The sequence below is a fragment of the Nesterenkonia aerolata genome, assembly GCF_031470965.1.
Lineage (GTDB): Bacteria > Actinomycetota > Actinomycetes > Actinomycetales > Micrococcaceae > Nesterenkonia > Nesterenkonia aerolata.
In genome coordinates, this window is the sequence record NZ_JAVKGR010000002.1 from 1 (window position 1) to 57,671 (window position 57,671).

The 57,671-nt window shown below is 67.3% G+C and carries 48 protein-coding genes, 4 tRNA genes and 1 riboswitch (1 of these 53 running past the window's edge); of the genes, 43 read left to right on the forward strand and 9 right to left on the reverse strand.

The genetic code is table 11. From position 1 onward, the window contains the following. Positions 1 to 186: 186 nt before the first annotated feature. From RIL96_RS02560 to RIL96_RS02585, 6 genes are all read left to right on the forward strand, one after another. Complete coding sequence (locus RIL96_RS02560; protein WP_310547446.1) at positions 187 to 1,023, forward strand: aldo/keto reductase; 837 nt, start codon at positions 187 to 189, stop codon at positions 1,021 to 1,023. 40 nt (positions 1,024 to 1,063) lie between these two features. After that, entirely contained in the window at positions 1,064 to 1,960 is an 897-nt protein-coding gene (locus RIL96_RS02565; RefSeq protein ID WP_310547447.1) for an aldo/keto reductase, read from the forward strand. A gap of 321 nt (positions 1,961 to 2,281) precedes the next feature. Next, entirely contained in the window at positions 2,282 to 3,469 is a 1,188-nt protein-coding gene (locus RIL96_RS02570; protein ID WP_310547448.1) for a TAXI family TRAP transporter solute-binding subunit, read from the forward strand. After that, a complete protein-coding gene (locus RIL96_RS02575; protein WP_310547449.1) occupies positions 3,466 to 5,487 on the forward strand; it encodes a TRAP transporter permease in 2,022 nt (673 codons plus the stop codon). Before RIL96_RS02570 ends, RIL96_RS02575 begins: the two co-directional genes overlap by 4 nt. 36 nt (positions 5,488 to 5,523) lie before the next feature. After that, on the forward strand, positions 5,524 to 6,348 hold the full coding sequence (locus RIL96_RS02580; protein ID WP_310547450.1) for an enoyl-CoA hydratase/isomerase family protein: 825 nt from the start codon (positions 5,524 to 5,526) through the stop codon (positions 6,346 to 6,348). Between the two features lie 7 nt (positions 6,349 to 6,355). Further along, entirely contained in the window at positions 6,356 to 7,270 is a 915-nt protein-coding gene (locus RIL96_RS02585) for a 3-hydroxyacyl-CoA dehydrogenase family protein (protein ID WP_310547451.1), read from the forward strand. Here RIL96_RS02585 and RIL96_RS02590 read toward each other — a convergent pair. Next, positions 7,255 to 8,166, reverse strand: a complete 912-nt coding sequence (locus RIL96_RS02590; protein ID WP_310547452.1) for a LysR family transcriptional regulator — start codon at positions 8,164 to 8,166, stop codon at positions 7,255 to 7,257. The two genes, RIL96_RS02585 and RIL96_RS02590, sit on opposite strands and share 16 nt — an antisense overlap. 124 nt (positions 8,167 to 8,290) lie before the next feature. Here RIL96_RS02590 and RIL96_RS02595 point away from each other — a divergent pair, with 124 nt between their 5' ends. The 3 genes from RIL96_RS02595 to RIL96_RS02605 are packed head-to-tail and all read left to right on the forward strand — an operon-like array spanning position 8,291 to position 11,181. After that, on the forward strand, positions 8,291 to 9,484 hold the full coding sequence (locus RIL96_RS02595) for a CaiB/BaiF CoA transferase family protein (RefSeq protein ID WP_310547453.1): 1,194 nt from the start codon (positions 8,291 to 8,293) through the stop codon (positions 9,482 to 9,484). Further along, positions 9,481 to 9,972, forward strand: coding sequence for an acyl-CoA thioesterase (locus RIL96_RS02600; RefSeq protein ID WP_310547454.1), 492 nt, complete (start codon positions 9,481 to 9,483; stop codon positions 9,970 to 9,972). The genes RIL96_RS02595 and RIL96_RS02600 overlap by 4 nt, the downstream gene beginning before the upstream one ends. 6 nt (positions 9,973 to 9,978) lie before the next feature. Further along, positions 9,979 to 11,181 (forward strand): acyl-CoA dehydrogenase family protein, encoded by a 1,203-nt coding sequence (locus tag RIL96_RS02605; RefSeq protein WP_310547455.1) that lies wholly within the window; start codon positions 9,979 to 9,981, stop codon positions 11,179 to 11,181. 29 nt (positions 11,182 to 11,210) lie between these two features. Here the strand turns inward: RIL96_RS02605 and RIL96_RS02610 are convergent, their stop codons facing one another. Beyond that, the gene (locus RIL96_RS02610) at positions 11,211 to 11,960 is read right to left on the reverse strand and encodes a lysophospholipid acyltransferase family protein (RefSeq protein WP_310547456.1); all 750 of its coding nucleotides are present in this window, start codon (positions 11,958 to 11,960) and stop codon (positions 11,211 to 11,213) included. Positions 11,961 to 12,040: 80 nt separating this feature from the next. Here RIL96_RS02610 and RIL96_RS02615 point away from each other — a divergent pair, with 80 nt between their 5' ends. The 4 genes from RIL96_RS02615 to RIL96_RS02630 all read left to right on the forward strand — a co-directional run bounded on the left by RIL96_RS02615 (position 12,041) and on the right by RIL96_RS02630 (position 16,785). Beyond that, entirely contained in the window at positions 12,041 to 12,895 is an 855-nt protein-coding gene (locus RIL96_RS02615) for an alpha/beta hydrolase (RefSeq protein ID WP_310547457.1), read from the forward strand. Then, on the forward strand, positions 12,892 to 13,287 hold the full coding sequence (locus tag RIL96_RS02620) for a hypothetical protein (RefSeq protein WP_310547458.1): 396 nt from the start codon (positions 12,892 to 12,894) through the stop codon (positions 13,285 to 13,287). The genes RIL96_RS02615 and RIL96_RS02620 overlap by 4 nt, the downstream gene beginning before the upstream one ends. A gap of 135 nt (positions 13,288 to 13,422) precedes the next feature. Then, a complete protein-coding gene (locus RIL96_RS02625) occupies positions 13,423 to 15,222 on the forward strand; it encodes an AMP-dependent synthetase/ligase (RefSeq protein ID WP_310547459.1) in 1,800 nt (599 codons plus the stop codon). Positions 15,223 to 15,417: 195 nt separating this feature from the next. Beyond that, positions 15,418 to 16,785: a class II 3-deoxy-7-phosphoheptulonate synthase gene (locus tag RIL96_RS02630; protein WP_310547704.1), complete on the forward strand. Its 1,368-nt coding sequence runs from the start codon at positions 15,418 to 15,420 to the stop codon at positions 16,783 to 16,785. Here the strand turns inward: RIL96_RS02630 and RIL96_RS02635 are convergent. Together RIL96_RS02635 and RIL96_RS02640 are read right to left on the reverse strand one after the other, a co-directional pair. After that, on the reverse strand, positions 16,752 to 18,332 hold the full coding sequence (locus tag RIL96_RS02635; protein WP_310547460.1) for a protein kinase domain-containing protein: 1,581 nt from the start codon (positions 18,330 to 18,332) through the stop codon (positions 16,752 to 16,754). The genes RIL96_RS02630 and RIL96_RS02635 overlap by 34 nt on opposite strands. A gap of 197 nt (positions 18,333 to 18,529) precedes the next feature. Continuing rightward, entirely contained in the window at positions 18,530 to 19,690 is a 1,161-nt protein-coding gene (locus RIL96_RS02640; protein ID WP_310547461.1) for a polyprenyl synthetase family protein, read from the reverse strand. A 230-nt stretch (positions 19,691 to 19,920) separates the two neighbouring features. On the opposite strand from RIL96_RS02640, the gene dinB reads away from it, so the two are divergent. The 24 genes from dinB to nrdR all read left to right on the forward strand — a co-directional run bounded on the left by dinB (position 19,921) and on the right by nrdR (position 49,329). Next, positions 19,921 to 21,168 carry a DNA polymerase IV gene (gene dinB / locus RIL96_RS02645; RefSeq protein WP_310547462.1) on the forward strand — a complete coding sequence of 416 codons (1,248 nt, stop codon included), beginning with the start codon at positions 19,921 to 19,923 and terminating at the stop codon, positions 21,166 to 21,168. Between the two features lie 162 nt (positions 21,169 to 21,330). After that, complete coding sequence (locus tag RIL96_RS02650) at positions 21,331 to 21,744, forward strand: SCO2097 family morphological protein (RefSeq protein ID WP_310547463.1); 414 nt, start codon at positions 21,331 to 21,333, stop codon at positions 21,742 to 21,744. A gap of 520 nt (positions 21,745 to 22,264) precedes the next feature. Further along, positions 22,265 to 22,696, forward strand: a complete 432-nt coding sequence (mraZ, locus tag RIL96_RS02655) for a division/cell wall cluster transcriptional repressor MraZ (RefSeq protein WP_310547464.1) — start codon at positions 22,265 to 22,267, stop codon at positions 22,694 to 22,696. Between the two features lie 168 nt (positions 22,697 to 22,864). After that, entirely contained in the window at positions 22,865 to 23,932 is a 1,068-nt protein-coding gene (gene rsmH / locus RIL96_RS02660; protein ID WP_310547465.1) for a 16S rRNA (cytosine(1402)-N(4))-methyltransferase RsmH, read from the forward strand. Then, the gene (ftsL, locus tag RIL96_RS02665) at positions 23,929 to 24,567 is read left to right on the forward strand and encodes a cell division protein FtsL (protein ID WP_310547466.1); all 639 of its coding nucleotides are present in this window, start codon (positions 23,929 to 23,931) and stop codon (positions 24,565 to 24,567) included. Before rsmH ends, ftsL begins: the two co-directional genes overlap by 4 nt. A 51-nt stretch (positions 24,568 to 24,618) precedes the next feature. Then, positions 24,619 to 26,400: a peptidoglycan D,D-transpeptidase FtsI family protein gene (locus tag RIL96_RS02670; RefSeq protein ID WP_310547467.1), complete on the forward strand. Its 1,782-nt coding sequence runs from the start codon at positions 24,619 to 24,621 to the stop codon at positions 26,398 to 26,400. Between the two features lie 128 nt (positions 26,401 to 26,528). Then, on the forward strand, positions 26,529 to 28,229 hold the full coding sequence (locus RIL96_RS02675) for a UDP-N-acetylmuramoyl-L-alanyl-D-glutamate--2,6-diaminopimelate ligase (RefSeq protein ID WP_310547468.1): 1,701 nt from the start codon (positions 26,529 to 26,531) through the stop codon (positions 28,227 to 28,229). Further along, positions 28,226 to 29,791 carry a UDP-N-acetylmuramoyl-tripeptide--D-alanyl-D-alanine ligase gene (locus tag RIL96_RS02680; RefSeq protein WP_310547469.1) on the forward strand — a complete coding sequence of 522 codons (1,566 nt, stop codon included), beginning with the start codon at positions 28,226 to 28,228 and terminating at the stop codon, positions 29,789 to 29,791. Before RIL96_RS02675 ends, RIL96_RS02680 begins: the two co-directional genes overlap by 4 nt. Then, a complete protein-coding gene (gene mraY / locus RIL96_RS02685; protein ID WP_310547470.1) occupies positions 29,785 to 30,891 on the forward strand; it encodes a phospho-N-acetylmuramoyl-pentapeptide-transferase in 1,107 nt (368 codons plus the stop codon). Before RIL96_RS02680 ends, mraY begins: the two co-directional genes overlap by 7 nt. Then, positions 30,888 to 32,468, forward strand: a complete 1,581-nt coding sequence (murD, locus tag RIL96_RS02690) for a UDP-N-acetylmuramoyl-L-alanine--D-glutamate ligase (protein ID WP_310547471.1) — start codon at positions 30,888 to 30,890, stop codon at positions 32,466 to 32,468. Before mraY ends, murD begins: the two co-directional genes overlap by 4 nt. A 40-nt stretch (positions 32,469 to 32,508) precedes the next feature. Then, entirely contained in the window at positions 32,509 to 34,026 is a 1,518-nt protein-coding gene (ftsW, locus tag RIL96_RS02695; protein ID WP_310547472.1) for a putative lipid II flippase FtsW, read from the forward strand. Continuing rightward, positions 34,023 to 35,150 carry an undecaprenyldiphospho-muramoylpentapeptide beta-N-acetylglucosaminyltransferase gene (gene murG / locus RIL96_RS02700; protein ID WP_310547473.1) on the forward strand — a complete coding sequence of 376 codons (1,128 nt, stop codon included), beginning with the start codon at positions 34,023 to 34,025 and terminating at the stop codon, positions 35,148 to 35,150. The genes ftsW and murG overlap by 4 nt, the downstream gene beginning before the upstream one ends. A 47-nt stretch (positions 35,151 to 35,197) precedes the next feature. Further along, positions 35,198 to 36,748, forward strand: a complete 1,551-nt coding sequence (locus tag RIL96_RS02705) for a UDP-N-acetylmuramate--L-alanine ligase (RefSeq protein ID WP_310547705.1) — start codon at positions 35,198 to 35,200, stop codon at positions 36,746 to 36,748. After that, positions 36,745 to 37,788, forward strand: a complete 1,044-nt coding sequence (locus tag RIL96_RS02710) for a cell division protein FtsQ/DivIB (protein WP_310547474.1) — start codon at positions 36,745 to 36,747, stop codon at positions 37,786 to 37,788. The genes RIL96_RS02705 and RIL96_RS02710 overlap by 4 nt, the downstream gene beginning before the upstream one ends. Before the next feature lie 421 nt (positions 37,789 to 38,209). Continuing rightward, on the forward strand, positions 38,210 to 39,529 hold the full coding sequence (ftsZ, locus tag RIL96_RS02715) for a cell division protein FtsZ (RefSeq protein WP_310547475.1): 1,320 nt from the start codon (positions 38,210 to 38,212) through the stop codon (positions 39,527 to 39,529). Positions 39,530 to 39,610: 81 nt separating this feature from the next. After that, positions 39,611 to 40,366, forward strand: coding sequence for a purine nucleoside phosphorylase YfiH/LACC1 family protein (locus RIL96_RS02720; RefSeq protein ID WP_310547476.1), 756 nt, complete (start codon positions 39,611 to 39,613; stop codon positions 40,364 to 40,366). A 91-nt stretch (positions 40,367 to 40,457) separates the two neighbouring features. Further along, positions 40,458 to 41,201, forward strand: coding sequence for a YggS family pyridoxal phosphate-dependent enzyme (locus RIL96_RS02725; protein ID WP_310547706.1), 744 nt, complete (start codon positions 40,458 to 40,460; stop codon positions 41,199 to 41,201). Positions 41,202 to 41,265: 64 nt separating this feature from the next. Next, positions 41,266 to 41,937, forward strand: a complete 672-nt coding sequence (locus RIL96_RS02730) for a cell division protein SepF (RefSeq protein ID WP_310547477.1) — start codon at positions 41,266 to 41,268, stop codon at positions 41,935 to 41,937. 91 nt (positions 41,938 to 42,028) lie between these two features. Further along, positions 42,029 to 42,316, forward strand: coding sequence for a YggT family protein (locus RIL96_RS02735; protein WP_310547478.1), 288 nt, complete (start codon positions 42,029 to 42,031; stop codon positions 42,314 to 42,316). Positions 42,317 to 42,509: 193 nt separating this feature from the next. Next, positions 42,510 to 43,430 carry a DivIVA domain-containing protein gene (locus RIL96_RS02740; RefSeq protein WP_310547479.1) on the forward strand — a complete coding sequence of 307 codons (921 nt, stop codon included), beginning with the start codon at positions 42,510 to 42,512 and terminating at the stop codon, positions 43,428 to 43,430. 7 nt (positions 43,431 to 43,437) lie between these two features. Then, on the forward strand, positions 43,438 to 44,157 hold the full coding sequence (lspA, locus tag RIL96_RS02745) for a signal peptidase II (protein WP_310547480.1): 720 nt from the start codon (positions 43,438 to 43,440) through the stop codon (positions 44,155 to 44,157). Continuing rightward, positions 44,154 to 45,116, forward strand: coding sequence for an RluA family pseudouridine synthase (locus RIL96_RS02750; RefSeq protein ID WP_310547481.1), 963 nt, complete (start codon positions 44,154 to 44,156; stop codon positions 45,114 to 45,116). Before lspA ends, RIL96_RS02750 begins: the two co-directional genes overlap by 4 nt. Before the next feature lie 2 nt (positions 45,117 to 45,118). Then, positions 45,119 to 48,667, forward strand: a complete 3,549-nt coding sequence (gene dnaE / locus RIL96_RS02755; RefSeq protein ID WP_310547482.1) for a DNA polymerase III subunit alpha — start codon at positions 45,119 to 45,121, stop codon at positions 48,665 to 48,667. 158 nt (positions 48,668 to 48,825) lie between these two features. Continuing rightward, the gene (nrdR, locus tag RIL96_RS02760; RefSeq protein WP_310547483.1) at positions 48,826 to 49,329 is read left to right on the forward strand and encodes a transcriptional regulator NrdR; all 504 of its coding nucleotides are present in this window, start codon (positions 48,826 to 48,828) and stop codon (positions 49,327 to 49,329) included. 123 nt (positions 49,330 to 49,452) lie between these two features. Here the strand turns inward: nrdR and rpe are convergent, their stop codons facing one another. The 5 genes from rpe to RIL96_RS02785 form a co-directional block, all read right to left on the reverse strand. Next, the gene (gene rpe, locus RIL96_RS02765) at positions 49,453 to 50,157 is read right to left on the reverse strand and encodes a ribulose-phosphate 3-epimerase (protein WP_310547484.1); all 705 of its coding nucleotides are present in this window, start codon (positions 50,155 to 50,157) and stop codon (positions 49,453 to 49,455) included. 82 nt (positions 50,158 to 50,239) lie between these two features. After that, positions 50,240 to 51,859 carry an RsmB/NOP family class I SAM-dependent RNA methyltransferase gene (locus RIL96_RS02770; protein ID WP_310547485.1) on the reverse strand — a complete coding sequence of 540 codons (1,620 nt, stop codon included), beginning with the start codon at positions 51,857 to 51,859 and terminating at the stop codon, positions 50,240 to 50,242. A 131-nt stretch (positions 51,860 to 51,990) separates the two neighbouring features. Next, positions 51,991 to 53,058, reverse strand: a complete 1,068-nt coding sequence (locus tag RIL96_RS02775) for a methionyl-tRNA formyltransferase (RefSeq protein WP_310547486.1) — start codon at positions 53,056 to 53,058, stop codon at positions 51,991 to 51,993. 113 nt (positions 53,059 to 53,171) lie between these two features. Next, positions 53,172 to 53,789 (reverse strand): peptide deformylase, encoded by a 618-nt coding sequence (gene def / locus RIL96_RS02780; RefSeq protein ID WP_310547487.1) that lies wholly within the window; start codon positions 53,787 to 53,789, stop codon positions 53,172 to 53,174. A gap of 9 nt (positions 53,790 to 53,798) precedes the next feature. After that, positions 53,799 to 54,758 carry a PD-(D/E)XK nuclease family protein gene (locus tag RIL96_RS02785; protein ID WP_310547488.1) on the reverse strand — a complete coding sequence of 320 codons (960 nt, stop codon included), beginning with the start codon at positions 54,756 to 54,758 and terminating at the stop codon, positions 53,799 to 53,801. A gap of 208 nt (positions 54,759 to 54,966) precedes the next feature. Here RIL96_RS02785 and RIL96_RS02790 point away from each other — a divergent pair. The 6 genes from RIL96_RS02790 to ribD all read left to right on the forward strand — a co-directional run. Then, a tRNA-Gly gene (locus tag RIL96_RS02790) sits at positions 54,967 to 55,040 on the forward strand. Positions 55,041 to 55,139: 99 nt separating this feature from the next. Further along, a tRNA-Cys gene (locus RIL96_RS02795) sits at positions 55,140 to 55,210 on the forward strand. A gap of 49 nt (positions 55,211 to 55,259) precedes the next feature. Beyond that, positions 55,260 to 55,331, forward strand: a tRNA-Val gene (locus tag RIL96_RS02800). Positions 55,332 to 55,359: 28 nt separating this feature from the next. Then, positions 55,360 to 55,436 (forward strand) — tRNA-Gly (locus tag RIL96_RS02805). A 186-nt stretch (positions 55,437 to 55,622) separates the two neighbouring features. Beyond that, positions 55,623 to 55,768: riboswitch (FMN riboswitch) on the forward strand. A gap of 155 nt (positions 55,769 to 55,923) precedes the next feature. Beyond that, the gene (pnuC, locus tag RIL96_RS02810; RefSeq protein WP_310547489.1) at positions 55,924 to 56,706 is read left to right on the forward strand and encodes a nicotinamide riboside transporter PnuC; all 783 of its coding nucleotides are present in this window, start codon (positions 55,924 to 55,926) and stop codon (positions 56,704 to 56,706) included. Next, on the forward strand, positions 56,703 to 57,671 hold the 5' portion of the coding sequence (gene ribD / locus RIL96_RS02815; protein ID WP_310547490.1) for a bifunctional diaminohydroxyphosphoribosylaminopyrimidine deaminase/5-amino-6-(5-phosphoribosylamino)uracil reductase RibD. It continues 162 nt past the right edge of the window; only the first 969 of its 1,131 coding nucleotides appear in the window; the start codon lies at positions 56,703 to 56,705; the stop codon falls past the right edge of the window. Before pnuC ends, ribD begins: the two co-directional genes overlap by 4 nt.

Here is a 57,671-nt window from a genome sequence, read left to right on the forward strand (position 1 = left end):
GGTGGTGCTCAACGCGGTGATCGCCTGGACCGCACATTTGTCAGACATGCCCTAGGTCCGTCACCGTGAGCCTCGCCCTCATCCCAACGGAGGTTTCCTGCGGTGTCCATCAGTCGAAGCCGCTGTCACCTCCCAGTCACCGCTTGAGAAAGTGAGTTATTAACGATGACCGTCTCTACTGTTCCCATGATTACTCTGAACAATGGTGTGCAGATGCCCCAGCTGGGACTGGGCGTCTTCCAGATGAATGAGCAGCAGGTCCGCGAGACTGTTCCTCTGGCCCTCGACGCGGGCTACCGGCTCATCGACACCGCCTCGCGGTACTACAACGAGAAGGCCGTCGGCCAGGCCATCGCCGAGTCCCGCGTGCCGCGCGAGGAGCTGTTCATCACCACGAAGCTGTGGTTCAAGGATCACGGCTACCAGGCCACCAAGGATGCCTTTGAGCGCTCACTCGAGAACCTCGGCCTGGACACCCTGGACCTGTGGTTGGTCCATCAGCCGTTCGGCGATTACTACGGTGCCTGGCGGGCGATGGAGAACCTGCTGGATGAGGGTCGGGTTCGGGCGATCGGGGTGTCGAACTTCTTCGACGACCGATATCTTGACCTCGTCACCCACAACCGCGTCGTGCCGGCGGTGAACCAGCGCGAGAGGCACCCGTTCAACCAGCAGATCGCCACCCAGAAGCTCCTGGCCGAGCACGGCACGGCGCTCCAGGCCTGGGGGCCGCTCGGGCAGGGCAACCCTGAGATCATGAACCATCCCGTCCTCGACGAGATCGCCGCCGCGCACGGGGTGAGCGTGCCGCAGGTGATCCTGCACTGGCACATCCTGCGCGAGATCGCCCTGGTCGTGAAGTCCACCCACGAGGAGCGACTGAGAGAGAACATCGCCGTCTTCGATGTCCAGCTCACCGAAGAGGAGATGGGTCGGATCGCAGCACTCGACCGGGCACAGGCCGCAGGCGACTTCGATCACCGCGATCCGCGGATGCTCGAACTGCTGCTGACCCTCGACTGAGCAACCCCACCCACAAGACACAGTTACGGAGAGAACCGCTATGACCACCAGTGTTCCCACGATCACGCTCACCGGCGGCGTAGAGTTGCCCACCCTCGGATTCGGCGTCTTCCAGTCGCCACCGGAGGAGACGACCGCCGCAGTCCAGGCGGCGATCGAGACCGGGTACCGGCATATCGACACCGCCGCCTCCTACGGCAACGAACGCGAGGTCGGCGAGGGCATCCGCGCCGCCGGCATCGACCGCGACGAGGCGTTCATCGAGACCAAGGTCTGGATCACCGACTACGGCACCGACGCGACCCGGCACTCGTTCGACAAGGCCGCCGGCAAGCTCGGCGTCGAGATGATCGACCTTCTCATCCTGCACCAGCCGCTGACCAGCCGCTTCGACCTGACCATCGACGCCTACCGAGCGTTGGAGGCCCTGCTGGCCGAGGGCAAAGTCCGCGCGATCGGAGTCAGCAACTTCATGCCCGAGGACCTCGATCGGCTGATCGAGGCCACCAGCGTGATCCCGGCGGTCAACCAGGTCGAGCTGCACCCCTACTTCCAGCAGCCCGACGTACAGGAGGCCAATGCCCGGCGCGGTGTGCTCACCCAGGCCTGGTCGCCGATCGGCGGGATCACGTTCTACCCCGGCTTCGGAGAAGACCGCGTCAACGTCATGGACGACCCCACCATCACCCGGATCGCCGCCGCGCACGGGAAGACCCCGGCGCAGGTGATGCTGCGGTGGCACCTCGCGCAGGGCCGTTCCGCGATCCCGAAGTCAGTCAACCCCGGCCGGATCGCGGAGAACTTCGACGTGTTCGACTTCGCGCTCACCGGCGAGGAGATCGCCGCGATCGACGGTCTCGAGGCGGGCGTGCGCGGCGGCCCGGTGCCGGCTGAGGTCACGCTGGAGGACTTCAGCATGGAGATTCCCGAGGCCTGACCCGTGCTGTGATGGCGCCGGCCCGCCCCACTCATGAGTGGGGCGGGCCGGCGCCGCTGGCTTCCTGACGGACTGCCGCGGGGCATCAGAGATCTCGACCAGTCCCGGGAAGAGGGTCACTGAAGTCGCTAGCAGGAGCCAGTATTAGGTGAACATGCGGACCCGGGGCTGTTGCCCCAGAGAGCGTCAATTATTGCGATGACAGTATTAAAGCACCGATCACTGGTCTCTTCGGCGCATAGACGGTTGACTGAAGATCACTCATGCATGTGACCCACCTCACCTCTCGGGTCGATGCTGGTGATCTGTGAGGAGGCGGTCATGTCATGGCTCTGTAGCCGGCGTTCTTTTCTGGCCGGCGTCGGTTCTGCGGCGGCGGCAGGTCTTCTCTCCGGATGTGCGCAGCCCGCGCTCCGAGCTGACGGGCTGCCCGAACAGCTGGTGTGGTCGACCTACGGCGTGGGGACCGGCACCTATAACGATCTCGCTGCCGTGGCCAATACGCTCACGCAAGAATCCGGCATCCAGATGCGCCTGATGACCGCTGATACGGGCATCGGACGGCTGGCGCCGCTGATGAGCCACACAGCCCACTACGCGCGTTCTGGAGACGAGTACTATTACGCCTTCGAAGGCGACGACGAGTTCGCCTCCGCCCAGTGGGGACCGCAACCGATCCGCCAGATCTTCGCCCCACCCGGAAACTACGGAGTGCTGGTGCTGGAGAGCAGCGGCATTGAGAGTGTCGAAGATCTCGCGGGCAGGAGATACCCCCGGCTCGTCGCCAGCACGTCGATGAACCGCAAACTCGAAGCCATCCTGAACTACGGCGGCCTGACCTCCGACGATGTCGAGCTTGTCGATATCAGCTATGCCGAGCAGATTGCTGCCCTGCGTTCGGGTCAGCTCGATGCCCTCTACCAGAACGTGGTGGGAGCCAATATTGAAGAGCTCGCCAGCCAATACCCGGTGCGCTGGCTTGATCTCGGCGGTGACGACCAATCCCGGTACGACACCTGGGAATCCTTGGCGCCGATGGTCAGGCCCGGTGAATTCACCTCCGGAGCCGGCCTGGACGAGGGGGAATCAGTGGTCAATATGCAGTACTCCATCCCCCTGACCACGCTGGCAGAGCGCTCAGCCGACGAAGTGCTGACGCTGCTGGAGCACATCGATGAGAACTATGACAGGTTCAAAGATGCGACACCTGATGCGCGCCGTTTTCATCGAGAGCAGGTGCTGATGACACCGATGGTCGTGCCCTTCCATGACGGTGCCGTGCAGTTCTTCGAGCGTGTCGGCCGGTGGTCCGAGCAACTGCAGGCGCGGCAAGACGCGCTCCTCGAGCGGGAAGAGCTGATGCTCTCCGCCTGGGATGACTTCTGGGAAGAACACGGTGACAGCGGCGAGGCGGCACAGCGGTGGTACTCCTGGAAGCAGGACAATCTGCCCAGCCTTCCCGACGTCGATGATGACGACACCTCAGAGACCGAGGAGAGCCGGGCATGAGTAACAGGTCGCTCACCACTGACCGGGCTGTACATCAGGAAGATCCACCCCCGGCCGCCGATGCCGTGCCGGACCACTCTCTGATCACAGCAGAATCCGAGAACCCCCGTCTGACGCGGTTCTGGAAGTCTGTGGTGATCATCTTGACGCTGCTCGGCCTGATCCTGACGATGAACCAGGTCTTCTTCTGGAACCTCTTCGGCGTGACACTGCTGACGAACACCTTCCTCTATCTTCTGGTGATGTTCTTCGTCCCCATCCTCTTCATCGTCATGCCCGCCAAGCGATCAGTGACGACGCACGACGGTGAGGGTCCGGTGGGCGTGCCCTGGTACGACGTGGTTCTTCTTATGGCGTTCATGTCCTGCGCGGCCTATTTCGCCTGGCACGGCGTCGATATTCACGAATACGGGTGGGCGTTCGTCGCCCCGGTCTCAGCCACGGTGGTCAGTGTCATCTTCTGGGGCCTCATCCTAGAAGTCCTCCGCCGCGGCGCAGGCTGGATCGTCGCAGTGTTGGCACTGCTGGTCTCGATATATCCCGTCACCGCCGGGCAGCTACCCATCGGATTCCTCGAAGGCATCGAATACGACATCACCGTGCTGGCTCAAGTCCATGCCATGGGCAGTGAGTCCATCCTCGGCCTGCCCCTGCAGACCGCCGGCAGCATCCTCGTCGGGTTTCTGCTCTTCGGCGTGGTCCTCCAGCACACCGGCGGAGCCCTGTTCTTCCACGAACTCTCCACCGCACTCTTCGGACGGTTCCGCGGAGGGTCGGCGAAAGTCTCCGTGGCCAGTTCTGCGACTATGGGCATGATGAGCGGCTCGGCGGTCTCCAATGTGCTGACCACCGGGCCGATGACGATTCCTGCAATGATCCGCAGCGGATTCAGCCGCAAAACGGCCGCGGCGGTGGAGGCGACAGCCTCATCGGGAGGTTCGATCACCCCGCCGATCATGGGAACAGCGGCTTTCTTGATGGTGTCCTTCGTGGGGGTCTCCTACACCGAGATCCTGATCGCCGCCACGATTCCCGCTGTCTTGTACTTCCTGGGAATCTTTATCCAGATCGACGGATACGCCGCCATGCGGGGTCTCAAGGGCTCGCCCAGAAGCCTGTTGCCTCGGGTCGGACCGGCACTGATCGCCGGATGGCCCTATCTCGGATGCCTGGTGCTGCTGACCGTCATGCTCTTCACCACAGGCAATGAGTCGCAGGTGCCGTTCTGGGTGGTCGCAGTCCTCGTGGCGATCGCTGTGCTGCGGCCCAGCGTGACCTTCGGCCCGAAGCAGTGGTCGGAGATGACGCTCGACGTCGGAAAGACGCTGGCGCAGATCATCGGGATCATCGCTGGGGTGGGGCTCATCTTGGGCGGTCTCTCCGCAACCGGCGTCGCGCTCTCGCTCTCCCGCGATCTGGTGGCACTCGTCGGTGACAATGTGCTGCTGATGCTCATCGCCGGTGCCTTCGCCTGCTTCGTCCTGGGCATGGGCCTGACGATCTCAGCGGCCTACGTCTTCCTCGCCATCGTGATGGCCCCGGCGGTGATCGAGCTGGGCGTCGATCCCATCGCCGCACATCTGTTCGTCATCTACTGGGCGTCGGTCTCCTACATCACCCCACCCGTGGGCTTGGCGGCATTCGCGGCTGCGGGCATATCCAAAGCACCGGCGATGGCGACCTGTGTCGAAGCCATGCGCCTGGGGCTGGTGAAGTACGTGGTGCCTTTCGGGTTCGCGCTGAACCCGGCGTTGGTCGCACAGGCTCCCCTCGGCGATGTCATCCTCAACGGTCTTGCGAGCATCGTGGCGGTCTTTGCCTTGGCCTGCGCGTTCAGCGGATGGCTGAGCCTGATCGATGTCCGCCTGCCCCTGACACTACGGATCCCATTAGCCGTAGGAGGGTTCCTCATGTTCCTGCCTCAGGCGGTCTGGACGCTCGTGGGCCTGGGCGTGATCCTCGCCGTTGTGGGCCTCTGCCTGGTACGCCGCCGCTCCGCACCCCCAGTGATGACCTGACCGAGAACGCAGCCGATCAACACCCCGGGAGAACTTATGCCACAGCCCACCACCGGCGCCCCTGAGACGGACGCCCTGATCCTCACTGAGGTCAGAGACGGCGTCGCCGTGCTGACCATCAACCGGCCCCGCGTGCACAACGCCATGAACGCCGCCGTACTCGCTGAGCTCTCCTCGATCCTCGACCGCTACGAGGACGATGACTCCGTGCGGCTGCTGATCTTCACCGGGGCAGGCCCGAAAGCCTTCGTCGCCGGTGCCGACATCAACGAACTGCAGCGCCGCCGCCCCGTCGATGGTCTGCGAGCACCAATGCAGAGGCTCTACTCGCGGATCGAGAGCTACTCGAAGCCGACTATCGCCGCCGTCAACGGCTATGCCTTCGGCGGCGGTTGTGAGCTCGCTCTGGCATGTGACATCCGAGTGGCCTCCACCGAGGCGGTATTCGGCCTGTTGGAGACGGGACTGGGGATCATCCCCGCGGCTGGAGGCACCCAGCGGCTGGCCCGGATGATCGGCGTCGGACGAGCCACGGAGATGATTCTCACGGGGCGGAAGATCCCTGCCGACCAGGCGCTTTCCTATGGCCTGGTCACCGACGTCGTGCCTGCCGAGCAGCTCATGGAGACGGCTTTCGCGGTCGCCTCCCGGATCCTGGCGAAGGGGCCGCTTGCGGTGAGCCTCGCGACGACTATCGTCCGGCGCGGGTTCGACGTCGATCAGGAGACCGGCCTGCTGTTGGAGCGCCTGGCCCAGGCGCTGATCTACAGCACAGAGGAGAAGCAGGAAGGGACCAGCGCGTTCCTCGAAAGCCGGCAGGCGAACTTCGCGTCAGTTCATCACGCGCGGAGAGGGGAATGAGGTCGTCATGACATCGACACCTGAGGAACCTGTGACCTCCGCAGATCAGCCTCCCCTGGCAGGGGTGCGGCACATCAGCGTCATCGGTGCCGGCACCATGGGTTCGCAGATCGCCATGGTGTGTGCGCTGGCCGGATATCGGGTGACCCTCGTTGATCTCTCAGACTCACAGCTGCAGAGTGCTCGCGAACAGCTGCAGTCACGGATGGACCGCGACGTGGCTCGAGGCAGACGGAGGCATGAGGATGTCGAGCAGGCGATGCGACGGCTGGCGACCTCCTGTGATCGAGCAGAGGCGGTGGTTGACAGCGACGTCGTCATCGAGGCCGCCGCGGAATCCCTGAAGATCAAGAAACAGCTGTTCGCCGCTCTAGACCGAGAAGCCCCGGCGCGGGCGATCTTGGCGACGAACTCCTCGAACATCGTCTCCTCCCGGCTGGCAGAGGTCGTCTCCCGGCCCGAGAGGGTGGTGAATCTCCACTTCTTCAACCCGGCGCTGGTGATGGAATGCGTGGAGGTCGCGCCCCACGACGGCACGGCCGATCACGTCATCGAAACCTCCCTCGCTCTGGTCGAATCCTTGGGGAAGTCCGCGGTGCGGCTGCGCCGTGAGGTTCCCGGATTCATCGCCAACCGCCTTCTGAGTGCCATCCGCCGAGAAGCCTTGGAGCTCTACGATGCCGGTGTGGCCGATGTGGCGGATATCGACCGGGCGGCGCGGACCGCCCTGCGCCATCCGATGGGACCTTTCGAGCTGATGGATCTGGTCGGCATCGACGTGGCGTACATGATCCGTATGGCAGAGTACGAGCAGACCGGTGACGAGAACGCCCTGCCGCATCCAGCTATCACCAGACTCTACGAATCAGGTGATCTCGGCAGAAAGACCGGACGCGGCTGGTACACCTACGACGACTCCTGAGCCCAAGGATCCGGCAGCAGGCTCTGTGCCGCGTCGATGACGTTGCGCAGCGCCGCACTGGGATCATCTCGGCGCCAGATCATCCGCACCTCCAACGGTTCCTGATGCCCGGCCAGAGGGCGGAAGACGGCCCCGGGAGTGCTGATGTTGTCCCGTACGGAGTCCAGGGTCAGGGCACAGCCCATCTCGGCGGCGACCAGGATGACCAGAGTCCACGAGTCCGGCGCGGTCTGGGTGATCTTCGGAACGAAGCCGGCGGCCCGGGTCAGCGTGGTCAGACGGTTGTGCAGTGCAGAGCCGAACCCGCCGGGAAGGACGATCCAGTGCTCCTGGGCGAGATCGGAGATCCTGATGGCCGACTGATCAGCCAGGCGATGGCGGGCCGGAAGCGCCACCAGAGGCGTTTCCAGCGCCACCACATGGGAGTCCAGCTCAGCCGGGATGAAGTCCCACCGGCCGAACGCCAGGTCCAATGTGCCGTCGACGACGCGGTTCAGCCCGGTGGGGGAGAACTGCGAGCCGTGGAACTCCAGCTTCACCCGCGGATGAGTCTGGCGCAGCTCGCGGGCCAATTGGCCGATCGTATGGTTGATCGACGCCCCGGCGAAGCCGATCCGCACGGTGCCGGTGTCACCGCTGACGGCGCTGGCCACGATGTCCCGGGCGTCCCGGGAGACTTCCAGAAGCTGCTGGGCGGGATCGATCAGTGCTGAGCCGGCCGGTGTGAGCTTCACTGTCCGGGTGCTGCGGTCGAACAGCCGGGTCCCCAGCTTCTTCTCCAGCTGACGGATCAGCCGGCTCAGGGGCGGCTGAGCCATGTTCAGCCGCCCGGCCGCCCGGCCGAAGTGCAACTCCTCAGAGACGGCGAGAAACGCCTCCGCTTCACGGACCTCCACCGTCAGCCTCCCAACTGTTGCGCTGTGGGGATCAATATACCTCGCACTAGGTATTGGACAGATCATAATCGGGGATGGTTCTGTGATCTCAGTAACACCGTCGACTGCCCGTAGGGGACTGCACATGACACAGACCGCTTCGCCGCCGACCGCTGTGGATGCCTCCGCGGGCCCGCTGGCCGGGTTCGTCATCGCCGATTTCTCCCGTGTGCTGGCCGGCCCCTACGCCACCATGCTGCTCGCCGATATGGGAGCCACAGTGATCAAAGTGGAGGCACCCGGCGGTGATGACTCCCGGCAATGGATCCCCCCGCACCGTGAGGGCGTCAGCACCTACTACTTATCGTGCAATCGGAACAAGCACTCGATCGTGCTGGATCTCAAGGATGAAGAGGACCTCGCCGTCGCCTACCAGATCATCGACAGTGCCGATGTCCTGGTGGAGAACTTCAAACCTGGGGGACTGGCGCGGTTCGGCCTCGACCGCGACTCCACAGCCCGCCGATGGCCCGGCCTCATCCATGCCTCGATCACCGGGTTCGGCTCCCGGGGCGGGCACGATATGCCCGGCTACGATCTGCTGGCCCAGGCCATGTCAGGTCTGATGGTGGTGACCGGCTCACCGGACGGCCCGCCGCAGCGGGCCGGCGTCGCGATGTTCGACGTCATCACCGGGCTCCACACCGCCGTCGGGATCCTCGGTGCCCTCATCGAGCGCAGTACCTCCGGCGAGGGCCAGAGCCTCGAGCTCAACTTGCTCACATCAGCGCTGTCCGGTTTGGTCAACCAGACCACCGGGTATGCCGCCTGCGGCAATGTGCCCATGCGGCTGGGCAACGACCACCCCAGCCTCTTTCCCTACGGCCCGTTCATGGCCGCTGATCGCGAGCTCGTGATCTGCTGCGGCAACGACGCACAGTTCCGACGCCTCACCGCCGTGCTCGGCGCTCCTGAGCTCGCCGAGGACCCCCGATTTCAGCATGTGGCGGAGCGCAACGCCTCCCGCGACGACCTCAGAGATCGTCTCACCTCGCTGCTGGCGACGAGAACCGCCCAAGAGTGGTTCGACGCCCTGCAGCAGCAAGGTGTGCCCTGCGCTCCGATCCTCGGTATCGACGAAGGCGTCGACCTCGCTGCACAGCTCGGCTTGGAGCCTGTGGTGCAGGCAGGCTCCGCAGGCGATGCCGTGCCGCTGATCCGCCATCCCGTGGACTTCAGCCGGACGCCGGTGCAGTACCCGAAGCAGCCCCCAGCACTGGACCAGGACCGCGAAGCGGTGCTCCACTGGTTGGCGCAGAGACAGGGGGAAACGCAGTGACGAATGAGCGGATCTTCTCCTGCGATCTGCAGGTGCGCTGGTCGGATCAGGACCTCAACGGCCACGTCAACAATGCGCGGCTGATCACTCTGATCGAAGAGGTCCGGCTGCGGGCCATGGTGGCGTGGGGCCTCGCGCCGCCCGGCTCCTCGGGGCCCCGCGTGGTCCGAGCCCTGGAGGTGATGTTCGACCGTGAAGTCCACTTCGGTGCCCCTGTGCTCAGCCGGGCATGGATCACCGCCATCGGGCGCACCTCCTTCACCGTCAGGCATGAGCTGCGCCAAGCAGATGAGCTCTGCCTGCGTGCCGATGCCGTCATCGTCAACCTCGACCCACAGACCGGGCGCCCCGCAGGGCTGGAGGAACCCCTGCGAACAGTCCTCGACGACCATCTCATCTCTGCCGACGAGTCCCACCCAGATTCGCCGGGAACCAGACGCACCGGAAGCCCAGACACACCAGAAAGCAGACACACCGGAAAGCAGTGAACACCTATGACATCTGTGATCGACCACCCCGATTATTTCCTCCTCGACTCCGACCTCGACGACGACGTCATCGGACTGCGTGACCGCGTCCGCGCCTTCGGCAAGGCTGAGGTAGAGCCGATCATCAACGAGTACTGGGAACGGGCGGAGCTCCCCGATCCCGTCCTGCCGGGCCTGGCAGAACTGGGCATCGTCGGCAGCTTCATCACCGGATACGGATGCCCTGGCCTCTCCCGACTGGCCTCCGGCATCGCCGCCCGTGAGATGGGCAGGATCGACGGCTCGATCAACACCTTCCTCGGAGTGCACTCCAGCCTCTGCATGGGAAGCATCTACATGCTCGGCGATGAGGACCAGCGGGCACAGTGGCTTCCGGCCATGGCGCGGCTCGAGAAGACCGGGGCCTTCGCCCTGACCGAGCCGCGCCACGGTTCGGACTCGGTCTCACTGGAGACCGCGGCCCGCCGCGAAGGGGACTCCTGGGTGCTCAACGGCCATAAACGGTGGATCGGCAACGGCCACGCCGCCGACGTCATCGTCGTTTTCGCCCGGGATGAGGCCGACGGGCAGGTCAAGGCGTTCGTCGTCGAGAAGCAGACCGACGGCAGCTACCCTCAGGGTTTCCGCCCTGAGGTCATCCGCGGAAAGATGGCCAAGCGCTCCATCCACCAGGCCGATATCGTCATCGACGAACTGCGGCTGCCCCTGCAGAACCGGCTGGCCCATTGTGAGAGCTTCGCCGGGGTCAACACTGTGCTCGGCGCGACCCGAGGCGGTGCCTCCTGGGAGGCCGTCGGCCACGGGATGGCCGCCTTCGAGCTGGCTTCCCGGTACGCACTGCAGCGCGAACAGTTCGGTGCCCCCATCGGCTCCTATCAGCTGGTCCAGGAGCGGCTGGCGGGCATGCTCTCCGACCTGACCTCGATGCAGCTGATGTGTACCCGGATGGCGCACCTGCAGGAACGCGGAGAGTTCTCCACGGCGATGGCCTCCATGGTGAAGATGACCACGTCACGTAAGGCACTGAGCATGTGCCGCACCGCCCGAGACATGATGGGCGGGAACGGTCTGCTGCTGGAGAATCATGTGGCCAGGCACCTGACAGATATGGAAGTCGTCTCCACCTATGAGGGGACGGACTCGATGCAGGCGTTGATCGTCGGGCGCGACATCACCGGAATCTCAGCCTTCACCCGCACCGCCCGGTAGCGGCCACACCTCCGGCAGGGGCGGGTTCTTCAGCTGCTCTCACCGTCGCGCCGCAGGCTCGACGGTGAGCCGCGCTCGATGAGCCGCTGCTCAGCCGCCAGGCGGTCCAGCCGGCGTTTCTCGTCCGCGGCATAGGTGTCCACGTATTCCTGCCCGGAGAGCCGCATGATCTGATACATGATCTCGTCGGTCACCGCCCGCTGGGCGAAGCGGTCATCAGCGTTGTCGTAGTAGCCCTCGAAAGTCATCGGCTCACCGAAGATCATCCCGACGCGGCGGATGTTCGGCACCTTCTTGCCGATGGGCTGGACCTTGTCCGTGCCGATCATCGCCACCGGGATAACCGGCACATGGGTGCGCAGCGCCAACCTCGCCACCCCCAGCTTCCCGCGGTAGAGCCGGCCGTCTGGGGAACGGGTGCCCTCAGGGTAGATCCCCAGCACGGCCCCGTCACGCAGGGCCTGCTCCCCGGCGTCGAGGGAGTCCTGGCTGGCTTTACCCCCTGAGCGGTCCATCGGGATCTGCCCGGTGACGTCGAAGAAGGTCTTCTGCGCCCACCCCATCGGTCCGCGTTTGACGAAGTAGTCCTTCTTCGCCAGGAACCGCACCGGGCGCGGCACCTTCACCGGCAAAAAGATCGAGTCGGAGAAGGAGAGGTGGTTCGAGGCGAGGATCGCAGCCCCGTCCTGCGGAACATTGCTGAGCCCCTTCACCCAGGGACGGAAGGCCGTGTTGACCACAGGCCCGACGACGAAGGTCTTGGCGACATAGTAGAACACGGCTATGCGGGGATCCTTCCGGGAGGGCGGAGACGTCCGGGCCCAACTCTACGCGCTCGTTCGCGACTACAGTGGGATCCATGGCAGCTTCCCACCGGCCCGCGCAGATCGGCGTCAGCGTGCTGCACGGCTTCACCTCTACACCGCAGTCCGTGGCCTCTGTGGCCGCGGCACTGGAACAGGCCGGATTCACCGTGGACATGCCGCTGCTGCCCGGGCACGGCACCACGTGGCAGGACCTGGCGCAGACCCCGCACCGGCAGATCATGCAGGCCGCCCGGGACTCCTGGGACCGCCTGGCCGGCCGGTGCGAGCTGGTCGCCACAGTCGGGCTCTCTATGGGTGGGGCGTTGGCCCTGCACGTCGCCGCCCATCGGGACGTGCTGGCCGTCACGGCCATCAACCCGGGGCTACGGCTCAAGCCGGGCACCGCGACGGCGGCCCGGCTGCTCAGCCCCGTGGCCCCCGCAGTGGCGGCCGTCGCGGGGGACATCGCCCAGACGGGGGTGCAGGAGATCGCCTATGAGCGGACTCCGCTCCGCGGCGTGGTCGAACTCTCCGCCCTCGCCGCCAGGGTGCGGAGCGAGCTCGCGCAGATCAGCTGCCCCATCCTGTTGGCGCGTTCGGCGCGGGACTCCGTGCTCCCGCGCTCGGCGGCCGATACGCTGGTCTCCGGAGTCGGCGAGGCTCGGCTGAAACAGCTGTTGCTGAGGCGCTCGCGTCACGTCGCCACCTTGGACTACGACGCCGAGCTGCTGGCCCGCAGCATCGTCGAGCACATCGTCTCTGCGGCAGTCCGGCGGAGCACGGGAGATCGCAGGGGAGAGGGCAGGGCTGACGGCAGGGTTGACGACAGGGTGGAGCAGATGGCGGGGACAGATCCCACGGCCGGGCCGGACAGCCGGAGCAGGCGGAGCGAACGGAGCAGAGCATGAGCCCACACCGTGATGATGACCCCAGTGCCCTCTTCGGCCGTGACGGCCGGCCCCGATCTCGGCCTCAGAGCCAGGGGACGTGGCAACCGCAGGGCCAGCCCGGCCAGGGCCCCCGTGACTACCGTGTCGACGAGGACGCCTTCGACGAGCTTGACGACTTCCACCCGCCGAACCCGAAGAACCCGCTGGCTGGGGCCAAACCTGGTCTGGTGCTCGGCACAGCGCTGTTCCTGGGCTCCCTGGTGGCATTGCTGCTGCTGATCTGGCTGCCGGTGTCGCTGCCCGGCATCGTCGCTACCGGGCTCGTCGGGCTCGCCCTGGCGGGGCTGGTCGTGCTCTTCCTGCAGATGCCGCAGAGCCGGTCGGGCGGTGGGGACGGCGCTCAGGTCTGAGCGCGTCTGCCTCGGCAGCGTGACAAGCGTACCTGCGAGTAATAGTGTGAGACGAGACACAATCTGCCCGGATCCGCTCAGATCTGCCGCGATCCGTCCCTACCTGTTCCGATCTACCTATCGAGGAGCTGCTGCGTGAAGGAGAACTCCGCACCGAAGGCCACCACAGTGCCGGATGAGCTGAACATCACCGACCTGCTGGAACGGCAGGTGGAGTCTGATCCGCAGAACGTGCTGTTCAAACGTCAGCTCACCGAGGGGGAGTGGACGGAGGTCGGTGCTCGTGAGTTCCGTGCCGATGTGGTCGCGCTCGCTAAGGGCATGATCGCCCGCGGCGTCGAACCCGGTGACCGTGTGGCCATCATGGCCCCGACCCGCTATGAGTGGACGCTGCTGGACTTCGCCGGCTGGTACGCCGGGGCCGTCATCGTCCCGATCTACGAGACCTCCTCACCGGCGCAGGTGGCGTGGATCCTCGAGGACTCCCGGGTGACGTTCATCGTCGTGGATTCCGCGAGCCACGAGAAGGTCGTCGATCGTGCCGTCTCCCAGGAGCGGATCGAGGGACTCAGGCACATCCTGCGTCTGGACAATGACGATCTCGACACGCTGCGCGCAGACGGTTCCGCGGTCACCGACGCTGCCGTGGAGTCCGCGCGCAGCCAGGCCGGGCTGAAGGACACCGCCACCATCATCTACACCTCCGGAACCACCGGACGGCCCAAGGGATGTGTACTGACCCACGGGAACTTCGCCGAGCTCTCCCTGCAGACTCTCCAGAATCTCAACCACGTGGTGCGCAAGGATTCCTCCACGGTCATGTTCATCCCGCTGGCCCACGTCTTCGCCCGGTTCATCGCCGTGCTCTCCGTGGCCGCCGGCGCCACAGTGGGCCACACCGCGGACGTGAAGAAGCTGGTCGACGATCTCGGCACCTTCCGGCCCACCTTCCTGCTGGCCGTGCCGCGAGTCTTCGAGAAGATCTACAACGCGGCGCTGCTCAAGGCCGAGGGTGACGGCAAGGGCAAGATCTTCCAGAAGGCGGCCGACACCGCCGTTGAATGGTCGAAGGCCCAGCAGGCCGGCAACGTGCCTCTGATGCTGAACCTCAAGCACAAGCTCTTCGCCAAGCTGGTGTACTCCAAGCTGCTGGACCGGATGGGCGGGCGCGTGCAGCACGCGGTCTCCGGGGGAAGCCCGCTCGGCGCACGGATGGGACACTTCTTCCACGGCATCGGTGTGACCATTCTGGAGGGCTACGGACTCACCGAGACCACCGCTCCGATCACGGTCAACACTCCGGAGAACCTGCGGATCGGCACGGTGGGGCACCCGCTTCCGGGCAACGAGGTGAAGATCGCCGACGACGGCGAGATCCTCGCCCGCGGCGTCTGTGTCTTCCCCGGCTACTGGAACCGACCTGACCTGCAGGAGGAGACCTTCGACGGTGACGGCTGGTTCCCCACCGGTGACGTCGGTTCCCTGGACGACGAGGGGTACCTCACGATCACCGGGCGCAAGAAGGAGATCCTGGTGACCGCCGGCGGCAAGAACGTCTCGCCCAACCAGCTCGAGGACCAGATCCGCTCCGATGCCATCGTCAGTCAGGTCGTCGTCGTCGGGGACAACCGTCCCTTCGTCGCGGCGCTGGTGACACTGGACCCGGAGATCCTCCCGCAGTGGCTGACCAAGCGAGGCATCGACCCGCAGACCCCGATGGAGGAGCTCATCGGCCGCGAGGAGATCCGCCAGCACATCCAGTCGGTGATCGATCGGGCCAACGAGTCGGTCTCCCGTGCAGAGTCCATCCGTGAGTTCCGACTGATCGCCGAGGACTTCACCATCGATTCGGGTCACCTGACCCCGTCGATGAAGATCCGGCGTCCTCAGGTGCTCCAGGACTACGCCCAGGAGATCGACGCGATCTACTCCTGAGTGCCCCCGATGTGCTGAGAGCCGGCCCCTGACGACGGTCTCTGGCAACGACCTCTGTGCACCCGCTGAGGCACCGGTTAGACGGCGTCCGTCCATGATGTGGACGGGCGCCGTCGTGCGAGTTGGGTCAGGGGCCGTTGCGGTCGTACGCTGAGAGGCGTGACTGAGACGAATGACACCCCTGACGAGTCCCTGCTGACGGCTCCCGGCGAGATCCTCCACACCGGCGCGGCCGAATATCCCGGGCTCGACGAGTGGCGTCGTCTGCCGATCAGCCAGCAGCCGGCCTGGCGGGACCACCCGGATTTCGAGTCCTCGATCGAGGCACTGTCGGCGAAGCCGCCGCTGGTCTTCGCCGGTGAGGTCGATAAGCTCACCCGCCGTCTGGGTGCCGTCGCCCGCGGCGAAGCCTTCCTGCTGCAGGGAGGCGACTGCGCGGAGACCTTCCACGGGGCCACCGCTGATCGGATCAGCGCCCGGATCAAGACCATCCTGCAGATGGCCGTCGTGCTCACCTACGGCGCCTCGCTGCCGGTGGTGAAGATGGGCCGCATGGCCGGTCAGTTCGCCAAGCCGCGTTCCTCCGACGTAGAGACTCGCGGAGAGGTCAGTCTGCCGAGCTTCCGCGGTGAGATCGTCAACGGATTCGACTTCACCGAGGAGTCCCGGCGTCCTGACCCGAAGCGGATGATCACCGCCTATGACACCTCCTCGGCCACGCTGAACCTGGTCCGCGCCTTCACCGAGGGCGGCTTCGCGGATCTGCGTGCCGTGCAGCAGTGGAATAAGGGGTTCACCTCCAACCCGGCTCATGCGAAGTACGAATCCACCGCCGCCGAGATCGACCGCGCGGTGCGGTTCATGGAGGCCTGCGGGGCCGACTTCGAGAAGCTCAAGCGCACGGAGTTCTACGCCGCCCACGAGGCGCTGCTGCTGGACTACGAGCGTGCCCTGACCCGCATCGACTCCCGCACCGGTAAGCCCTATGTGACCTCCGGGCACTTCGTCTGGATCGGTGAGCGGACCCGTGACCTCGACGGCGCCCACGTCGACTACCTCTCCCGCGTGCAGAACCCGCTGGGTGTGAAGCTGGGGCCGAAGACCACCGCTGACGACGTCGAGCAGCTCATCGAACGGCTGGACCCGCACCGGGTGCCGGGGCGGCTGACGTTCATCTCCCGCATGGGTGCCGAGGCGATCCGCGAGAGCCTGCCCCCGCTGATCCGTGCGGCCCAGCAGACCGGCGCCCAGGTGGTGTGGGTGACTGACCCGATGCACGGCAATACGATCACCGCGAAGAACGGGTACAAGACCCGCCATTTCGACGACGTCATGGATGAGGTCCGCGGCTTCTTCGAGGTCCACCGTGACCTGGGCACCTACCCGGGCGGACTCCACGTAGAGATGACCGGTGATGACGTCGCCGAATGCCTCGGCGGCTCCGACGTCATCGATGAGACGGCCTTCGACGACCGCTACGAGTCACTGTGCGACCCGAGGCTGAACCATAAGCAGTCCCTGGAGATGGCCTACCTGGTCTCCGAGGCGCTGGCCCACCCCTGACGGGTCTGCTCGAGGAGCCCCTGACTCGTCGGCGGGGCGTCCGCCCCGCTGCCGAGGCTGGGCACGATCTCTGTGCTCAGGCCCAGGTACCAGAAGAACAGCACGATCAGTGCGGTGCCGATCATGAGCAGCGCGATGGTGACCCAGGTCCGCTGGGCACTCGGTCCGGCCAGTTCCACTTCGGGACGCTGACGGGACCGTTCCGGATCATCGGAGCGGCGGCCCAGCCGGGGTAGGCTCAGGCCTTCAGTCTGCTCAGACTGCCGGGTGCGCGCGGAGGCATAGTCGACGTCACCGACGGCGGAGAACTCCCCGGTCTCCTCTGCCGAGGGCGGAGTCGCCGCCGAGGGAGCTGCGACGGGCATCGCCGTGGTCCGGTCCGCCTCCGGTCCCAGGACAGTGGTGTGTCCGGCGTCCCCGGCGGTGTCGAAACCGGTGTCCGCGGGAGCACCGAGCTCGTCCTCGTGGCGGAAGGCCTCAGTGGGCACCTCGGCCACCAGCTGACGGTCCTCCTCGTCCAGGGTGGCCCCGGCCCGTGCGTGGCCGAGCGCGGCGTCGATGTCCTCATCCCAGGCGTGAGTCTCCGCGCGGGTGGGGAAGTCCTCACCCTGACCGTAGGCGCGCGTCGCGGAGACCTCGGACGGCGGCGCGGGTTCCACCTCTGGTGCGGAGGCGCCGTCGAAGTCCAGCTGCTCATCGGTGAGGCCGCCGCGGGCGTCGGTGAGCAGCTGAAGCAGCGTATCGGCGTCCTTCGGCCGCTGAGCGACCTCGCGCTGCGTCGCGGCGAGGACCAGCTCATCGAGGACGGCGGCCAGTCCGGGAACAGACTCAGACGGCGCCGGCACCGTGGAGTTCACGTGCTGGAAGGCCACCCGGACCGGGGAGTCACCGGTGAAGGGCTGGCTGCCGGTGAGCATCTCGTAGAGCAGGATCCCGACGGCGTAGACATCGGCGCGTTCATCGGCGCCCTCGCCGGAGAGCAGTTCGGGGGAGATGTAGGCGACGGTCCCCATCAGTGTGGAGGTGCCGGAATTATGCGTGGCGGCCCGGGCAAGTCCGAAGTCCGCGAGTTTGATGCGCCCGTCGGTGGAGACCAAGACGTTCTCCGGCTTGATGTCACGGTGCACCAGCCCGGCCCGGTGCGCGGCGCCGAGGCCCTGCAGAATCGCCTCGGCGTAGGTCAGCGCCAGCCGTGGAGTCATCGCACCGCGTTTGAGCAACGTCCGCAGCGTGGCCCCGGGCACATATTCCATCACCAGATAGGCGGTCTCACGGGTCTGCCCCTGGTCCAGGACCTGGACCACATGGGGGTGGGAGAGCAGTGCGGAGTTCCTGGCCTCCTGTTCGAACCGTTCGACGACCTTTCGGTCCGCAGCCATATGCGGGAACAGGACCTTCATGGCGACCTGTCGGCCCAACCGGTGGTCCTCGGCCAGGTACACCGTGGACATCCCGCCGCGGGCCAGACGGCTGGTCACCGTGTACCGGCCGTCGACTGTTGAGCCGATCCAGGGGTCCGCCGGTTCCTGGTCCCTGCTGCCTGTCACCCGGTCTCCCACGGTGCCTCCCACTCAGGGTGCCTCCCACTCAGTTGGTCCCGCGGCTGCCCGCGCCGTCATCTCCGTTGCCGTCATCGACGTTCATCATCTACGTTCATCATCTACGTTCTCCAGAGTAACGAAGTCGGGTGAGGCAGAGGCTGATTCCTCCACGCCTCACCACATCCCATCACGCCCCTGACCTCTCACCGCGTGCGGCGCACCAGACGTTCGGCGAGGATGTCGAAGTCGTCGAGGACCTCGGCGGGCACTCCGAGGTCCTCAACGTCGGCGCGCAGCTTCCGGCTCTGCGCAGTGAGCGTGTCGATGCTGCGTTCAACCTCTTCAGCAGCACCGGCGGCGGTGAGGATCTCCAACGCCCGCTCCACCTGGGCCGGGCTCAATGAGGGATCGCCCAACATGGACTCCAGCTCCTGGGCATCAGCGGGGCGGGAGCGGAACATCGCGTAGGCCACCAGCTCGGTCCGCTTGCCCTCGCGCAGATCATCACCGACGGGTTTTCCTGTGCTCTGCGGATCCCCGAAGACGCCGAGGAGGTCGTCTCGCAGCTGGAACGCCTCGCCCAGGGGCAGTGCGGCCTGTGCCCATGCGGTACGCAGGGCATCGTCTGCACCGGCGAGTGCGGCACCGAGGACGAGCGGGTGCTCGGTGGAGTATTTTGCCGCCTTATACCGCAGCACTGTCCGGGCCGCAGCCACAGCGGCCTCCTCAGTCGGTTCCGGAGGCGCCAGCTCGGCACGGACATCGAGATACTGACCGGTGATCACCTGGGTGTGCATGGTGCGGAAGATCCGGCGCGCGGTATCGACAGCGGCGTCAGTAGTAGCGGTGTCAGCAGCAGCGTCGACGGCGGCGTCGGCGGCCGTATCGAAGGTGGTGCCGACGGTGGTGCCGGCGGCGGCGCGTGCGGCCTCGTCGAAGGCCTCACCGGCCCAGGAGAGTGCGAGATCACCGGCCAGCACGGCCGCTGAGGCGCCGAAATGCTTGCCATCCCCGGAGAACCCCGACTCACGGTGCAGCTCGGCGAATCGGCGGTGGAAGCTGGGTAGGCCGCGGCGCGAATCGGAGTGGTCGATGAAGTCATCGTGGATCAGCGCGGCGGCCTGGAACAGCTCCAGCGCCACCCCCAGCTGTCGGGGAGCCGGATGCTCGGCCGCGGAGCCGGTAGAGCGCCAGCCGATCCAGGCCAGCACCGGCCGCAGCTTCTTCCCCCCGCGCAGCATCTCGGCCAACCCGTGCACCACCGGCTCCGCTGCCGGGGAGACGGCTCCAACCTCGGCCAGCCGTGCCTGGAGGAACGTCTCGCAGGCGCTGTCCACCTCGGCGATGAACTCTTCGATCTCCACGGACGAACTCCTCAGCGGTCAGGGGACGGGGGATGAGCCGATGACGGCCTCCAGCCTAACCGGGCGCTGCCGGAGAGCGTTCCCACTGCCGGGCATCTGCCACTGCCGGCATCTGCCGCCGTCGGCACACCCGCCCGTCTCATAGTGTGCTGCTGCTTATGTCAGAGGGTGCTGCATGTGTCGTAGGGCGCGCTGCGCATGTGTCAGAGGTGGGCGATACTCTGAGGCCCATGGTGAGCTCTGGGGATCCACACCGAGATCGGTCGCGCCGTCCGGCTGCGGTGATCGCCCATGTGGATATGGATGCCTACTTCGTCGAAGTGGAGCTGCTCTCCCGCCCTGAGCTGCGCGGGCGGCGTCTGATCGTGGCCCATGATTCCCCGCGCTCAGTGGTGCTCTCGGCCTCCTACCCGGCGCGGGCGCAGGGCGTGCGTTCCGCGATGCCGCTGACCCGGGCCCGGCAGCTGAGCCCTGACTCTCTGGTGCTGGAGCCGCATCAGCAGCGGTATCGGGAGCTCTCTCGGCAGATCATGGCCTATTTCGGCACGCTGACGGATACGGTCGAGCAGCTCAGCGTCGACGAGGCGTTCCTGGACCTCACCGGTGCGGTGCGTCGGCTTGGCCCTCCTGCACAGATCGGCGAGCTGATCCGCCGTGACGTGCGTGAACAGTTCGGCCTGCCGTGCACTGTGGGCATCGCTGATCGCAAGTTCATCGCCAAGATCGCCTCCACCCGGGCCAAGCCGGATGGTCTGATGCTGGTGCCCCCGGCACAGCGGCTGCAGTTCCTGCATGCGCTGCCGGTGGAGTCCCTCTGGGGTGTGGGAGGCACGACGGCCGCGGCCCTGCACGATCGTGGGGTGCGGACGGTCGAACAGCTGGCCCAGACGCCGCGGGATGTCCTGACGGCGCGGTTCGGGGCACTGGGTGAGCATCTCCACGATCTCGCCTGGGGTGTCGATGAGCGTGGTGTGGAGCCGCACCGGGAGGAGAAGAGCATCGGGGCGGAGGAGACCTTCGCCGTGGACATCAGCTCCACAGAGCAGCTGCGCGCCGAACTGCTGCGTCTGAGCTACCGGATCGCCGCCCGTCTGCGGGCGGCGGAGCTCTCGGCCTCGGGCGTGAGCCTGAAGCTGCGTTACCGCGATTTCGATACGCTGACGCGCTCGACGAGCCTGCCGCATCCCACACGCTCGGCACCGGTGCTGCACCGTGCCGCGGTGCAGCTGCTGCACCGGCTCGGTGACCGCGCCCAGCCGGTGCGGCTCATCGGTCTGCGTGCCGAGCGGCTGGACCGTGGTGACTCGGCAGTGCAGCTGAGCTTCGACGGCGCGGAGTCCCGGTGGACTGATGCCGAGGCCGCTGTCGACGTCGTCGCCCACCGCTTCCCCGAGTCGGCGATCGGTCCCGCCTCGCTGATCCCTCCGCCGCGCTCAGAATCGGAGGAAACCGGAGATGATCCTTCGACGCCGCGCTGACCTGGGATTCTTCGAGACCTCCTCGGTGATCGCCGAGCTGGTAGGTGGCGCAGAAGTGAGGCTAGAATGGTGACCCGGACTGTACCCGCATGCAGATCGGCGGCGTCGGTCCCGTTCCCTGCGGCCGAGACCGACCGGACAGATACGTCAAGGAGCCACGCCATGGCACTCTCTGAGCACGAACAGCGCATGCTCAAGCAGATGGAGGAGCAGCTGCAGTCGGAAGACCCCGGCTTCGCCACCTCCATGCAGGAGTCCCCTGCAGTGGGTACGCTCAACGTGCGCAGCCTCGTGCTCGGTCTGCTGGTCGCCGTCGCCGGAGTCGGCGTGCTCATCCTGGGCATCAGCAGCCAGCTCATCATCGTCGGAGTGGCCGGGTTCCTGGTCATGGGAGTCGGCGTCTACTTCGCCACGGCGGGCAGCGCCTCGCGCCGCACATCCGGAGGCTCCTCCGGCGGCGGGAATGGGCCGGGCGGCGGTGGAGGAGGGCCTCGCGGAGGTTCAGGCTCCTCCGGGTCTGGTTCCTTCATGAGCGGATTGGAGCAGCGCTGGGAGGAGCGCCGCCGCCAGGACTGATCCCCGGATCGGCCCGGTAGCCACAGATTCACGACGGAGGGCCCCGCAGAGAAGATCTGCGGGGCCCTCCGTCGTGCTGTCTCGATCGTTTCTCTGCTGTCCTGCGTCTCCACATCCCGCCACGGTGGTGGGGGAGGCCGGGTATACGAGTTGTCCCCACTTTCCGCCGCTCACTCCACTTCCCACCACCGTCCACTCCACTTCCCACCACGAGCGGCCATCGCCCCCTCTGTGAGGGCCTTCGAGCCGGGGCTGACGCCGCCCCCCGAGGCTCATCGCCGGAGTGCTGGCGGTTCGGAGAGGGGCTTCTCGCGGAAACGTCCCCACTTTCCTCCACTCCGCATTTCCCCTGGTCAGAGGCTTATCGGCGGGTCTTTCTCAGTGGAGAATCTGCACTGCTGGCAGGAAAATGGGGACTGGTGGCTTGATAGTGGAGGAAAGTGGAGTAAAGTGGGGGATGTCAGAGGGCAGAGGACCTGGTGAAGGAGATCCTTCTTCGAGCATGTGAGGCGGTGGCGCGTTGTTCCTCGGCACGTACACCCCCCGCATGGACGAGAAGGGACGCCTCATCCTTCCCGCGAAATATCGTGACGAACTGGCCGAGGGGCTGGTCCTCACGAGGGGGCAGGAGCGGTGCGTCTACGTCTTCAGCGCAGCGGAGTTCCAGAACGTCCATCAGCAGCTTCGGCAGGCACCGCTGGCCTCTCGACAAGCACGTGACTACATCCGCATGTTCCTCTCCGGGGCCTCCGACGAGATGCCGGACAAGCAGGGCAGGATCACCATCCCGCCCAGCCTGCGGGACTATGCGGGGCTCGACCGCGACGTCGCGGTGATCGGTGCCGGTGATCGCGCCGAGATCTGGGACGCCGCTGCCTGGGAGGCCTATATGGAGCAGAAGGAGGCCGAATTCTCATCGACGGATGAGATCGCGGTCCCCGGTCTGCTCTGAACCCGGCCTTCTCTAGTACGAGGCAGTCCCTCGAGTGGGTTCTCCGCCCGCCCGGGCGTCACCTGACTTCACTTCCCCGATGTCAGGCGGCGCCCGGAGCGGGCCGGGAACCGGCCTGAGGGCCACGCCTCCACCTGACCCGCGACCCCGCCCCACCGAGGAGGAGCCATGGCCGAGGGAACCGCCGCCGCGAAACACGTGCCCGTGATGCTCCGCCGCTGCGTCGAGCTCCTCACCCCCGGCATCGCCGCTCTGCGTGAACAGGGTCAGATCCCGGTGATCGTCGATGCCACCCTCGGCATGGGCGGACACACTGAGGCCATACTGGCCGCCGACTCGGACGTGGTCGTCATCGGACTCGACCGTGACCCGCAGGCCCTTGAACTGGCCTCCGAGCGATTGGCCGTCTACACCGGACGATTCCGCCCGGTCCACGCCGTCTTCGATCACATCGGCGAGGTGCTCGATCAGCAGCTTCCCCAGATCGCGGCCTCACACGGCCGCGCAGCCGGCACGGCAGGAATCCTCTTCGACCTGGGGGTCTCCTCCCTGCAGCTCGACGAAGCTGAACGAGGATTCGCCTATTCCTACGACGCGCCGCTGGATATGCGGATGAACAGCTCCGCCGACTCCGAGGAGATCACCGCCGCCGAGCTGCTGGCCACCGCCGAGGAATCGGAGCTTCGCCGCATCATCTCCGACTACGGCGAGGAGCGGTTCGCCGGGCGGATCGCCGCCGGTGTGGTCGCCGCCAGGGCGAAGGCCCCGGTGACCACCACCGCACAGCTCGCCGCACTCGTCGATGCCGCAGTACCGGCCGCCGCGAAGCGCACCGGCGGACATCCGGCCAAGCGGACGTTCCAGGCGCTGCGCATCGCCGTCAACCGTGAGCTCGAGGTGCTCAGCGCGGCGATTCCCGCGGCGATGGATGCCCTCGACGTCGCCGGGCGGCTGGTCGTACTCAGCTACCATTCCCTCGAGGACCGCCCGGTCAAGCGGGCGATTGCCGCCCGGACGAGCTCCTCAGCACCGGTCGGCCTGCCCGTGGAGCTTGAGGAGCATCGCCCGACGTTCCGAGCCGTGACTCGCGGGGCAGAGACCCCGGATTCGCAGGAAAGTGACAACAACCCGCGCGCCTCATCCGCGAAGCTGCGCGCAGCTGAGAAGATCAGAGACGATCGCGGTCGGGGCGGAGTCCCGCAGAGAGCCACCGGACGAAGGAAGAGGTCGGCATGAGCACACCTGCCACGGCGCTGCCGACGCCGCACGCGGCGCCTCAGACCTCCCCGACGCCGCGCCCGGCGCTGCGTGTACTGCCCAAGCTGCACCGCCGCCACCGAGGGCTCACCATCGGGATCATCGCACTGCTGCTGACTGCCCTGGTGGCAGTGCTGACGGTCAATATCCATGTCTCGAACACTCAGTACCGCGTCGTCGAGCTCCAAGCCGAGCGTCAGCTGCTGGTCCAGCAGAACCAGGCGCTGAGCCAGCAGTCGCAGTACCTGGAGTCGCCGCAGGCGCTCTCCGGCAGTGCGGTGGACCTGGGCATGGTCATGCCCGGTCAGGCCGGTGCACTGGATCTTGAGACCGGCGCCGTCGCCGGGGAGGCTGAGCCTGCGGACTCGGCGGACCGCCCCTCGAGCTTCGTGCAGAACCCGGTCCAGCCCGGCACTGAGGGCCTGGGCGCTCTCGACGTCTCCGCAGCCGCTGCGCAGTCGCCCTCCGGTCTACTCGGGGCCGAAGCCCTCGAGCTGCTCGCCCAGCCGGCCCCCGGGCAGGCCGAGACGGCCGAATCGGCGGAGGAATCCGGAGCAGGGCAGCCTTCCTCGGAATACGATGGAGGCACGATTCCGGCTCCCAGCTGGGACTGACCCCGCCGCGGAGGCGGGCCGCCGCACAGCACCTCAAGGACACGACCTTCTATGACCTCTGATTCAGCACGCCGGGCCCAGCACGGCAGCATGATGTCCCAGAGGATGCGCATCGGTCTGGCGGTCTTGGTCCTGCTGCTGGCCGTCCTTGGGATCCGGTTGGTCTTCGTCCAGGGCCTGGACCCCTCAGGCCACGCCCAGGCCGCAGTCTCCGAACGCCTGCGCACCGTGCCGATCCCCGCCGAACGGGGGGACATCCTCGATTCCCAGGGCCGGACGATGGCCACTACCGTCGAACGCTACGATCTGGTGGTCGATCAGCGCGTCGTCGATGACTTCCGGGAACGTGATGAGGTCTCCGGGCTGCAGACCACCGTGACGCTGCAGTCTGCGATGGCCGATCTCGGTGAGATTATCGACGAGGACCCCGCCGAACTCGAAGAGCTGATGATCGGGGACAGCCCCTACTCCGTGGTCGCACGCGGGATCACCCCTGAGGAGCGGCGCCAGGCCATGGACTTGGGGATCCCCGGTCTCTACGCCGAGCCGCTGAGTCAGCGGACGTATCCCTCGGGATCGGTCGGAGGTTCGATCCTCGGCTTCGTCGGCACCGACGGCCAGCCGCTCGACGGGCTCGAGCTCTCCCAGCAGGACCACCTGGCCGGTGCTGACGGTGAGCGGACCTACGAGATCGCCGCCGACGGGGTGCGCATCCCCACGGCGACGTTCGAGGAGACCCCGGCGCAGGACGGCCAGGATCTGCGCCTGACCCTGGATCAGGATCTGCAGTGGTTCGCGCAGGAGGCCGTGGCGGAGAAGGCCAACCAATACAACGCTCAGTGGGGCAACGTCACAGTCCTCGATGCTCAGACCGGTGACATTCTGGCCATGGCGGATTCCCAGACCGTCGATCCCGCCAATCCGGGAGAGACCGATGAGCTCTTCCGCCGTCCGCTGGCGGTGACTCAGGACTTCGAGCCCGGCTCCACCGGAAAGGCCATCACCTTCGCCACCGCACTCGAAGAGGGCGCGGTCACCCCGACCGAGGCCTTCACCGTGCCCAACCGGTACGACTTCGACGGTGAAGTGGTCAACGACGCCGTGCGCCACCCCACCTATGAGATGACCGCGGCCGGAATCTTCGCCCGCTCCTACAACACCGGTACGGTGATGGTCGGCAACGAGGTCGACGAGCAGGTGCGCTACGAGTACATGCGCAGTGCAGGCCTCGGCGAGGAGATCGACATCGGCATGCCCTCACAGGCCACCTCCCTGCTGGCACCCCCCGAGGACTGGGACAGCCGGCAGCCGTACTCCACCCAGTTCGGCCAGGGGTACACCTCCTCGGTACTGCATAATGTGAGCATCTTCCAGGCCATCGTCAACGGCGGCGTGCACCAGGATCTGCAGCTCATCGACGCCTATGTGGACCCCGACGGCGAGGAACACCCCGTCGAACGGCCCGAGGGTGAGCGGGTCTTCAGCGAGGAGACCTCTGAGGAAATGCTGCGGCTGCTGGAAGGTGTGGTGGTCGAGGGCACCGGTGATGGTGCGCAGGTGCCCGGATACCGGGTCGGCGGGAAGACGGGCATCGCCCAGGCCGCCGGTGAAGGGGGAGGCTTCGACGGTCACACGATCTCGTTCATCGGTGCCGCGCCCTTGGACGATCCGCAGTACGTGGTCTCGGTGACCATCCACCGGCCCCAGGGACACTGGCAGTCCTGGCAGGTCACGGACACGTTCTCCCAGGTGATGTCCCATGTGCTGAGCACCTACCAGGTACCTCCCGACGGTGATGAGGATGAAGCCTATGACATCCAGCTCGACGACTAGTCTTGACCCGGAGCCTGCGGCTCTTTCTCACTCGGAGCCCACGGCTCCTTCTGACCCGGAGCCCACGGCTCCCTCGGCGGCCTGACCGCCGCCCCTGAACCCACCACCGCCCAGAGATCGAGAGGCCTATGACCGACAGCGACGCCACGCCCGATGACGTGAGGCTCTCCGTCGCGGAGCAGGACAGTGTGTTCCGGCCCGCCGCGGTGACCGGCGGAGCCTTGGAAGACCTTGCCGGTGTGCTGCAGAGCGCCGGCTATGACCCGTTGGTGACCCCGGTCGGACGGGCGAGCCTGCAGACTCGGCTGACCGGTGCGGCGATGAACCCGCAGGCCGTGGGGGAGGGTGATCTCTTCGTCGCGGTCAGCGGAGCCCGTTTCCATGGTGCTGACTTCGCCGCCGCTGCGGCGGAGGCCGGAGCGGCCGCCGTGCTGACCGACGCCCAGGGGGCGGTGCGTGTGCGGGAGAACGTCGGATACCGTCTGCCGGTGATCGAGGTCGAGGCGGTCCGTGAAGCCGCCGGTCCGGCAGCGGCGTTCATCTACGGCAATACCTCGGAGTCCGGGCCTGCCCTGTTCGGGGTGACCGGCACCAACGGTAAGACCACCACCACGTACTTCCTGCGGTCGCTGCTCGATGAGCTGATGCGCTCGTGTGAGCTGACCACTGGGCTCATCGGTACGATCGAGATCCGTGCCGGCTCAGAGACCATCCCCTCACAGCTCACCACCCCGGAGGCGGTTCAGCTGCATTCGCTGATGGCTCTGTTCCGGGAGCGCCACGTCGGGGCGGCGGCGATGGAGGTCTCCTCCCACGCCATCTCCTACCGCCGGACGGCGGGGCTGCACTATGACGTCGCCGGGTTCACGAACCTCACCCAGGACCATCTGGACCTGCACGGTTCGATGGAGGACTATTTCCGGGCCAAGGCCGAACTGTTCACCCGCAGCAGGACCCGTACCTCGGTGATCACCGTCGATGACACCTGGGGTCACCAGATGGCCCATGCCGCCACCGGTCGTGTGGTGACTCTGGCCACCTCGGGGCAGCCCACTGAGGTCGACTGGGAGGTCACCGAGGTGGCGCCCGAGGGGCTGGGCCACGCATTCACCCTGCACCACCGCCACAGCGGCGAGCGCATCCGCACCCGGACGGGGCTTCCCGGGCTGTTCAACGTCTCCAACGCCGCCCTCGCCGCGGTCATGGTGCTGGAGTCCGAGGCGCTGCGGCCCCGGCGCGACGAGGTGATCCACGCGCTGGAGAGCGCCGATCCGTTCACCATCAGCGTGCCCGGGCGTATGCAGGTCATCGCCACGGCTCCGGCGGCGATCGTGGACTTCGCGCATAACCCGGATGCGATGATCCGCACCCTTGAGGCCGCCGGCCAGACTCGCGGCGAAGGACGCATCATTCTGGTCGTCGGTGCTGCCGGAGACAGGGACCGTTCGAAGCGTCCGACGATGGGCGCCATCGCGGTGCGCATGGCCGACCACGTGATCATCAGCGACGATGACCCGCACAGCGAGGATCCGGCCCGGATCCGTGATGAGGTGATGCAGGGTGCCCGGGAGGCGGTGGACTCCGGCCGGCTGAGCACCGACTTGGAGGAGGTCGTCCCCCGTGCCGACGCGATCCGCCGCGCCGTCGAGGTCGCCGGTGCGCAGGACACCATCATCCTGGCTGGGCGCGGTCATGAGGTCCATCAGGACTTCGACGGCGCGCATCATGCCATCGATGACCGGGTCGAGCTGCGCCGAGCGCTCGATGAGGCAGGCTTCGAGGTTCTGCCCGTTGAGGATCGCACCGCCAGTGAGGAGGACCAGTCATGATCGCCCTGACTGCCGCCGAGGTCGCCGAACTGGCCCGGGGACGCCTACGAGGCGTCGAGGATCCACAGGCTACGGTGGTCACCGCCGCCGACACGGACTCCCGCGCCATGGCTCCCGGCGCCCTGTTCATCGCCAAACCTGGTGAGACCACTGATGGACATCGGTTCATCGATGCGGCGTTGGCGGCCGGGGCCTCACTGGTCCTCGCCGAACGCGAGACCGAGGACCCCCAGGGGCAGGCCCACCCCGCGGTGCTCGTCGAGGACGTCGTGATAGCCATGGGGCACCTGGCCGCCGGCATCGTCCAGCTCATCCGGGAGCACTCGCCGACCACGGTCATCGGGATCACCGGTTCGGCAGGGAAGACGACCACTAAGGACCTGCTGCGCGCACTGCTGGAGCCCGAAGGCCTCACCGTCGCCCCGCAGGGGTCCTATAACGGGGAGGTCGGCGTGCCGCTGACCGTGTTCACCGCCCCGTTGGAGACCCGGTACCTGGTGGTGGAGATGGGCGCCGACGGCCCCGGCAACATCCGCTATCTCTGCCAGATGGTCCGCCCGGACATCGGCGCCGTCCTCATGGTGGGCTCTGCGCACGCCGGGAAGTTCGGCGGCACGGACCGGATCGCCGCGGTCAAGCAGGAGCTCGTCGAGGAGGTCCCCGCGGCAGGCCAGCTCATCCTCAACGCCGACGACGTCCAGGTCCGGGCGATGGCCGAGGCGGCGCAGGCCCCGATCACCTGGATCAGCGTCGACGGCGGCGCCGATCGTCACACCGATCGCCACGCCGATCTCAATGCCGGTCTCCCTACCGGTCTCGGCACTGAGGGTGACACCGGGGCATCGAGCGTCATGGCCCGTGAGGTGGTCCTCGACGAGGCCGGTCGGCCGTCCTTCGACCTCCACGTCGGCGGCTCGCCCGCCCACCGTGTGCAGTCCGGGCTCACCGGCGCGCATCATGTGACCAACGTCCTCGCCGCGGCGGCGACTGCGCGCGCCCTCGGTGTCGCGGTCGAGGACATCGCCGCTCGGCTCGACGGCCTCGGCCCCTCCAGTCGTTGGCGGATGGAACGAACTGAGCGGGCCGACGGGGTCACCGTGATCAACGATGCCTACAACGCCAACCCCGAGTCGATGCGTGAGGCGCTGCGCACTTTGGCGATGATCTCCCGCGGCGGGGGTCGCCGTGCTGTCGCGGTGCTGGGCGCCATGCTGGAGCTCGGCGAGGAGTCCATCGTCCGGCACACCCAGCTCGGCGAGACGGTCGTGCGGCTGAACATCGATCGCACGCTGGTCGTCGGTGACGAGGCCTATCCGCTCTATCGCGGAGCCGTCGCCGAGGGCAGCTGGGGTGCCGAAGTCGAGTGGGTGGCCACCGCAGGTCAGGCCCAGGAACGCCTCGAGACGCTGTTGGAACCCGGAGACGTCGTGTTGTTCAAGTCCTCGAACGGTGCAGGACTTAGACTTCTGGGAGACCACGTCGCTGCGCAGACACCCGGCGATGGTGGTGACGGCCGTCCAGACCCGGACGCGCGCGAGGGGAAGGCAGGTGCCGCGTGGTAGGTGTTGTCATCGGCTCCGGTCTGGGGCTGGTCCTGACTCTGGTGGGCACGCCGCTGTTCATCCGCCTGCTGGTCAAGCGGGGGTATGGGCAGTTCATCCGCGATGACGGCCCCACGACTCACCACGTCAAACGCGGCACCCCGACGATGGGTGGTGCCGTCTTCGTCGGCGCCACGGTGATCGCCTATTTCATCACCCACCTGATTCTCGCGCTGACCCGTGAGACCAGCACCGGGCCGAGCGCTTCGGGTCTGCTGCTGCTGTTCCTCATGGTCGGCATGGCCGGAGTCGGCTTCGCCGATGACTTCTCCAAGATCAGCAAGAAGCAGTCGCTGGGGCTGACCCCGTGGATGAAGATCCTCGGCCAGGGCATCGTCGGGGTGCTCTTCGCCGTGCTGGCCCTGGTGATCCCCAACGCCGAAGGGCAGACGCCGGGATCCACCGCAATCTCCTTCGTCCGGGAGACGGCACTGGACCTGGCCTTCGCCGGGCCGATCATCGGTGCCATCCTCTTCGTGATCTGGGCCAATGTGATCACCACGGCGGCGACGAATGCGGTGAACCTCACTGACGGCCTCGACGGGCTCGCCACCGGCGCCTCGGCCATGGTCACCGCGGCCTATACGCTCATCGCCGCCTGGCAGTGGAACCAGAACTGCGCCTCCGCCAGCTCTGTCCAGGACGTCTGCTACAGTGTGCGCGATCCGCTCGATATGGCGGTGCTGGCCGGGATCATCACCGGCGCGCTCATCGGTTTCCTGTGGTGGAACACCTCACCGGCGAAGATCTTCATGGGCGACACCGGCTCGCTCGGCCTCGGCGGTGCACTGGCCGCCTTCGCGATCCTGACCCACACGGAGCTGCTGTTCATCGTTCTGGGCGGGCTCTTCGTGCTGATCACCGTCTCGGTGATCATCCAGGTCGGCTTCTTCAAGCTCTCCGGGGGGCGTCGAGTCTTCCTCATGGCTCCGCTGCAGCATCACTTCGAGCTCAAGGGCTGGGCCGAGGTCACCGTCGTCGTCCGGTTCTGGATCATCGGCGCACTCGCGGTGGGTCTCGGGCTGGCGATCTTCTACGGTGAGTGGGTGATCCTGCAGTGACGGAAGCCCCCCGCGTCCCCTCCGTCCGGCCCGATCTGCGCGGCTGGGAAGCGCCCTGGGACCAGATCCGCGCGGTGGTGGCCGGCCTCGGCCTCTCCGGCTTCGCCGCGGCCGACACGCTGGCTGAGCTGGGCGCCTCCGTCGTCGTCGTCGATGCCGCCACCGGTGAGCAGCGTCAGCGCGACGCCGAGACACTCGGCCTCGTCGGCGTCTCGGACGTCCGGCTCGGCGCCGAGCACACGGAATCCGTGCCCGAGGTCGGCGGTGCCGCCCCGGATATCCTGGTCACCTCACCGGGGTGGCGCCCGGATTCCTCCCTGATCCAGGACGCCGAGGCCCGGGGCATCCCCGTGTGGTCCGAGGTGGAGCTGGCCTGGCGGCTCGGCGGCAGGCCGGGGGCGCGGCAGCCACAGTGGCTGACCGTCACCGGCACCAACGGCAAATCCACCACGGTGCGGATGCTGGAGGCGATGCTCCTGGCAGACGGCCGCCGAGCGATCGCCTGCGGCAACGTCGGTGTCCCCGTGCTGGATGCGATCCGGGACCCTGAAGGGTATGACGTCCTCGCCGTGGAGCTCTCCAGCTTCCAGCTGCACTACACCGAGCTGCTCGATCCGCTGGCCTCTGCGGTGCTGAACATCACCTCCGACCACGTGGATTGGCACGGAGGTATGCAGGGTTACGCCGCCGATAAGGCGAAGATCTACGAGAACACCCGCCTGGCCTGCGTCTACAACGTCGATGAACCTGCCACGGAACAGATGGTCGCTGAGGCCGAGGTGCAGGAGGGCTGCCGCGCCGTCGGCTTCACCCTCGGGACGCCGGGGCCCTCGATGCTCGGGATGGCCGAGGACCTGCTGGTGGACCGGGCGTATCTGCCGCAGCGTCACCGTCAGGCCCTTGAGCTCGGCGAGCTGGCGGACTTCGGCCCGCTGGCCCCCCGCCATGTGGTGGCCAATACCCTGGCGGCCGCGGCGCTGGCGCGGGCCGCTGACGTCGAGCCGGCCGCGATCCGTGAGGCGATCCGCGGTTTCTCCGCGGCGGATCACACGATCCAGCCGGTGGCCAAGGCCGATGACATCCTCTGGATCAATGATTCCAAGGCGACGAACCCGCATGCGGCGGAGGCCTCGCTGAGGAGCTTCTCCGATGTGGTGTGGATCGCCGGTGGTCTGCCGAAGGGCGTGGAGTACGACGAACTGATCGCCCAGGTGGCTCCTCGGCTGCGCTATGTGATCCTGTTGGGCACGGACTCTTCTCAGCTGCGTTCCAGCCTCCGGCGACACGCGCCGGACGTCCCGGTGGTCGGGGGAGGTGTACGGGAGGATGACTCAGAAGCGGCGGCCGAGCAGGGGGCCGCGGATCCGACCGCCGCGGCGGCACTCGAGGCGCTGCTCAGCGGTACTGACGGCGCGGCTGCGATGCGAGCCGCCGTCGCCGAGGCCGCACGGGTCGCCCGCGCCGATGAGACGGTGCTGATGGCGCCGGCGGCGGCGTCGATGGACCAGTTCGCCTCCTATCGGGCCCGCGGGGAGGCGTTCATCGAAGCGGTCGCTGAGCTGATGGAGCGGCCCTAGACTTGACCCAGCGACACAGACGAGGAGGACGGAGATCACGATGCGCCCACCGCGCCTGCCCTCCTCGTCGGGGGAGTCCGAGACCACCGAGACTCCCGATGCCGCTGAGACTGCGGAAGCCGCAGACGCCCCTGACACACTGCCTGACACATTGCCTGACAGACTGGGGGGACCGCGCCGCGCCGAGGAGCCCGAGGCTCCCGCCCGTCCGGCGTTGCGCGCCGTGGAGGACCGCCCTGAACCTGCGGCCCGGCCCGCCGACGACGCCGACTCTGCTCGTGGCACGCGCGGACGGGCCGGAGACCCCATAGCCCGTTTCTGGACCTTCGTCGAGGGCGGACGCGCGCACACCACCTTCTGGATGCTCTTCGGCTCTGCGCTGGCGCTGACCGTCATCGGCGCGGTCATGGTGCTCTCCTCCTCGGCGATCGAGACCGTGGGCAGCACCACCACCGCATACGGGCTGTTCCTGCGGCAGGCCATGTGGGCTCTGGTCGGCTTCGTCGGGATATTCGTCGTGGTGCTGATGCCGCAGCGCCTGCTCCAACGCATCGCCTGGCCGGCGCTGATCGTCACAGTGCTGGGCCTGGCCCTGGTGCTGAGCCCTCTGGGCCATGAGGTCAACGGAAACCGCAACTGGCTGCAGGCCGGACCGATCAATGTGCAGCCGGCCGAGTTCGCCAAACTGGCGCTCATCGTCTGGGCCGGCTCCGTGCTGGCCCGCAAGGGCACTCTGGTGCGCCAGCTCCACCACGCCGTCATTCCGGTGATCTTCCCCGGGGCCGCCAGCATCCTGCTGTTCATCATGATCGGCCGGGACCTCGGTACTGCTCTGATCTTCGGGGTGATCGTCGCCGCGGTGCTCTTCGTCGCCGGGACCAAGCTGCGATACTTCGTCATCGCGGCCTCCTTGGGCGTGCTGGCGGCGATCATCGGTGTGATCACCTCGCCGAACCGTCTGGCCCGGGTCAGCGCCTGGCTGAACATCGGTGACGCCTGCGAGGGCTCCGGCGACCTCTGCTATCAGGCCCAGCACGGCCTCTACGCCCTGGCCTCCGGCGGCTGGTGGGGCGTGGGTCTGGGCCAGTCCCGTCAGAAGTGGAACTACATCCCCGAGGCGGAGAACGACTTCATCTTCACCATCCTGGGTGAAGAGCTCGGTCTGCTCGGCGCGCTGACGGTGCTCATGCTCTACGCGGTGCTGGCCATCGGCATGTTCCGGGTGGCCGCCCGGGCGCAGAGCCGCTTCGTGAAGATCACCACTTTGGGCATCATGGCCTGGGTCATCGGCCAGACCTTCATCAACCTCGGTATGGTGACCGGTCTGCTGCCGGTCATCGGTGTCCCGCTGCCCTTCATCTCCTACGGGGGATCCTCCCTGACCTCGACTCTGCTGGCGGTCGGCGTGGTCATGAGCTTCGCGCATCGCCAGCGCCGCCTCGCACCGGACCCCGGCCAGCAGACGGAGCCGGAGCACCGGAACCCCGATCAGCTCACCCATCAGCATGCCGAGGCGGAGGAGTCCGCGCCGGTGAAGAGGAGGACCACTACGTCATGAGCCCGTCGAAGAACATCCCCGCGGTGAAGGCCGTGCTGGCCGGCGGCGGCACTGCTGGACACGTCAGCCCGATGCTCGCGGTGGCCCGGGCCCTCGAGCGGCTTTCCCCGGAGTCTGAGATCACGATGATCGGTACCGAGGTGGGCCTGGAGACCCGGTTGGTCCCGGAGGCTGGCTACCGGCTGGAGACGATCGAGAAGGTCCCGATGCCGCGGCGGCCCTCTGCGGATATCCTGCGGTTTCCGGGCCGGTTCCGACGGGCCATCGATGCTGCCGCGGAGATCCTCACCGCACGCCAGGCCGACGTCGTCCTCGGTGTGGGCGGCTATGTCTGCACGCCGGTCTACCTGGCCGCTCAACGCTTGGGCATCCCGGTGGTGGTCCACGAAGCCAATGCCCGCCCCGGATTGGCCAACCGGTGGGGCAACCGGATCTCGGTCTTCACCGGAGTGGCCTTCGAAGGCACCGCGCTGAAGCGTTCCCACTGGGTCGGTATGCCGATGTCGAGAGAGATCTCCCAGCTGGATCGGCGCAGCTCCCGGGCTGAGGCACGCCGAGAGCTGGGGCTGGACCCGGAACGCACCACCTTGGTCGTCACCGGAGGATCATCGGGTGCGGCCTCGCTGAACGCGGCTGTGGCGGCGTCGGTGGATGATCTGCTGGCCTCCGGAGCCCAGGTGCTGCATCTGACCGGGGCGGGGAAGGCTGTGGAGGAGGAACCCGGGCAGCTGCTGCAGCGGCCGGGGTACCACCAGCGTGAATATCTCGACGGGATGCAGCTGGCCTACGCGGCAGCTGATCTGTTGGTCGCCCGGGCCGGTGCGGCCACCGTCTGTGAAGTCGCCGCCGTGTCATTGCCGACGATCTTCGTGCCGCTTCCGGTGGGCAACGGTGAGCAGGAGCTCAACGCCCGGGACCTGGTCGATGCCGGTGGGGCGCTGCTGGTCAAGGATGAGCATCTGAGCCGTGAGTGGGTCAGCCGCAACCTTGTGCCGCTGTTGGAGGATCCTTCGCTGCTGGAGGATATGCAGCGTCAGGCGGGGGAGCGCGGCATCACCGACGCCGATGAGCGGATGGCGAAGGAGATGCTGCGGGCGGCCTCACCTGAGACTGAGATCGACTGACCCCACCATCACCAGGGAGACCATTCGTGAGTTCATCCACGCAGAACATGTCCTTGGCCCAGGTGGGCCGTGTCCACTTCCTCGGCCTGGCCGGAGTCGGTGTCTCGGCCGTGGCCCGGGTGATGCAGGCTCAAGGTGTGCCGATCTCCGGCACTGACGCCAAAGACCTGCCGGTGCTCGAGGAGTTCCGTGCCGCGGGCGTGCCGGTGCGGGTGGGCTACCGTGCGGAGAACATCTCCTCTGTGGAGGAGGAGGTGGGTGCGCCGATCGATACCGTCATCGCCTCGTCCATCGCCCAGGCCGGCAACCCCGAATACGAGGAGGCGCGGCGTCGTGGTGTGCGCGTGCTGCACCGCTCCCAGGGGTTGGCGGCGGTGATGGACGCCCAGCGCGGCGTGGCGGTGGCCGGTACCCACGGGAAGACGACGACGACCTCGATGACGGCGATGCTGCTCAGCCGGGCAGGCCTGCATCCGGGGTTCGCCGTGGGGGCGGCGGTGGCCGGCCTGGGGACCAACGCGGCCGCTGGCGCGGGGGAGTGGTTCGTGGCCGAAGCCGATGAGTCGGACGGCTCGCTGCTGAACTACCGTCCAGAGGTCGCGGTGATCACCAACGTGGAGGCGGATCATCTCGATCACCACGGCACCGCTGAGGCGGTGCACCAGGTCTTCGTGGACTTCACCGCTCGGATCCTCGACGGCGGGACTCTGATCCTGTGCGTGGACGATGACGGCGCCCGGGCCCTGCTCGACGATGTCGCCGAAGACCTGGCCGCCCGCGGGGTGCAGGTCCTGACCTATGGCACAGCACCTGACGCGCGGCTGCGGCTGGTCACGGATCCGGCGGAGGACGCCGACGTCGGGGAAACCCCCGGGGCTGGAGTGCACAGCAGTGCCGGAGCACCCAGCAGCGCCGGAACACCCAGCAGTGCCGACCGGCCGCTCAGGGCGGCGCAGACCTTCGTGATCGCGGAGACTGAGGCCGCCGAGCCGTCGGCCGCCGTGGCGGTCCGTGCTGCGTTGAGCGTGCCGGGGCGTCATAACGCGCTCAACGCGGTGGCGGCTGTGGCGGTGGGCCGCTGCGCCGGGCTGACCCTTGAAGAGGCCGCACAGGCGGTGGAGGCCTTCCGCGGGGTGGCGCGTCGTTTCGACCTGCAGGGCGAGGCCGCCGGGGTCCGCGTCTATGACGACTACGCTCATCACCCCACGGAGGTCGCGGCCCTGCTGACGGCGGCGCGTTCGGCGGTGGCCGAGGCAGCGGGTGTGCACGTCATCTTCCAGCCGCATCTGTTCTCCCGGACCCAGGAGTTCGCCGCAGAGTTCGCCGCTGCGCTGCGCGGAGCAGACACCGTCGCGGTGCTGGAGATCTATGCGGCCCGTGAGGAGCCGATGGACGGGGTCTCGGCCGAGCTCATCACTGATCCGCTGTTCTCCGGTACGGATGCGCCGGCCGGTGGGCTGCGCAGCCGGGAGGAGGCCGTGCGGACGGTGATCGCCGCGGCACACCCGGGCGATATCGTGCTGACCGTCGGCGCCGGTGATGTCACGGCCCTGGGCCCGCGGCTCGTCGAGGAGCTGGCGGAGGAGGGCCGCCGGTGAAGCGGCCCCGCATCCCGCAGAGCAGGCACCGGGAGCGTGAGAACCGTTCCGAGGACGTCAGCAGCGGTGCGGTCAGCACCTCGGACACTGATGAGGTGCTGACCTTCCGCAGCAGGGACCAGCAGCGCGGGCCGGAGGCTGAGACGGGGCACCGTACCCAGCGAGACGCTGAGGAGCGGACTGCGGAACACCCTCAGATCTCCGCCGAGGACGACGATCCTGGGCATGACGCCGCACCGGAGGCAGAGGATCGGCAGGCGGCATCAGAGGGGCACCCCTCGGCGGCGACGACGCTGAGCTTCCCCGAGCCCAAGGTCGTCGGGGTCCGCCGCCGTCGACGTCGTGGCCTCTGGCTGCTCGGTGGCGGATTCCTCCTGCTGCTGGTCGCGGTGATCGTGCTGACCGTCTCTCCCCTGTTGACCATCCGCAGCGTCGAGGTGGAGGGGAACGATCTGCTCAGCGATGACCGTGCCCAAGAGCTGCTCGAACCGGTGGTCGGCCGTCCGCTGCCGCAGGTGGGCAACAGCCAGGTAGAGGAGCTGCTCGCCGAGGAGCCCGTGATCGACCAGGTCGTCGTCCAGGGGCGGCTGCCGGACGAGCTGTTGGTGGAGGTGATCGAGCATCCTCCGGTCGCTGAGGTCCGCCATGGTGAGGAGATCCGTTTCTACAACGAGGACGGTGAGGTCATCCGGACCTTCGACGCTGAGGATGAGGATCAGCTCGCCCAGGCCGAGGAGCACGCCACTCCGCTGATCAGCGAAGAGGCGGCTCTGCAGGATCAGGCAGTCTTCCGGGCGATCGTCTCGGTCCTCGGAGAGCTCCCGGCCTCCGCTCGGGAGGTCATGGACTCCGCGACGGCGACCTCTGTGGACTCGGTGGAGTTGGAGCTTGATGACGGGCGTCGGGTGCTCTGGGGCAGCAGCGAACGCGGCCGAGAGAAGGCCGCTGTGCTTGAGGCTGTCCTCGATTCGGATGACTCGGCCTTCACCGAGGCCGAGACGATCGACATCTCGACCCCCGATGCTCCGGTGACGCGCTGAGCGTTTCCTGCGCTGCCTGCCGGGCTCTGCCCAGCCGCTCGGGGTAGGCTTAGGGCAGTGTACGGATCGTGGCTGACCTGCGTCCGACCGTGGAATCAAGCGGACGCGATCCCTCAGGTTCAAGTTCAACCTGAACGTTGCTGAGGGGAGCGTGCGCCGAAAGAATGACCGATGTGACGGAGGCTCTCGTCAGCATTCGACCAGCCGCTGTGACGTCAGGGGCCCTCGGGCCCCGCCGGTACGGTGTGACCGCGAACCATACCGAACCGGTGACGGACGACGTCGACGGGACCGCAGCACCTGGACCCACCACCCGGTGGGGGCAGGTCGCGGCGTGACAGTGAGGAGTCGCGTGGCTGGATCGAACGACGGGGGCCTCCGTTCCACATGACGTGAGAGACGAGCAAGGGACACAACAATCGTGGCAACACCGAACAACTACCTGGCCCTGATCAAGGTCGTCGGTATCGGCGGAGGCGGTGTCAACGCCGTCAACCGCATGATCGAGGTCGGTCTGCGCGGCGTCGAGTTCATCGCCATCAACACAGACGCCCAGGCGCTGCTGATGTCCGATGCCGACGTCAAGCTCGATGTCGGCCGCGAGCTGACCCGAGGCCTCGGCGCCGGCGCCAACCCGGAGGTCGGCCGTCAGGCCGCTGAGGACCACGCCGAAGAGATCGAGGAGGTCCTCAAGGGGGCCGATATGGTCTTCGTCACCGCCGGCGAGGGTGGCGGCACCGGTACCGGCGGCGCCCCGGTCGTGGCGCGTATCGCGCGTTCACTGGGTGCGCTGACCATCGGCGTGGTGACCCGCCCGTTCACCTTCGAGGGCCGCCGTCGTGCCTCCTCAGCCGAGCAGGGCATCGGTGACCTGCGTGACGAGGTCGACACCCTGATCGTGATCCCCAATGACCGTCTGCTCTCCATCTCGGACAAGAACGTCTCGGTGCTCGATGCGTTCCGTTCGGCAGACCAGGTGCTGCTCTCCGGTGTGCAGGGCATCACCGATCTGATCACCACTCCGGGGCTGATCAACCTGGACTTCGCCGATGTGAAGTCGGTGATGCAGGGGGCCGGATCGGCGCTGATGGGCATCGGCTCGGCCAACGGCGAGGACCGTGCGGTCAAGGCCGCCGAGCTGGCCATCGCCTCTCCGCTGCTGGAGGCCTCCATCGACGGTGCTCACGGTGTGCTGCTCTCCATCCAGGGTGGTTCCGACCTCGGTCTCTTCGAGATCAACGAAGCGGCACGCCTGGTGCAGGAGGTCGCCCACCCCGAGGCGAACATCATCTTCGGTGCGGTCATCGACGACGCCCTCGGCGACGAGGCGCGGGTGACGGTGATCGCGGCCGGATTCGACCAGGTCGACGCCACGTCTCAGCCCGCCCCGCAGACGGCACAGCAGCAGGCACCTCAGCAGCCCGGCCCGCAGCGGGTCCCCGGCACGGTTCCGGTGGACCGCCAGGGCGGCCGTGCGCCCCAGCAGGTGCCTGGCACGGTGCCGGTGCAGCAGTACTCGCAGCAGCAGTACTCGCAGCCGGGTCAGCAGGCGGCCGACGAGCAGCAGACCGCTCCCCAGCAGCGCGTGCCGCAGCAGTACTCCCAGCAGGGACAGTCTCAGCCGGGACAGTCTCAGCAGAGCCAGTCGCAGCAGGATCAGCAGGACATCCCGGACATCGTGGAGTCTGACTACACCGGCTCTCGCGGTGACGATCTGGACGTGCCCGACTTCCTCAAGTGAGGGCCCGTCCCGCGCCGTCCTGATCATGGCGGCGCATCCTTTCCGGCTCCCCAGCCGACTCTCACCTCAGCAGGAGGCGACGTGGAGACACCGTTCTGGCGGCATATCGATGCCGGGGACGGTCTCCACGTCGCCTTCTCGTCTGTCCGGGCCGGGAACCTCTCGCTCAATGCCGGAGTCCGCGGTGCCGACGACCAGCACGCCGCACGTCGCCAGGTGCTGGGCAACCGGCGTGCCCTGGAAGCTCAGATGGGTATCTCCCCGCAGAGCCTACGGTTTCTCCACCAGGTGCATTCCGCCGACGTCCTCGACGTCGCCGATGTCGCCGACCGCACGCTAAGCACCGTGGAGGAGGAACCACCCGTCGGTGATGCCTGGATCAGTGCTGATGCCGGGACCCCGCTGGCGATCATGGTCGCAGACTGTCTTCCGGTGATGTTCGTCGGCCGTGCCGAGGACGGCGCCGCCCTGAGCGCCGGTGCCCATGCGGGCCGAGTGGGCCTACTGACCGGTGTCCTGGAGAACACTGTGGCAGCATTGCGTCGTGCCGGTGCCGCGCAGATTTCCGCGTGGATCGGCCCAGCGGCCTGCGGATCCTGCTATGAGGTGCCCGAGGCGATGCGGCAGGAGTCCTCCCGTCACCGCCCAGCTCTGGTCTCAGAGACGTCCTGGGGCACACCGGCCCTGAACCTGCGGGGCGAGGCCGCTGCGGTGCTGCGTACCCAGGGCGTGGAGGTCCACGACCTGGGCGGATGCACGATCGAGGACGACTCGCTGTTCTCCCATCGCCGTGCCCCGGAGCAGGGGCGCTTCGCCGGGCTGGTCTGGCGCGCCTGAGTCCCGCGGATTCGGTACAGTCGAGCCCGTGAGTCTGTCGAACCCTTTGTCCTCTGCGCCGGAGAGCCTACCGGCGAACGCCGATGAACGTATGCGCGAGATCGCCGCGAACCTGAAGGATCTGCGCGGACGCATCGATCGTGCCGCAGCTCAGGCTGGTCGCAGTGACCAGCCCGAGCTGATCGTGGTGACCAAGACCTTCCCCGCCGAGGACGTCCTCCGCCTGGCTCAGTTGGGCGTATACGAGGTGGGGGAGAACAAAGACCAAGAAGCCTCGGCGAAGGCTCAGCAGACAGCGGAGCTGCTGGGCCGGAGCACCACCGCCGATGGTTCTTCCACGACAGGGAAGCTTCGCGCGCCGAGGTGGCACTTCGTCGGTCAGCTGCAGTCCAATAAGGTCCGGTCCGTACTCGGCTATGCCGGAGTCATCCATTCGGTGGATCGCCCGTCGCTGCTCAAAGCCCTGATCAAAGCCGCTGCAGACCGGCAGGCCCAGCCCTTGGACTGCCTCATCCAGGTCGATCTGCGCGAAGACATCCCGGCTGATTCCCGGGGTGGGGCGGCGCCGGATCAGGTGCCGACGCTCGCAGCGCGTCTCGCTGAGGCCGACGGGCTGCGGCTGGCCGGGCTCATGGCCGTCGCTCCGCTTGAGGAACCGGCGGAACCGGCCTTCCAGAGGCTGGCTTGCCTTTCCGAGCAGCTGCGCGCCGAGCACCCGGAGGCCACCTGGATCTCGGCCGGAATGAGCGGAGACCTCGAGGCCGCCGTCGCAGCCGGTGCGACACACCTGCGTATCGGACGAGATGTCCTGGGCCACCGTGGGCAGCCGCGATAGTCTCGTGACTGCGCAGCGAACGGTGAGCTGAGCCCCCTATCTGAGACTTCCAGGAGACGCATTCATGGCCGGTGCATTCAAGAAGACCATGATCTACCTCGGCCTGGCCGACGGTGATGACTACGAGCAGGAGCGGCTCTCCTCCGAGCAGCGCCGGAGTGCCTCGGCCCCGCGGCCGGCGGCTGAGGCGCCGCGCAGCACCACCTCGGCTGACTCCATGCATGCGGCCTCCTCGCAGAGCACCGGCACGGTCACCCGCACGGCGCCTTCGGCGAAGAGCGCTCCCTCTCGCGGGCGCACCGGTGAGGTCGTCGCCCTCGACGGCGGACAGGCCGGGGCATCGGAGACCGGGGAGTTCAACCGATCCAGCCTGGCTGTGGACCCGGACTACCGCGCACCGGTGACCCCCATCAAGCGCGCCCCCTCCTCCCGCGATGAGAGTTCCGCCATGCGAAAGATCACCACCGTCCACCCGCGCTCCTACAACGACGCCAAGATCATCGGCGAGGCTTTCCGTGACTCGATCCCGGTGATCATGAACGTCACCGATATGGGAGAGGCCGAGGCCAAGCGTCTCGTCGACTTCTCCGCCGGCCTGGTCTTCGGTCTGGGCGGCTCTATCGAACGGGTCACCAATAAGGTCTTCCTGCTCAGCCCGAAGAACATCGAAGTGCTCGCCGAAGAGCGCAGCTCCGCAGACCAGGGTGCTGCGGCGCAGGTCTTCAACCAGAGCTGACGCTGAGGACCCTGCACCTGACTGACAGCTCACCGCTGGACCTGTCGCCGCACTGACGGCCGACACATCTGTTGAGGAGAGACACCACCCCGTGGACCTGATCACTGCGCCGGTCTATCTCCTGCTGACGCTCTACCAGCTCGCGCTGGTCGTGCGGATCATCTTCGATATGACCCAGCAGTATGCCCGGCACTGGCGTCCGCAAGGCATCGCCCTGGCTCTGGCCATGGGTGTCTATGCGGTGACCGATCCGCCGATCCGTTGGCTCAACCGCCGTGTGCCCCCGCTGAACCTGGGCGGGGTCTCCCTGGACCTCGGTTTCCTGATCGTGTTCATGGCCGTGGTCATCCTCAAAGCCGTGGTCTCCGGCCTGGGCTGAGCGCCCCGCGGCTCGGCGACCCGGTGGCTGATGCTCGGCCGCCTGAGTATCCGGCGGCTGAGGCCGGTGACGGGTCGAGCCTGTCACCGCCACGGGGTAGGGTGGTCTCGACTCGACTCCATCGGCGCCGCACTGCCGGACGACACCCTGTTCGCCGCGGTGGACGCCCCTCATCCCTGCGAGGTGACACCCCATGGCTCTGACCCCCGAGGACGTGAAGTTCAAGGAGTTCCCGGAGACGAAGTTCCGGCCCGGCTATGACAAAGACGAGGTCGACGACTTCCTCGACGAGGTCTTCGACGAGTGGACCAAACTCATCGAGGAGAACCGCGAGCTCAAGGAGCAGGTGACCCGCCTGGAGCAGCAGCTCGAGGAGGACCCGCGCCACGTCGAGCCGGTGGAGCTGGAGGATGCCGGTCTCTCCGGCTATGCGGGCAGCTCCGCCGAAACGACCGGCTTCGAGGAGGCGAGCGAGGCCGAGGTCGCAGCCGTCGAAGGCGAGGACGACACCCTCGACGAGGCACCTGGTGCGCCCGAGGCCGTGACTGAAGCTGAGACCGAAGCTGGGACCGAGGACGCTGAGCCGGAGTACGCTCCGGGCACCCGCCCGGCCCAGGCCCGCCCGGAACCGGCGGAGGCCACTGAGCCGGTGGACACGGTCGTCCCGGCTGAGCGATCCTCCCACGATGCCGCAGGCGCCAGCGCAGCAGGCGTGCTGGCCATGGCGCAGAAGCTCCACGATCAGTACGTGGCAGAAGGCGAGGAGACCCGCGAGGCCTATATCGCCGAAGGCGAGCAGAAGCGTGCCGCGGCGATCGCCGAAGGCGAGGAGACCCGTGACGCCGCGATCGCCGAGGGCGAGCGCCGCCGCGAGGAGATCGTCACCGCAGCGGAGGAGCACTCCGCCTCGGTGCGGCACGAGGCCGAGGAGACGGCGTCGCGCACTCTGGCCGACCTCGAGCGCGATAAGGCGGAGCTGGAGAACCGCGTCAGTGAGCTCAGCAGCTTCGAACGCGACTACCGGACGCGGTTGAAGGACTACATCGAAGGTCAGCTGCAGGAACTGACCAGCCGTGCGCCGATCGATCGTGAGGCGGCTGAGGGTCAGCAGTGATGCCTCAGTGAGCAGCGAGACGGAGCAGACCGAAGAGCGTTCCGAGCATCATTCGCCGCGGCGGGGCCCGACGCGGCGTGCGGCCCTGCTGGTGGCAGGATTGGTCGTCGTGCTGGCCTGGGCGCTGGACCAGCTGACCAAGTCCTGGGTCGTGGCCCATATGGAGCTCGGTGAGCGTATCGACGCGCTGCCTCCGGTGCTCTACTGGCAATACCACCTCAACCCCGGTGCGGCGTTCTCCCTGGGCACGGACCACACGTGGCTGTTCACCCTGATCATGGTGGTGGTGCTCGGCTATGTGCTGTGGCGGGCTCGCGAGCTCGGCGGCTCTTGGCGATGGGCCATCGCACTGGGCGGATTGGCCGGAGGCGTGACCGGCAACCTCACGGACCGCCTGTTCCGCCCGCCCGGGTTCGGGGTCGGTGAAGTGGTCGATTTCATCGCCGTACCGCGTTTCGCGATCTTCAATGTCGCCGATTCGTTCATCGTCTGCTCGATGATCGGTATCTGCCTGCTGCTGGTGACCGGGCTTCAGCTCGACGGCAGCCGCGCCACAGCCGAGCCGAGGGGCGATGAGGCAGAGCGGGGTCGTGCAGAACGCCACGACCCGGAACGCGATGATCTGGAAGGTTCCGACCCGGAACGTGATGACCCGAAACGTGCTGACCCGGAACGTGCTGAAACAGGGCCCGAGGAGCAGAACGAGCCGCAGGATGAGGTCCGGTGAGCCCGGGGCCTGAAGCACGGAGGATCTCGGTGCCGCAGTCGGGCTCCGGTCGGCGGGCAGACACGGTGATCGCCGAACTGTGCGGTGTCTCGCGTGCTGAGGCGGCCGGCTGGCTGGTCGAGGGTGCCGCCGTCCGTGAGACGCTTCGACGAGACGGTACTGTGACCACTCACCCGGTCAAGAAGTCCGAACGCCTTGAGGCCGGTGAGGAGCTGCTGCTGGCCGTCCCCGAGCACGAAGACCCTCTGGAGGTGAAGGTCGAGACCGTGGAGGACCTGCATATCCTGCACCAGGACGAGGACATCGTCGCGGTCGACAAACCGGTGGGTGTCGCCGCCCATCCCTCTCCGGGATGGACCGGGCCCACAGTGATCGGCGGTCTGCTCGCCGCCGGTGTGGAGATCGCGACCTCCGGCGCCCAGGAGCGTCGCGGCATCGTCCACCGCCTCGACGTCGGCACCTCCGGGGTCATGGTGGTGGCGAAGAACGAACGAGCCTATACGGTGCTGAAGGACGCCTTCCGCGACCGCACACCGACCAAGATCTACCGCACCCTGGTCCAGGGTCTCCCTGATCCGGTGGACGGCACGATCGACGCGCCCATCGGACGGCATCCCGGCCACGAATGGCGCTTCGCCGTCGTCGACGGCGGACGTGAGTCCCGCACCCACTACCGGCTGCTGGAGGCCTTCGGACGTGCCTCGCTGCTGGAGGTCTCCCTGGAGACTGGGCGAACCCACCAGATCCGCGTGCATTTCTCCGCCATGGGCCACCCTTGCGCCGGGGACCTCACCTACGGGGCTGACCCGCTTCTGGCGGCCGAGCTGGGGCTGACCCGGCAATGGCTCCATGCTGCGGAGCTGAGCATCGACCATCCGCGCACCGGAGAGCGGGTGAGCTTCACCGCAGACCTGCCCGCGGACCTCTCCGGCGCCCTGACCATCCTCGAGAATAGGTGACTATGGCCAGCACCTCCGGCGACTTCGTCCACCTGCACAACCACACCGAGTACTCCATGCTCGACGGCGCGGCGAAGATCGACGAGCTCTTCGCCGAGACCCAGCGTCTGGGGATGCCGGCCGTGGCAACCACCGACCACGGTTTCCTCTTCGGTGCTTATGAGTTCTGGAAGACGGCACAGAACTACGACGTCAAGCCGATCATCGGCCTGGAGGCGTACCTGACCCCCGGCACCCACCGCTCAGAGCGGCGTCGGGTGAAATGGGGCGAGGGCCAGACCGGGGAGAAAGACGTCGCCGGTGCCGGTGCCTACACGCATATGACGATGTGGGCGGAGAACACCGCCGGGATGCACAACCTCTTCCGCTTGGGGTCACTGGCCTCCACTGAAGGGTTCTTCTATAAGCCGCGGATGGACCGCGAGCTGCTGCAGAACTACGGCCAGGGGATCATCGCCACCACCGGCTGTCCGTCCGGAGAGATCCAGACCCGTCTGCACCTGGGGCAGTATGAAGAGGCTAAGCGGGCCGCCGGAGAGTTCGAGGACATCTTCGGCAAGGGCAACTTCTACTGCGAGCTGATGGACCACGGGCTCGACATCGAACGTAAGGTCCGCGGTGAGCTGCTGCGTCTGGCCAAAGATCTCAACCTGCCGCTGGTGGCCACCAACGATCTCCACTACACCCATCAGGCCGACCACAAATCCCACGGGGCGCTGTTGTGCCTGCAGTCGAACTCGACGCTGGATGATCCCAACCGGTTCAAATTCGACGCCGACACCTTCTACCTGCGTTCGCCGGCGGAGATGCGTGAGCTGTTCCGGGACTTCCCGGAGGCCTGTGACAACACGCTGGCCATCGCGGAGCGCTGCCAGGTGGAGTTCGACGAGTCCGCCTCCTATATGCCACGGTTCCCGGTGCCCGAGGGGGAGACTGAGGAGTCCTGGTTCATCAAGGAGGTCGATCAGGGCCTGGACTACCGGTTCCCCGCCGGGGTGCCCTCGGATGTGCGGGATCAGGCGCAGTATGAGATCGGGGTCATCACTCAGATGGGTTTCCCCGGGTACTTCCTCGTCGTCGCCGACTTCATCAACTGGGCCAAGGAGAACGGCATCCGGGTGGGGCCTGGTCGCGGTTCCGGCGCCGGGTCCATGGTCGCCTACGCCATGCGTATCACTGATCTCAACCCGCTGGAGCACGGCCTGTATTTCGAGCGGTTCCTCAACCCGGACCGTGTCTCCATGCCCGACTTCGACGTCGACTTCGACGACCGGCGCCGCTCAGAGGTCATCGACTACGTCGTGGACAAATACGGTGATGAGCGCGTGGCGATGATCGTCACCTACGGGACGATCAAGTCAAAGTCCGCGCTGAAGGATGCCTCCCGGGTGCTGGGCGAACCCTTCGCCACCGGTGAGCGGCTGACCAAGGCGATGCCGCCGGATGCCATGGGCAAACCGATGCCGCTGCCCGATATCCACGACGAGACCTCGGCTCGCTACGCCGAGGCCGGGGAGATGCGCGAGCTGCTCGGCGCCGACCCCCGGCTGAAGGAGGTCTTCGACCTCGCCACCGGCTTGGAGGGGCTGAAACGCCAGTGGGGGGTCCACGCCGCCGGCGTCATCATGTCCTCAGACCCGCTGATCGACATCATCCCGATCATGAAGCGCGAGCAGGACGGCGCGATCATCACCCAGTTCGACTACCCGATCTGCGAAAACCTCGGGCTGATCAAGATGGACTTCCTGGGGCTGCGGAATCTCACGATCATCTCTGACGCCCTGGAGAACGTGAAGGCCAACCGGGGCCTTGACCTGGACCTGGAGACCCTGCACCTGGAGGACCGGCCCTCCTACGAGCTGCTGGCCCGCGGTGACACCCTGGGGGTCTTCCAGCTCGACGGCGGGCCGATGCGCTCGCTGCTGCGGCTGATGCGCCCGGATAACTTCGAAGACATCTCTGCGACGATCGCGCTCTACCGGCCCGGGCCGATGGGCGCGAACTCGCACACCAACTATGCACTGCGGAAGAACGGTCAGCAGGAGATCACCCCGATCCACCCCGAGCTGGCCGAACCGCTCTCGGAGATCCTCGGCACCACCTTCGGTCTGATCGTCTATCAGGAGCAGGTGATGGCGATCGCGCAGAAGGTCGCCGGGTACACGCTCGGGCAGGCCGATATTCTGCGCCGGGCCATGGGCAAGAAGAAGAAGTCGGAGCTGGACAAGCAGTACGTCGGCTTCCACCAGGGGATGCTGGACCACGGCTATTCCGAAGGGGCCATCACTGCCCTGTGGGACATCCTGCTGCCCTTCTCGGACTATGCGTTCAATAAGGCGCACTCTGCCGCCTACGGGCTGGTGGCATACTGGACCGCCTACCTGAAGGCCAACTACCCGGCGGAGTACATGGCGGCGCTGCTGACCTCGGTCGGCGGGGACCGGGACAAACTGGCGCTCTACCTCAACGAATGCCGTCATATGGGGATCGAGGTCTCGGCACCGAGCGTCAACGAGTCGGCGCTGACCTTCACCCCGGTCGGTGACGACCAGATCCGCTTCGGGATGGGCGCGGTCCGCAACGTCGGTGCCAATGTCGTCGCCGGCATGGTCGAGGCGCGTGAGGAGAAGGGCTCCTATGAGACCTTCTCGGATTTCCTGAAGAAGGTGCCCCTGCACGTGTGCAATAAGCGCACGGTGGAGTCGATGATCAAAGCCGGGGCCTTCGATGAGCTGGGGCACACGCGGCGCTCTCTGGTGGCGATCCACGAGACGGCGATCGATCAGGCGATCAGCGCGAAGAAGCAGTCGATGCAGTACGAGACCGATATCTTCGGCGCCCTGGGATCGGGGGAGGACGATCTCGGTGACATCGACGGTGTGACGGTGCCGCAGATGCCCGAGTGGGACAAGAAGGACAAACTGAGCTTCGAACGCGAGATGCTCGGGCTCTACGTCTCCGATCATCCGCTACGGGGCCTGGAGCGTGTGCTGGCCCAGCACGCGGATCGTTCCGTCTCCTCGCTGTTGGCTGAGGACGGTCCGCCCGACGGCGCAGTGGTGACCATCTCCGGGATGATCTCCTCGTTGGAGCGGCGCATCGCCAAGTCCTCGGGCAACCCCTATGCCAAGGTCGAGATCGAGGATATGGGCGGCACGATCGAGGTCATGTTCTTCGGCAAGGCCTACCAGCCGATCTCCACGATCCTCGCCGAGGATCTGGTGGTCTCGGTGAAGGGTCGGCTGCAGCGCCGGGACGACGGCGCAGTCTCGATCTCCGCGCAGGATATGACGGTCCCAGAGCTCGATGTCGAAGGCGGCGGCGGGCCGGTGGTGCTCTCTCTGCCGACCCAGCGGGCGGGCGAACATCTGGTCCGTCAGCTCGGTGAGACTCTGCAGCGACACCGCGGCTCCAGCGAGGTGTACCTCAAACTGCTCTCCGGGGATCGGATCGAGGTGATGCGCCTGGGCGCCAAGTACCAGGTGACGCCGTCGCCGTCTCTGTACGGGGATCTGAAGGTGCTGCTCGGTCCGAGCTGCCTGGAGAGCTGAGCAGCGAAGGTGCGCGGGCCCGCTACATTTAGTGCCGGCTTCGTTTGGGCCCACTACATGTAGTGGGTAGACTGCTTGTCGGACCTGCTGTCGGAGGGACGGTCAGGGTCACGACGCCATGAGGCATCAGCCATCAGGACACCAGGAGGGAGGCGGCGATGTTCTGCCCCTACTGCCGCCATGACGCCTCCCGTGTGGTGGACTCGCGCACTCTGGAGGACGGCTCGGGCATCCGGCGTCGTCGTCAGTGCCCTCAGTGCGCCAAGCGCTTCACCACGATGGAGACCACGGCGCTCAACGTCATCAAACGCTCCGGGGCCGCTGAGCCCTTCGACCGTTCCAAAGTGATCAACGGCGTCCGCAAGGCATGCCAGGGCCGGCCGGTCTCCAGCGATGATCTTGCCGTGCTCGCCCAGGAGGTCGAGGAGGCCGTGCGCGCCTCGGGCAATGTGGAGATCGATGCCAACGACGTCGGCCTGGCGATCCTCGGACCGCTGCGCAGGCTCGACGTCGTCGCCTACCTGCGTTTCGCCTCGGTCTACCGTGGATTCGACGGGCTCTCAGATTTCGAGGAAGCCATCGAGGAGCTGCGGCGGGAAGAACTCACTCCCGCCAGCGCCGATCCGGCCCGTGTGGTGCAGCCCCGCTTCGGATTCCGTTAGACTTCCCGAGGCCCCGCGGCATGGCTGCGGTCACAGATCTCCGGCGGTGCTCTCTTCAGGGGAAGGTTGAGGGCACCGCCGGTCTGTGTTCTCGGCCACCTGTGTCCTCAGCCACCTCTATCCTCAGCCACGGCGGGACTGCGCGCCTGCGGCCTGCTCACGCAGCGCAGCGACGGCCTGGGCCGGATCGTGGGCCGAGTACACCGCGGAGCCGGCCACGAAGGTATCGGCTCCGGCCTCGGCCGCCCGCTCGATGGTCTCGGCGCTGATGCCGCCGTCGACCTGCAGGGCCAGCTGCCCGCCGAGATCGTCGATGGCCCGCCGCGCCCGGCGGATCTTCGGCAGCACCAGCTCCAGGAAGCGCTGCCCGCCGAAACCCGGCTCCACCGTCATCAGCAGCAGCATGTCCAGCTCGCCGAGCATATCCGTGTACGGCTCCACCGGTGTCGCCGGCTTCAGCGCCATCGCCGACTTCGCCCCCTGAGCGCGCAGCTCACGGGCCAAGCGGATCGGCGCCTGAGCCGCCTCCGCGTGGAAGGTCACCGATTCGCAGCCGATCTCTGCGTAGCGCGGCGCCCAGACATCGGCCTCCTCGATCATCAGGTGGATGTCCAACGGCAGCGCCGTCGCCGCGCGCAGGGACTCCACCACCGGAAGCCCGATGGTCAGGTTCGGGACGAAATGGTTGTCCATCACATCCACATGCACGGCATCGGCGCCTTCGATACGGGCCAGTTCCGAGGCCAGATTCGCGAAATCCGCGTTGAGGATACTCGGGTGGATGCACGGCACCGGGCCGTGCCGCGGCTCTGAGGTCGGGGCTGCCATCGTCGCTCCTTACTGCGGGACGGGGGACTACTGCGAGGGACTGCTGCGGGGGATTACTGGGGGGCTATGGAATATGACGGGGCTATGGATTATTGCGGGGCTGAGGGTCGTGCGGTCGGTAGAGCAGGGCGAAGAACATGGCGTCAGTGCCGTGGACATGCGGCCACAGCTGGACGGTGGAGGGGGAGCCGACGGCGGGTTGCATCAGCTCGGCACCCTCCGCGGTGGCTACGGCGGCCATGGCCTCGTGGGCATCGAGCAGCTGCAGCTGCGGATGACGGCGCTGGACGTCCTCGACCTGCGCCACCGTCTCCGCCGGATGCGGCGAACAGGTGACATAGGCCAGCAGCCCACCCGGAGCCAAGACGCCCACGGCGGCGTCGAGCAGCTGCTCCTGCAGCACGGTGAGCTCACCGAGGTCCTTGACCGATCGCCGCCATCGCGATTCCGGGCGCCGACGCAGTGCCCCCAGGCCGGTGCAGGGGGCATCGACCAGGATGCGATCGAAGAGCCCGGCCTCCGCGGCGCCGTCGGGCTCCTCACCGATGGTCGCACCGATCGTCCTGCCGTCGCCCACACGGACCTGATAGCTCTCACCGGGCAAAACGGACAAGGCCTGCCGCACCAGCTCTGCGCGATGCTCCGCCGGTTCATTGGCCACCAGATGCGCCTGATGATCTGCGGCCAGGGCACCGAGCAGGGCCGCTTTTCCGCCGGGGCCCGCGCAGAGGTCGAGCCAGCGTTCCCCGGCGACGTCAGGGTCCACCGTCTCCGGGGTGAAGGCCGCGGCCAGGGCCCGGGCGATCCACTGGGAACCGATGTCCTGGACCCTGAGCTCGCCCTCCCGGACTCCGGACAGCCGTCCCACATCGCCGCCGCGGAAGACTGCCGCGTCCTCCACCAGCGCCGAACGCTGGGCACCGGCGGTGCAGGCCTCCTCCACCCGCTGTTCGCCGATGCCGGGGAGGCCCACCAGATGCACCTCCGGTGCGGCGTTATCGGAGGCGAGCATCTGCAGCAGCTCCTCCTGGGCGCCAGAAGGATCTTCGGCGTGAGTACGCCCGGCCAGGCGAAGGGCTTGACGCAGAGCACGGACCACCCACCGCGGGTGTGCGTACTGCAGCCCCAGGGCACGATCCGCCGCGGCGGAGTCCTGCGGCGAATCCGCCAGCAGCCGCTCCACCCATTCGTCCCAGCTGTGCTCCGCGATCCGGCGCAGCACCGCATTGACGAAACCGGACGGTCCGGCACCGATCTCCTGACGCACCAGCGCCACCGTCTCGCTGACCGCGGCGTGGTCCTCCACGCGCATGGACAGCAGCTGATGGGCTCCCAGGCGCAGGACGTCGAGGACGGGGAAGTCGAGGTCCTTCAATCGGCGGTCGATGCTGGCCTCGATGATCGCATCGTAGGTGCCCTGAGCTCTCAGCGCCCCGTAGGTCAGCTCCGTGGCGAAGCTCGCATCGCGCCGATTCAAACGGGCTCGGCGGATCTCCGCGGGCAGGGTCAGGTTGGCATAGGCGTCATCGCGGGAGACGGCACGCAGCACACGGAACGCGGTCAGCCGTGCCGGATCAGCACGTCGGGCACGCTGTGAGGGAGCCGAGCGGCTGTGCTGCTTCGGCCCGGAGCGGCCTCGATTCCGCTGCCGACCCGCAGCATCGCGTCGGGAGTCCTCGCGTGGGCGCTGCTGGTCGCTCATAGGCTCTGGTGCCTCCTGCTGATAGTGCTGCCGATGGTGTTGCTGACGGTGCTGCTGACGGTGCTGCCTGGTGCTGATGTCGGACCGCCAGTGGCGTGACGGCCCGCTGTGCTCTGCCGTGTCATGGCCTGTCACGGCTGAGGGTCGGTACCGAGGACCACGGGGCCCTGCTGGCCGCGCAGCCAGGCCTGAGCCTCCATCATCTGTTTTCCCTCGGGCTGGACGGTGCTCAGCAGTACGGCGCCGCCGTCGCCGGTCCGCATGGCGATCTCACCGCCTGTGCCCCCGCCCTCACCTGCGCTGTCCACGGTCAGGAGGGTGCCCGGTTCAGAAGGCTCGGCGGCGGGACGGGGCTCTGCGGCGTGCGGCAGATCGGAGTCCGGCGGCTGCGCTGAGAGCGGGCGCAGCGGTCCCAGCTTCAGCCGCCGGTCACCGTGCCAGGTCCAGGCCCCGGGCTCCGGGATCGTGGCATTGGCTCGGCGTGCCACCTCATCTGCGGTGGCACGCGGGTCCACATAGGCATCGCTGCGGCGAAGCTTGCCCGCATAACTCGGCTCACCCTGCTGGGATGTCGGCTCAGAGGTGCCGTCGAGCAGTCTCGGCAGCAGCACCTGCAGCAGCTCAGAGCCGATCTCGGTCAGCTCCTCCAACAGCTGCCCGGCGCTGATGCCGACGTCGATGGGATAGTCACACATCCCGTGGAGGGGACCGGTGTCCATGCCGGGCTCGAGCTGGAAGACGGTGGCCGCGGTGGTCTCATCCCCGGCGAGGATGCTGTGCGGCACCGGCGCGGCACCGCGATGGGCCGGAAGTGCCGAGTAATGCAGATTCACCCAGCCCAGCGGCAGGGCGTCCAGAGCGGGACGGGGCAGCAGTGCGCCGTAGGCGACGACGATGCCCAGCTGTGCGCCGGTTGCTGTCAGCTGCGCGGTGACCTCCTCATCGACCCGGTCCGCACGGATGACGGGCAGGCCCAGATCCTCTGCCGCCTGGGCGACGGGGGAGGGGGTGAGGCGTCGTTTCCGGCCGACTGGCGCGTCAGGGCGGGTCAGCACGGCGGCGAACTGCGCCCCGGCGGCAGCCAGCCGACGCAGTGCCGTGGCCGCGATCTCCGGGGTCCCGGCGAAGAGCAGAGGGGCATCGGGCAGCGGGTCAAGCCGGGTGGCGGCGGCGAGTGTGTGACGGGTGAAGTGCTGCACGGAACTCCTGCGGCGGGGATGAGGCTGAGGGTGGGTGAGAGCGTAGATCGAGGGCGGATGGGACTGGGAAGGGCGGCGGCAAACCGATGCGGTGGGCAGAGCTGTCGGCGTCGTCAGGAGGCGAAGAACGAACTGCCTGAGCCACCGGCGGCCTCCGTCCGTTGTTCCTGCATACGGTGTTGCGAGGAACTGTATTCCCGGGCACGCAGGGTGCGCATCGCCTCACGGCGGTCCTCGCCGGTGAGCCGATCGATGAACAGTGTGCCGTCGAGATGATCGACCTCGTGCTGGAAGCAGGCTGCGAGCAGTCCTTCGGCGGTGATGTCCACCGGTTCCCCCTCCGCGGTGGTGCCGGTCAGCCGCACCCGCAGCGCACGTGCCACCGGCCCGTAGATCGAGGCCACCGAGAGGCAGCCCTCCTGCAGCAGATTCGTCCCACTCGCCGGACCCTCCTGGGGATCACGCGGCACGGGGCCGGGCTCGGTGAGCAGCTCCAGCTGCGGATCGACGACGTCTCCGCGGTGACCGGCGGCGTCGTAGGTGAATAGGCGCAGATCGGCGCCGACCTGATTGGCGGCGAGACCGATGCCCCCGGCGGCGTCCATGGTCTGGTACATATCCGCCACCAGGCGGCGGATCCCTGCCTCAGGGTACGGGGTCAGTCCGCGAGGCGCTCGTGCGCGGGTACGCAGGATCGGGTCACCGACGGTCCGGATGCTCAGCACTGCCATGCCCCGATCCTAGTCCGTGGCGGTGACATCCGTGACGGTGGCGCCGGCGGGCCCGGGGCCATAGCCCTTGACCTGTGAAGCCTCGGAGGTGGAGGTGGCGCCGTCCTTGGGTGTGGTGACTGCGTGATCCACTGGAGGAGGGGGAATCTGCCGCAGGGCCCGCCCCGCCTCAGTGGTGCTGCGGCTGTGCTCCCACACCTGGCGCAGCGCCCAGAACTTGTGCCAATGCTGGCGTAGCACCTCCGGTACGGCCTGGACGGGGACGACTTCGGCTTCGGAGATCGCCACGGCCAGCAGCACGCAGTCCTGACCGTGGGCCCAGGGCTCCCACTGCCCGGCCTCGGCGTCGAGGAGTGACTCCTCCGCCTGCAATCCGGCCACGAGCTGCATGACCACCGATTCGCTCAGCTGCTTCGCGCGGCCGCGCCGGTCCAGTCCCTTGGTCTTGAAGTCGATCAGGCACCGGCGGCCACCGATCTCCGCGACGAGATCCAGTGTGCCCGCGTAGCCCACCGTGTGGTTCCACACGGTGATCTCCGCAGCCAGCGGGGTGACGTCGTAGAGCTCCCACCATTCGTTGAACCGATCGGCGAAGGCGGTCTCGGCGTGCTCGGCCAAGGTCTCCAGCGCGGCGTCGGCGTCATGGCTGAGCCCCAGCTCCCGCCGGGCCACCTGCTCGGCATAGGCGTGGACCCGGTCCCCACGGGCCGCGGCGGCCTCGCGGAAGCGCGCGGCGGCGTCGGAGGCTTCCCGGGCCAGGGTCTTCAGCTGCGACGACGAGCCCACCGCCCCGCCCAGGCGGGGATCACCGGCGAGCTCAGTGGCGGCCAGGTGGCCGGCCCAACCGGTGAGATCCTTCGCCTCCTGGCCGATCACCGTGGTGATCGAAGGCACCTGAGGGGAGGAGGACGTCGAACGCGAGTACATGCGCCCGAATGCGGTTGCATGGGCGAGGGAGGGCTGAGTCATAGCGGCATTCATCCTCCCACGTGTGCTCGACACAGGCCTGCTCGACACAGCCTCGCACCGGCGGTCTCCCGGGCCTGTGACGGGCCTGCGACGCGCCGCTGTCGTATCGATTGGACGTGTCCCTGACCGCTGGGCTAGAGTGGCTGTTCGTCGGAGCGAGAGACGAAGCCTCGAAGAGGGGCTGGAGACAGGCTCGCAGACGGCAGATGCGGATGTAGCTCAGCTGGCTAGAGCATCACCTTGCCATGGTGAGGGTCGCGAGTTCGAATCTCGTCATCCGCTCGCATCGGGACCGCCTCACCTCGGCGGTCCCCGTTGTGTGGGGCCTTGTCGCTGTATTCCTCCTCGGTGTACGGTGCGAGGTCCACCGAAGACGGGTACGGTGGGGTGGCCGAGTGGCGAGGCAGCGGCCTGCAAAGCCGTATACGCGGGTTCGATTCCCGTCCCCACCTCGCAGGACCGGATCGGGCCGCACAGCCCGTGAACGGTACAGCAGAATACGCGCGATTGGCGCAGCGGTAGCGCGCTTCCTTGACACGGAAGAGGTCACTGGTTCGAACCCAGTATCGCGCACTCGGGATGACCAATGAGGTCGCCCGATGCGGATGTAGCTCAGCTGGCTAGAGCATCACCTTGCCATGGTGAGGGTCGCGAGTTCGAATCTCGTCATCCGCTCCAGCTCATCACATCGGCCCCGGGCAGCTCGGTAGAAGCTGCCCGGGGCCGATGTCATGTTCCCGGCGTCCTTCCGCAGCAGAGTCCTCGAAGCAATGGAGGCTCAGGAGCCCTCGAGGCGGCGGTGGGTCAGAATGTGTCGACGTGCCACGCACCCACCGTCAGGCTGTGGCAGACTATCCGGGAACACATCGTGCTCCGGGGTCGGTGAAAGTCCGAACCGGCGGTCAGAGTCCGCGAACCGCATCCGTTGCCCGTCACGGGACAACAGGTACGGCCGAACCGGTGGAATTCCGGTACCGACAGTCACAGTCTGGATGGGAGGCAGCACGAGTCCGCATGCCCGCGCACGGTGTCACAGCTGTGCCACCGGTGCTCAGGCCTCGCGGGCGCTGCGCGCAGCGGCCGGTGACACCGGCCGTGCCGTCCCACCCGGAGCTCGAGCCGCTGACGATCAGCCGGCACGGGCCGGCAGGGACGAGGTACGCAGATGGACGTCCTGCGCTGGCTGTTAGAGGCTGAGATCCCCGTGGCCGGCGGTGCCCTGCTGCTGCGCGAGGTCATCGGCAATGTCTTCGGTCTGGCCTGCGCGCTGGGCGGCATGTTCCGTCGCATCTGGGCCTGGCCCGTCGGCATCATCGGAAACCTCATCCTGCTGACCGTCTTCCTGGGATCCTTCCTCGGAGTGGATGAGAACCCGGCCCTGCTGGGCCAGGCCGGCCGGCAGATCATGTTCCTCGCCGTCTCGATCTACGGCTGGGTGCGCTGGCACCGCAGCCGCCGGCAGGTCCGCTCGGTCGCCGGCCAGGCAGCAGATCAGGGCCCAGACCAGGGCACAGATCAGGACCCAGGAGCCATCACTCCGCAGTGGGCCGGTACGCGAGTCCGTCTCGGACTCGTGGTGACCCTGGTGCTGGGCACCGTCGCGTTGACCCCGCTCTTCCGCGCCCTGGGCAGCTGGGAGCCGGTGTGGGCCGATGCCTGGACCTTCGTCGGCTCGCTGCTGGCCACCTACGGCATGGCGCGCGGGTGGGTGGAGTTCTGGCTCATTTGGGTCGCCGTGGATATCGTCGGAGTGCCTCTGCTCTGGTCCGCCGGGTACTACGCCTCAGCTCTGATGTATCTCTTCTACGGGGTCTTCACGCTCATCGGCTTCTTCGTCTGGTGGTCGGCCAACGCCCGCGCCAAACCTCATGTGGAGACTCTGCACCTGGACCCGCGCATCCACCCGCCGGCTGAGGGCACTTCGGGCGGCGAGGGAGGCCACCGATGAGCCCCGTCCGGCATCAGAAGCCCATGGAGCTCGCACTGGGCACCGCACAGCAGGGGCACCGGGGTGCGAACCCGTTGGTCGGGGCCATCCTGGTCCACGGTGAGCAGGTGTTGGCTGTCGGCCACCACCGGGGCGCCGGCAGTCCGCACGCCGAGCGTGTCGCACTGAGCAGCTTCGCCGAAGCCCGGGCCCGCGGGGCACATGATGGGGTTGACCCCGCCGAGGCGGTGCTCTACACCACGTTGGAGCCGTGCCGCCATCATGGGCGGCAGCCCCCGTGCACGGAGGCGATCCTCGAGGCCGGCATCGGCACCGTCGTCTACGGCGCCCCGGACCCCACACCCCGGGCTGGGGGAGGAGCGCAGGTGCTCAGTGCCGCCGGTCTCGAAGTGATCGCCGGTGTGCTCGATGAGCAGTGCCGGGCGTTGAACCACCGGTGGCTCCGCGCTCAGGAACAGGGGCGGCCCTTCGTCACCGTGCACCTGGCTCAGACTCTCGACGGGCGCATCGCCGCCGCCGACGGGAGCAGCCGGTGGATCACCTCGGCGGCCTCCCGCGAGCACACCCACACCATCCGGGAACGGATCGACGCGATCCTCGTCGGCACCGAGACCGCGCTGATCGACGACCCCCGGCTGACCGCCCGCACCAGTGACGGTGCACTGGCTGCGCGCCAGCCGCTGCGTTGTGTGATGGGACTGCGCGAGATCCCGGAGCAGGCGCTGCTGCGGGACGGTGAACCCGAGGGCCACGGCTGGCGGCGTCTGGCGACCCGGGATCCTGGCGAGGCGTTGCGCTGGCTCAGTGCGAGCGAGCACCGGGGCCACCCGGTGCGTCATGTGCTCGTCGAAGGGGGTGCCCGCGTGATGGCGGCCTTCTTCGCCGCGGATCTGGTCGATGAGGTCTTCGTCTACCAGGCGCCGCTGATCCTGGGGGCCGGGCCTTCCAGCGTCGGTGACCTCGGC

Bases quoted from the DNA above. Each gene is read 5' to 3' on its own strand.
- RIL96_RS02725 (WP_310547706.1), top strand. From the start codon at position 40,458: ATGCGCGAGATCGCCGCGAACCTGAAGGATCTGCGCGGACGCATCGAT.
- RIL96_RS02785 (WP_310547488.1), bottom strand. From the start codon at position 54,758: ATGACTCAGCCCTCCCTCGCCCATGCAACCGCATTCGGGCGCATGTAC.
- RIL96_RS02730 (WP_310547477.1), top strand. From the start codon at position 41,266: ATGGCCGGTGCATTCAAGAAGACCATGATCTACCTCGGCCTGGCCGAC.
- rpe (WP_310547484.1), bottom strand. From the start codon at position 50,157: ATGGCAGCCCCGACCTCAGAGCCGCGGCACGGCCCGGTGCCGTGCATC.
- RIL96_RS02565 (WP_310547447.1), top strand. From the start codon at position 1,064: ATGACCACCAGTGTTCCCACGATCACGCTCACCGGCGGCGTAGAGTTG.
- ftsL (WP_310547466.1), top strand. From the start codon at position 23,929: ATGAGCACACCTGCCACGGCGCTGCCGACGCCGCACGCGGCGCCTCAG.
- murG (WP_310547473.1), top strand. From the start codon at position 34,023: ATGAGCCCGTCGAAGAACATCCCCGCGGTGAAGGCCGTGCTGGCCGGC.
- nrdR (WP_310547483.1), top strand. From the start codon at position 48,826: ATGTTCTGCCCCTACTGCCGCCATGACGCCTCCCGTGTGGTGGACTCG.
- RIL96_RS02650 (WP_310547463.1), top strand. From the start codon at position 21,331: ATGGCACTCTCTGAGCACGAACAGCGCATGCTCAAGCAGATGGAGGAG.
- RIL96_RS02670 (WP_310547467.1), top strand. From the start codon at position 24,619: ATGACCTCTGATTCAGCACGCCGGGCCCAGCACGGCAGCATGATGTCC.
- RIL96_RS02705 (WP_310547705.1), top strand. From the start codon at position 35,198: ATGTCCTTGGCCCAGGTGGGCCGTGTCCACTTCCTCGGCCTGGCCGGA.
- RIL96_RS02675 (WP_310547468.1), top strand. From the start codon at position 26,529: ATGACCGACAGCGACGCCACGCCCGATGACGTGAGGCTCTCCGTCGCG.
- RIL96_RS02580 (WP_310547450.1), top strand. From the start codon at position 5,524: ATGCCACAGCCCACCACCGGCGCCCCTGAGACGGACGCCCTGATCCTC.
- RIL96_RS02770 (WP_310547485.1), bottom strand. From the start codon at position 51,859: ATGAGCGACCAGCAGCGCCCACGCGAGGACTCCCGACGCGATGCTGCG.
- def (WP_310547487.1), bottom strand. From the start codon at position 53,789: ATGGCAGTGCTGAGCATCCGGACCGTCGGTGACCCGATCCTGCGTACC.
- rsmH (WP_310547465.1), top strand. From the start codon at position 22,865: ATGGCCGAGGGAACCGCCGCCGCGAAACACGTGCCCGTGATGCTCCGC.
- RIL96_RS02620 (WP_310547458.1), top strand. From the start codon at position 12,892: ATGAGCCCACACCGTGATGATGACCCCAGTGCCCTCTTCGGCCGTGAC.
- RIL96_RS02740 (WP_310547479.1), top strand. From the start codon at position 42,510: ATGGCTCTGACCCCCGAGGACGTGAAGTTCAAGGAGTTCCCGGAGACG.
- pnuC (WP_310547489.1), top strand. From the start codon at position 55,924: ATGGACGTCCTGCGCTGGCTGTTAGAGGCTGAGATCCCCGTGGCCGGC.
- RIL96_RS02595 (WP_310547453.1), top strand. From the start codon at position 8,291: ATGACACAGACCGCTTCGCCGCCGACCGCTGTGGATGCCTCCGCGGGC.
- ftsW (WP_310547472.1), top strand. From the start codon at position 32,509: ATGCGCCCACCGCGCCTGCCCTCCTCGTCGGGGGAGTCCGAGACCACC.
- dnaE (WP_310547482.1), top strand. From the start codon at position 45,119: ATGGCCAGCACCTCCGGCGACTTCGTCCACCTGCACAACCACACCGAG.
- RIL96_RS02680 (WP_310547469.1), top strand. From the start codon at position 28,226: ATGATCGCCCTGACTGCCGCCGAGGTCGCCGAACTGGCCCGGGGACGC.
- RIL96_RS02560 (WP_310547446.1), top strand. From the start codon at position 187: ATGATTACTCTGAACAATGGTGTGCAGATGCCCCAGCTGGGACTGGGC.
- RIL96_RS02585 (WP_310547451.1), top strand. From the start codon at position 6,356: ATGACATCGACACCTGAGGAACCTGTGACCTCCGCAGATCAGCCTCCC.
- RIL96_RS02575 (WP_310547449.1), top strand. From the start codon at position 3,466: ATGAGTAACAGGTCGCTCACCACTGACCGGGCTGTACATCAGGAAGAT.
- RIL96_RS02570 (WP_310547448.1), top strand. From the start codon at position 2,282: ATGTCATGGCTCTGTAGCCGGCGTTCTTTTCTGGCCGGCGTCGGTTCT.
- dinB (WP_310547462.1), top strand. From the start codon at position 19,921: ATGGTGAGCTCTGGGGATCCACACCGAGATCGGTCGCGCCGTCCGGCT.
- RIL96_RS02605 (WP_310547455.1), top strand. From the start codon at position 9,979: ATGACATCTGTGATCGACCACCCCGATTATTTCCTCCTCGACTCCGAC.
- RIL96_RS02615 (WP_310547457.1), top strand. From the start codon at position 12,041: ATGGCAGCTTCCCACCGGCCCGCGCAGATCGGCGTCAGCGTGCTGCAC.